The organism is Bradyrhizobium sp. 186, assembly GCF_023101685.1.
GTDB lineage: Bacteria > Pseudomonadota > Alphaproteobacteria > Rhizobiales > Xanthobacteraceae > Bradyrhizobium.
This window is the reverse complement of sequence record NZ_CP082164.1, coordinates 9,955,792-10,012,101: the sequence shown is the minus strand read 5'-3', so window position 1 is coordinate 10,012,101 and position 56,310 is coordinate 9,955,792. Positions and strand designations below refer to the sequence as shown.

The 56,310-nt window shown below is 63.3% G+C and carries 52 protein-coding genes, 1 tRNA gene and 5 pseudogenes (2 of these 58 cut by a window edge); 28 read left to right on the top strand and 30 right to left on the bottom strand.

Features of this window, described 5'->3' with window-relative positions; all coding sequences use genetic code 11:
• The 3 genes from IVB18_RS47890 to IVB18_RS47880 all read right to left on the bottom strand — a co-directional run.
• Positions 1 to 255, bottom strand: partial view of a hypothetical protein gene (locus IVB18_RS47890; RefSeq protein ID WP_247986988.1) — the 5' portion only. 138 nt of this gene lie to the left of the window's left edge; only the first 255 of its 393 coding nucleotides appear in the window; its start codon is at positions 253 to 255; its stop codon lies beyond the left edge, outside the window.
• 137 nt (positions 256 to 392) lie between these two features.
• Positions 393 to 1,382, bottom strand: coding sequence for a hypothetical protein (locus IVB18_RS47885; RefSeq protein WP_247986987.1), 990 nt, complete (start codon positions 1,380 to 1,382; stop codon positions 393 to 395).
• 527 nt (positions 1,383 to 1,909) lie between these two features.
• Positions 1,910 to 2,083 carry a hypothetical protein gene (locus IVB18_RS47880; protein WP_247986986.1) on the bottom strand — a complete coding sequence of 58 codons (174 nt, stop codon included), beginning with the start codon at positions 2,081 to 2,083 and terminating at the stop codon, positions 1,910 to 1,912.
• 1,085 nt (positions 2,084 to 3,168) lie between these two features.
• On the opposite strand from IVB18_RS47880, the gene IVB18_RS47875 reads away from it, so the two are divergent.
• Positions 3,169 to 3,576: a hypothetical protein gene (locus IVB18_RS47875; RefSeq protein ID WP_247986985.1), complete on the top strand. Its 408-nt coding sequence runs from the start codon at positions 3,169 to 3,171 to the stop codon at positions 3,574 to 3,576.
• Positions 3,577 to 3,879: 303 nt separating this feature from the next.
• On the opposite strand, the gene IVB18_RS47870 is transcribed toward IVB18_RS47875, so the two are convergent.
• The 3 genes from IVB18_RS47870 to IVB18_RS47860 form a co-directional block, all read right to left on the bottom strand.
• Entirely contained in the window at positions 3,880 to 4,125 is a 246-nt protein-coding gene (locus IVB18_RS47870; protein WP_247986984.1) for a PilZ domain-containing protein, read from the bottom strand.
• A 351-nt stretch (positions 4,126 to 4,476) separates the two neighbouring features.
• A complete protein-coding gene (locus IVB18_RS47865) occupies positions 4,477 to 5,823 on the bottom strand; it encodes a DUF2235 domain-containing protein (RefSeq protein ID WP_247986983.1) in 1,347 nt (448 codons plus the stop codon).
• Between the two features lie 320 nt (positions 5,824 to 6,143).
• The gene (locus tag IVB18_RS47860) at positions 6,144 to 6,365 is read right to left on the bottom strand and encodes a hypothetical protein (RefSeq protein ID WP_247986982.1); all 222 of its coding nucleotides are present in this window, start codon (positions 6,363 to 6,365) and stop codon (positions 6,144 to 6,146) included.
• Positions 6,366 to 6,369: 4 nt separating this feature from the next.
• On the opposite strand from IVB18_RS47860, the gene IVB18_RS47855 reads away from it, so the two are divergent.
• From IVB18_RS47855 to IVB18_RS47835, 5 genes are all read left to right on the top strand, one after another.
• Positions 6,370 to 6,519, top strand: coding sequence for a hypothetical protein (locus IVB18_RS47855; protein ID WP_247986981.1), 150 nt, complete (start codon positions 6,370 to 6,372; stop codon positions 6,517 to 6,519).
• Positions 6,520 to 6,700: 181 nt separating this feature from the next.
• Complete coding sequence (locus IVB18_RS47850) at positions 6,701 to 6,970, top strand: hypothetical protein (RefSeq protein WP_247986980.1); 270 nt, start codon at positions 6,701 to 6,703, stop codon at positions 6,968 to 6,970.
• Positions 6,963 to 7,259, top strand: a complete 297-nt coding sequence (locus tag IVB18_RS47845) for a hypothetical protein (protein WP_247986979.1) — start codon at positions 6,963 to 6,965, stop codon at positions 7,257 to 7,259. Before IVB18_RS47850 ends, IVB18_RS47845 begins: the two co-directional genes overlap by 8 nt.
• Before the next feature lie 153 nt (positions 7,260 to 7,412).
• Entirely contained in the window at positions 7,413 to 7,691 is a 279-nt protein-coding gene (locus IVB18_RS47840) for a DUF1488 family protein (RefSeq protein ID WP_247986978.1), read from the top strand.
• Between the two features lie 143 nt (positions 7,692 to 7,834).
• Positions 7,835 to 8,482, top strand: a complete 648-nt coding sequence (locus tag IVB18_RS47835; RefSeq protein ID WP_247986977.1) for a hypothetical protein — start codon at positions 7,835 to 7,837, stop codon at positions 8,480 to 8,482.
• A 398-nt stretch (positions 8,483 to 8,880) separates the two neighbouring features.
• Here IVB18_RS47835 and ftsZ read toward each other — a convergent pair whose 3' ends face one another.
• A complete protein-coding gene (gene ftsZ, locus IVB18_RS47830; protein WP_247986976.1) occupies positions 8,881 to 10,140 on the bottom strand; it encodes a cell division protein FtsZ in 1,260 nt (419 codons plus the stop codon).
• A gap of 51 nt (positions 10,141 to 10,191) precedes the next feature.
• Positions 10,192 to 10,704 carry a hypothetical protein gene (locus tag IVB18_RS47825; RefSeq protein ID WP_247986975.1) on the bottom strand — a complete coding sequence of 171 codons (513 nt, stop codon included), beginning with the start codon at positions 10,702 to 10,704 and terminating at the stop codon, positions 10,192 to 10,194.
• Positions 10,705 to 10,820: 116 nt separating this feature from the next.
• Between IVB18_RS47825 and IVB18_RS47820 the strand changes: the two are divergent.
• Positions 10,821 to 10,977, top strand: a pseudogene (locus IVB18_RS47820) (DUF1488 domain-containing protein); the annotation flags it as partial.
• A gap of 272 nt (positions 10,978 to 11,249) precedes the next feature.
• Here the strand turns inward: IVB18_RS47820 and IVB18_RS47815 are convergent.
• The 4 genes from IVB18_RS47815 to rpmB form a co-directional block, all read right to left on the bottom strand.
• Positions 11,250 to 12,278 carry a hypothetical protein gene (locus IVB18_RS47815; RefSeq protein WP_247986974.1) on the bottom strand — a complete coding sequence of 343 codons (1,029 nt, stop codon included), beginning with the start codon at positions 12,276 to 12,278 and terminating at the stop codon, positions 11,250 to 11,252.
• 189 nt (positions 12,279 to 12,467) lie between these two features.
• Positions 12,468 to 13,985: a hypothetical protein gene (locus tag IVB18_RS47810; protein ID WP_247986973.1), complete on the bottom strand. Its 1,518-nt coding sequence runs from the start codon at positions 13,983 to 13,985 to the stop codon at positions 12,468 to 12,470.
• Positions 13,986 to 14,027: 42 nt separating this feature from the next.
• Positions 14,028 to 15,026, bottom strand: coding sequence for an SIR2 family protein (locus IVB18_RS47805; RefSeq protein ID WP_247986972.1), 999 nt, complete (start codon positions 15,024 to 15,026; stop codon positions 14,028 to 14,030).
• A 208-nt stretch (positions 15,027 to 15,234) separates the two neighbouring features.
• Positions 15,235 to 15,543 carry a 50S ribosomal protein L28 gene (rpmB, locus tag IVB18_RS47800; RefSeq protein WP_247986971.1) on the bottom strand — a complete coding sequence of 103 codons (309 nt, stop codon included), beginning with the start codon at positions 15,541 to 15,543 and terminating at the stop codon, positions 15,235 to 15,237.
• Between the two features lie 535 nt (positions 15,544 to 16,078).
• Here rpmB and IVB18_RS47795 point away from each other — a divergent pair.
• The 5 genes from IVB18_RS47795 (at position 16,079) to IVB18_RS47775 (ending at position 22,968) form a co-directional block, all read left to right on the top strand.
• A complete protein-coding gene (locus IVB18_RS47795; protein ID WP_247991907.1) occupies positions 16,079 to 16,888 on the top strand; it encodes a DUF3108 domain-containing protein in 810 nt (269 codons plus the stop codon).
• Between the two features lie 726 nt (positions 16,889 to 17,614).
• A complete protein-coding gene (locus tag IVB18_RS47790) occupies positions 17,615 to 21,004 on the top strand; it encodes a helicase-related protein (protein ID WP_247986970.1) in 3,390 nt (1,129 codons plus the stop codon).
• A 9-nt stretch (positions 21,005 to 21,013) separates the two neighbouring features.
• Positions 21,014 to 21,298: an RNA-binding S4 domain-containing protein gene (locus IVB18_RS47785; RefSeq protein WP_256477134.1), complete on the top strand. Its 285-nt coding sequence runs from the start codon at positions 21,014 to 21,016 to the stop codon at positions 21,296 to 21,298.
• 132 nt (positions 21,299 to 21,430) lie between these two features.
• A complete protein-coding gene (gene fdxA, locus IVB18_RS47780; RefSeq protein WP_247986968.1) occupies positions 21,431 to 21,769 on the top strand; it encodes a ferredoxin FdxA in 339 nt (112 codons plus the stop codon).
• Positions 21,770 to 22,116: 347 nt separating this feature from the next.
• Positions 22,117 to 22,968 carry a CarD family transcriptional regulator gene (locus IVB18_RS47775; RefSeq protein ID WP_247986967.1) on the top strand — a complete coding sequence of 284 codons (852 nt, stop codon included), beginning with the start codon at positions 22,117 to 22,119 and terminating at the stop codon, positions 22,966 to 22,968.
• A 76-nt stretch (positions 22,969 to 23,044) separates the two neighbouring features.
• On the opposite strand, the gene IVB18_RS47770 is transcribed toward IVB18_RS47775, so the two are convergent.
• The 7 genes from IVB18_RS47770 to cyoA are packed head-to-tail and all read right to left on the bottom strand — an operon-like array spanning position 23,045 to position 29,945.
• Positions 23,045 to 23,578 (bottom strand): response regulator transcription factor, encoded by a 534-nt coding sequence (locus IVB18_RS47770; protein ID WP_247986966.1) that lies wholly within the window; start codon positions 23,576 to 23,578, stop codon positions 23,045 to 23,047.
• On the bottom strand, positions 23,568 to 24,959 hold the full coding sequence (locus IVB18_RS47765; protein ID WP_247986965.1) for an ATP-binding protein: 1,392 nt from the start codon (positions 24,957 to 24,959) through the stop codon (positions 23,568 to 23,570). Before IVB18_RS47765 ends, IVB18_RS47770 begins: the two co-directional genes overlap by 11 nt.
• The gene (locus IVB18_RS47760) at positions 24,931 to 25,779 is read right to left on the bottom strand and encodes an SURF1 family protein (protein WP_247986964.1); all 849 of its coding nucleotides are present in this window, start codon (positions 25,777 to 25,779) and stop codon (positions 24,931 to 24,933) included. Before IVB18_RS47760 ends, IVB18_RS47765 begins: the two co-directional genes overlap by 29 nt.
• The gene (gene cyoD / locus IVB18_RS47755; RefSeq protein WP_247986963.1) at positions 25,776 to 26,150 is read right to left on the bottom strand and encodes a cytochrome o ubiquinol oxidase subunit IV; all 375 of its coding nucleotides are present in this window, start codon (positions 26,148 to 26,150) and stop codon (positions 25,776 to 25,778) included. Before cyoD ends, IVB18_RS47760 begins: the two co-directional genes overlap by 4 nt.
• Positions 26,147 to 26,776 carry a cytochrome o ubiquinol oxidase subunit III gene (cyoC, locus tag IVB18_RS47750; protein WP_247986962.1) on the bottom strand — a complete coding sequence of 210 codons (630 nt, stop codon included), beginning with the start codon at positions 26,774 to 26,776 and terminating at the stop codon, positions 26,147 to 26,149. Before cyoC ends, cyoD begins: the two co-directional genes overlap by 4 nt.
• Positions 26,777 to 28,774, bottom strand: coding sequence for a cytochrome o ubiquinol oxidase subunit I (cyoB, locus tag IVB18_RS47745; RefSeq protein WP_247986961.1), 1,998 nt, complete (start codon positions 28,772 to 28,774; stop codon positions 26,777 to 26,779).
• Between the two features lie 10 nt (positions 28,775 to 28,784).
• Positions 28,785 to 29,945, bottom strand: a complete 1,161-nt coding sequence (gene cyoA, locus IVB18_RS47740; protein WP_247986960.1) for a ubiquinol oxidase subunit II — start codon at positions 29,943 to 29,945, stop codon at positions 28,785 to 28,787.
• A 179-nt stretch (positions 29,946 to 30,124) separates the two neighbouring features.
• On the opposite strand from cyoA, the gene IVB18_RS47735 reads away from it, so the two are divergent.
• Positions 30,125 to 31,453, top strand: coding sequence for an MFS transporter (locus tag IVB18_RS47735; protein ID WP_247986959.1), 1,329 nt, complete (start codon positions 30,125 to 30,127; stop codon positions 31,451 to 31,453).
• A gap of 180 nt (positions 31,454 to 31,633) precedes the next feature.
• Positions 31,634 to 32,674, top strand: coding sequence for an IS110 family transposase (locus tag IVB18_RS47730; RefSeq protein ID WP_247986947.1), 1,041 nt, complete (start codon positions 31,634 to 31,636; stop codon positions 32,672 to 32,674).
• Positions 32,675 to 33,038: 364 nt separating this feature from the next.
• Here IVB18_RS47730 and IVB18_RS47725 read toward each other — a convergent pair whose 3' ends face one another.
• A complete protein-coding gene (locus tag IVB18_RS47725; protein WP_247991906.1) occupies positions 33,039 to 34,430 on the bottom strand; it encodes a M48 family metalloprotease in 1,392 nt (463 codons plus the stop codon).
• Between the two features lie 131 nt (positions 34,431 to 34,561).
• Positions 34,562 to 35,433 (bottom strand): annotated as a pseudogene (locus tag IVB18_RS47720) (thermonuclease family protein).
• 171 nt (positions 35,434 to 35,604) lie between these two features.
• Between IVB18_RS47720 and IVB18_RS47715 the strand changes: the two are divergent.
• The 4 genes from IVB18_RS47715 to IVB18_RS47700 all read left to right on the top strand — a co-directional run bounded on the left by IVB18_RS47715 (position 35,605) and on the right by IVB18_RS47700 (position 40,855).
• A complete protein-coding gene (locus tag IVB18_RS47715) occupies positions 35,605 to 36,810 on the top strand; it encodes an ABC transporter substrate-binding protein (RefSeq protein WP_247986958.1) in 1,206 nt (401 codons plus the stop codon).
• A 130-nt stretch (positions 36,811 to 36,940) separates the two neighbouring features.
• Entirely contained in the window at positions 36,941 to 37,732 is a 792-nt protein-coding gene (locus tag IVB18_RS47710) for an enoyl-CoA hydratase (RefSeq protein ID WP_247986957.1), read from the top strand.
• A gap of 2 nt (positions 37,733 to 37,734) precedes the next feature.
• A complete protein-coding gene (locus tag IVB18_RS47705; RefSeq protein WP_247986956.1) occupies positions 37,735 to 38,499 on the top strand; it encodes a hypothetical protein in 765 nt (254 codons plus the stop codon).
• 241 nt (positions 38,500 to 38,740) lie between these two features.
• Positions 38,741 to 40,855, top strand: coding sequence for an acetate--CoA ligase family protein (locus tag IVB18_RS47700; protein WP_247986955.1), 2,115 nt, complete (start codon positions 38,741 to 38,743; stop codon positions 40,853 to 40,855).
• A 190-nt stretch (positions 40,856 to 41,045) separates the two neighbouring features.
• Here the strand turns inward: IVB18_RS47700 and IVB18_RS47695 are convergent, their stop codons facing one another.
• Genes IVB18_RS47695 through IVB18_RS47685 form a run of 3 tightly spaced genes read right to left on the bottom strand, consistent with a single transcriptional unit; the run spans position 41,046 to position 44,123 of the window.
• Positions 41,046 to 41,864, bottom strand: a complete 819-nt coding sequence (locus tag IVB18_RS47695) for an enoyl-CoA hydratase/isomerase family protein (RefSeq protein WP_247986954.1) — start codon at positions 41,862 to 41,864, stop codon at positions 41,046 to 41,048.
• 17 nt (positions 41,865 to 41,881) lie between these two features.
• Positions 41,882 to 43,042 (bottom strand): acyl-CoA dehydrogenase family protein, encoded by a 1,161-nt coding sequence (locus tag IVB18_RS47690; RefSeq protein ID WP_247986953.1) that lies wholly within the window; start codon positions 43,040 to 43,042, stop codon positions 41,882 to 41,884.
• Positions 43,043 to 43,058: 16 nt separating this feature from the next.
• Positions 43,059 to 44,123 (bottom strand): acyl-CoA dehydrogenase family protein, encoded by a 1,065-nt coding sequence (locus IVB18_RS47685; protein WP_247986952.1) that lies wholly within the window; start codon positions 44,121 to 44,123, stop codon positions 43,059 to 43,061.
• Positions 44,124 to 44,369: 246 nt separating this feature from the next.
• Between IVB18_RS47685 and IVB18_RS47680 the strand changes: the two genes are divergently transcribed.
• Positions 44,370 to 45,155 carry an SDR family NAD(P)-dependent oxidoreductase gene (locus IVB18_RS47680; protein ID WP_247986951.1) on the top strand — a complete coding sequence of 262 codons (786 nt, stop codon included), beginning with the start codon at positions 44,370 to 44,372 and terminating at the stop codon, positions 45,153 to 45,155.
• A 149-nt stretch (positions 45,156 to 45,304) separates the two neighbouring features.
• Here IVB18_RS47680 and IVB18_RS47675 read toward each other — a convergent pair whose 3' ends face one another.
• Together IVB18_RS47675 and IVB18_RS47670 are read right to left on the bottom strand one after the other, a co-directional pair.
• A complete protein-coding gene (locus tag IVB18_RS47675; RefSeq protein ID WP_247986950.1) occupies positions 45,305 to 45,577 on the bottom strand; it encodes a GlsB/YeaQ/YmgE family stress response membrane protein in 273 nt (90 codons plus the stop codon).
• A 28-nt stretch (positions 45,578 to 45,605) separates the two neighbouring features.
• Positions 45,606 to 46,199 carry a YidB family protein gene (locus tag IVB18_RS47670; protein ID WP_247986949.1) on the bottom strand — a complete coding sequence of 198 codons (594 nt, stop codon included), beginning with the start codon at positions 46,197 to 46,199 and terminating at the stop codon, positions 45,606 to 45,608.
• 144 nt (positions 46,200 to 46,343) lie between these two features.
• Between IVB18_RS47670 and IVB18_RS47665 the strand changes: the two are divergent.
• Positions 46,344 to 46,643: pseudogene (locus IVB18_RS47665) on the top strand (2-dehydropantoate 2-reductase N-terminal domain-containing protein); the annotation flags it as partial.
• A gap of 95 nt (positions 46,644 to 46,738) precedes the next feature.
• Entirely contained in the window at positions 46,739 to 46,942 is a 204-nt protein-coding gene (locus IVB18_RS47660) for a hypothetical protein (protein ID WP_346732605.1), read from the top strand.
• 303 nt (positions 46,943 to 47,245) lie between these two features.
• On the opposite strand, the gene IVB18_RS47655 is transcribed toward IVB18_RS47660, so the two are convergent.
• Both IVB18_RS47655 and IVB18_RS47650 read right to left on the bottom strand, forming a co-directional pair.
• A complete protein-coding gene (locus tag IVB18_RS47655; protein ID WP_247986947.1) occupies positions 47,246 to 48,286 on the bottom strand; it encodes an IS110 family transposase in 1,041 nt (346 codons plus the stop codon).
• 254 nt (positions 48,287 to 48,540) lie between these two features.
• Positions 48,541 to 49,167 (bottom strand): hypothetical protein, encoded by a 627-nt coding sequence (locus tag IVB18_RS47650; RefSeq protein WP_247986946.1) that lies wholly within the window; start codon positions 49,165 to 49,167, stop codon positions 48,541 to 48,543.
• Between the two features lie 231 nt (positions 49,168 to 49,398).
• Between IVB18_RS47650 and IVB18_RS47645 the strand changes: the two are divergent.
• The 4 genes and pseudogenes from IVB18_RS47645 (at position 49,399) to IVB18_RS47630 (ending at position 53,043) form a co-directional block, all read left to right on the top strand.
• Positions 49,399 to 50,912: pseudogene (locus tag IVB18_RS47645) on the top strand (AMP-binding protein).
• A 25-nt stretch (positions 50,913 to 50,937) separates the two neighbouring features.
• Positions 50,938 to 51,576, top strand: a complete 639-nt coding sequence (locus tag IVB18_RS47640; RefSeq protein ID WP_247986945.1) for an RraA family protein — start codon at positions 50,938 to 50,940, stop codon at positions 51,574 to 51,576.
• Between the two features lie 667 nt (positions 51,577 to 52,243).
• Positions 52,244 to 52,648 carry a hypothetical protein gene (locus IVB18_RS47635; protein WP_247986944.1) on the top strand — a complete coding sequence of 135 codons (405 nt, stop codon included), beginning with the start codon at positions 52,244 to 52,246 and terminating at the stop codon, positions 52,646 to 52,648.
• 22 nt (positions 52,649 to 52,670) lie between these two features.
• Positions 52,671 to 53,043 (top strand): annotated as a pseudogene (locus tag IVB18_RS47630) (cupin domain-containing protein).
• 2 nt (positions 53,044 to 53,045) lie between these two features.
• Here IVB18_RS47630 and IVB18_RS47625 read toward each other — a convergent pair.
• Complete coding sequence (locus IVB18_RS47625; protein ID WP_247986942.1) at positions 53,046 to 53,402, bottom strand: VOC family protein; 357 nt, start codon at positions 53,400 to 53,402, stop codon at positions 53,046 to 53,048.
• 71 nt (positions 53,403 to 53,473) lie between these two features.
• Here IVB18_RS47625 and IVB18_RS47620 point away from each other — a divergent pair, with 71 nt between their 5' ends.
• From IVB18_RS47620 to IVB18_RS47610, 3 genes are all read left to right on the top strand, one after another.
• Positions 53,474 to 53,740, top strand: coding sequence for a hypothetical protein (locus IVB18_RS47620; protein ID WP_247986941.1), 267 nt, complete (start codon positions 53,474 to 53,476; stop codon positions 53,738 to 53,740).
• Positions 53,741 to 53,833: 93 nt separating this feature from the next.
• Positions 53,834 to 53,910, top strand: a tRNA-Arg gene (locus IVB18_RS47615).
• A gap of 130 nt (positions 53,911 to 54,040) precedes the next feature.
• Positions 54,041 to 55,180 (top strand): amidohydrolase/deacetylase family metallohydrolase, encoded by a 1,140-nt coding sequence (locus IVB18_RS47610; protein ID WP_247986940.1) that lies wholly within the window; start codon positions 54,041 to 54,043, stop codon positions 55,178 to 55,180.
• A 253-nt stretch (positions 55,181 to 55,433) separates the two neighbouring features.
• On the opposite strand, the gene IVB18_RS47605 is transcribed toward IVB18_RS47610, so the two are convergent.
• Positions 55,434 to 56,310 carry the 3' portion of an ABC transporter substrate-binding protein gene (locus IVB18_RS47605; protein WP_247986939.1) on the bottom strand. Its footprint extends 731 nt past the window's final position, so the window shows 877 of its 1,608 coding nt (coding positions 732–1,608); the start codon falls outside the window, past its right edge; it ends in the stop codon at positions 55,434 to 55,436.

The window sequence follows — 56,310 nt, the reverse complement described above, 5'->3', positions numbered from 1 at the left end:
AATTCTTTCGTTCCCTAGTGCAGCCAGCCAGCGGCCATATCGACTTCCCAGACGCCGCTGGTATTTGAAATCCTCCGATGCATGATCTAGGCCTACACGCATGCAGAATGCGAGATACTGCTCATTCGGGAGAGTTGCTGCTTCGTCTAGCGTTCGGTATTTTTCGAGCGTTTCCACGATGGTTGATGTCGGTGTTTGGTATCGTTTTACAAGTTGATCAAGAGCATTGGGGAGCTGCTCGGTCGAGTTGTTCATTTGTCGTGTTCCTTGATTGGCCGTGTTTGGAAGGTGGTGGATCGGGTCACGATCTCATTTCCTGATGCTTGGCGTCGGGGCTGTTGGCGCAGGCGCAACGCCGATCTGCATCGAGTTGCGCCCGTCGAACGCCCCGCCTATTTCACGTCAGCCAGGCGATCCTTCAGGTCACCCCAGGTTGGCCTTCTGCTTGCCATACGGTGCAGCGCTTCGCGCACTTGCTCCGCATCCGCGGCCAACCCCTCCGCAGAGGGAGGCCGATTCTCGACCGCCTTCACCCAATCGGGCATCTCGTAAGGTTCGTCGGCGCGATACTTGTCGTAGGCTTCCTCGCGAATGCCCGGAAATTCATCCTCAATTCCGAGAGCGGAGAGCACCTCAAGGAGGCGGTCCTCATCAGCATCCGAGTATATTGCGAGCTCATCGGCATAAAAGCCGGCGTACCTCCGCAAGGCCGGCTCCCTTGCAAAAGCGTGCGGTCCCTGCGTTTTCTTTTTTCGCTTGATGACTGCCGCCACTCTTTTCCTTGCTTCGCGCCGCATATGAGCCAATGCCTTCCCGTAAGCTCCAGTGCGCAGTTTCATTTCTGGATAGACCACCTCGATTTCATGGCTTTTCGCTAGCTCCATAAGCACGGATTGGATCTTGTCTTCTTCACTGGCGGCAAGTTGCCGTTTCGGCTTGAGTGCCGCATAGAAGCGCCCGGGAAGGGCGACAGGCGTGGCCGACGGTGGCGGCTCTCCTCGCTTCTTTCGACGCCAGTCAATAATTTCTTTTCGCTTAGCCGTCGGCTCCAGACGCCCCTCAGCCTCAAACTCATCGAATTCGTCGTCCTCAAGTTGACTCAACTCATATTTGATAGAAGGGCTCTGAGGGATTTTGTGCGCCCGCTTTGGATCTAGCAACCGCGCATCTCCCCCGATGCTCGCATACTTTGAGAACTTCGGCGCACTGAACAAAAGCCGCTTCATGAGCAGTTTTTTGGCGGGAGCGTCGAGCGCGATGTTTGCTCGATGGCAGGCATTTGCCACTTCGTTGTCGACGTCGCCGTGTTTGAGCCAGCAGGCATTAATGGCTTCAACATGCTCGTCGACGAGTGGATCAGGGAGCTTTGCTCCTTTGGGCATAGATTTTCTCCAAAAAAAAACGGCCAAGGCGTGGGGTCCTTGGCCGTGTCAATGATGTCGATTTGCTCCGAGGGCGCATTCGATTCTGGAGACAGAGTGTCTTCGATCGAAGTCGCCTTGGCGCTACTTGTAGGGATCCTCGTAGCAGGCGACCGGCGATTTTATCAACCGTGGGAGGCGTCACGAAATCGCGAGCGGCAGTCATGGCCTCGGCATAATGTCTTCGAGGTCGACTTCCGCGCATCTCGCATTGCACCAATTTCCCCGGGGAAACTTCGGTCGGCACCAAGCTGCCACGGCGCGAAGTCGATCAGCTAACGGAAGCGACCGCGACGCCACCAAGCCCATTACTAATCGTCCTATCGGACGATACTCGCTGCGCTCGTGGCCACTTGGTGATGGTGTTCTAATTGGAACAATCGGTCACCGACCGATGTACCAAGGTCCAATCTTGCGGCAGGCTTTCGATCACACTTCAACCGAACCAATATCACCATCATGTAAGCGGCGAAGCCGCTGCGAAGCTCTTATTGGCTTCTTGTAAACGGCGGCAGATCATTCACCTCGTTGACCGAAGCAACTACGGTTTCGCCAACACCAACCGTGGTCACCATGGTCTGACCGTCAACAATCGCCTGCGGCGATACTCGCTGCGCTCGTGTGCCGTGGCTGGAGGTTTCGGCACGATTCGATGTAACCATACCTCCTCCTTCCGCTCACACTTCAGCCGACAGACGGCCAAAGTGCTTTGAAGAAAAACCTTCACACACACCAATCAGAATCACCATTGCTGGTACGGGGCGGTTGAGCGGTCTCCCGTTTACGTTCAGTTCTTCAACGCTAGGTCTGTAGAGCCAATTGGTCGACATCTACAGCCTTGAGGGTCGCAGTGTTGCGTTGCCCTCATCGTGCTCAGGCAACGGCCTTCGCTTGTTAATTACTGGAATCCTGTTCTCGCCGAACATTCTGTATTCCGTCTCACGCCAGACGTAACAGGGCGTCGATGTAGACCACGCCAAGTCATTAATGCGAGTGAAAGAGACATCGGTCGTGATCGACGATGCTATTGGACCGCCCGATTGTAGGGAAAGTCGTTGTATTTAGTCCGCTGATGCCCTGCAGACGAACAGTCTTGCCATGCAGACCAGCATGCCGCCATCAAGCCAACCATTCTTCTATTGCCGTTTCAGCGTGACCGAAGCGCTACCATCCGCATGCGCATCAAGGGCGCAACAAATTTCCCCGGTGAAACTTCGGTCGCTACCAGCACCCCAAAACGCTACAGCTACCCAGCAGCCCAAGACGAAGCCCGACGAAGCGTTCGGGCTAGCTGCGGGGTCCGAGACACTGGGGCGGAGCGCGACCGCATCAGAGGCTCTGGGAGAGCAGGCACACAACGGCAGCCCACGATGCACAGGAAAAACGGCAGGGTTCTCGACAAAAAATTGACAGGGCGATTTCTAGTAGAATCCGAAGCGAAATATGCCTTTGAAGACACTCGACAATATCTCGCACTGGTTGTATTTCCGTAGCAATACAAGCACTGCCACGGGCGGTACGCGTAACGGACTGACGTGCATGAGTGAGGCGCGACGTTCTCGCCTCATTCTCCACCGTCGTCATTCTGCACTGTCGTCGCCCGATCAAGTCGGGCGATGACGGACTGCGGGTTGTGTGGCACGCGCTCACGGCGCCTCCCATGCCTCACCCGTCCGTGACACTCCTTACCTTCCACCCTCCACAAATCTGGCCTAACCTCACGGGATTCAGCGCCGCGAGGCCCGCCATGCGTTTTCGTGCCCGGAAGGCTGCTCATATGCTCGAGCGCGTTGGCCTGGCGATGGCAGGCGCTGCGTGCGGGCTGTTCGTCGGCGCCTATGTGGGATCGGCGATCGCGCCGCTCACCACGCAGGGCTTTCTGCTGGTGATGATGCTGCTCGGCGTCATCGGCTTCTATCTCGGCATCGACACGCCGCAGCTGCCCTTCGACGCGGCGCACAGCAATATCGACGCCGCGGAACTTTTGAGTTCCGCCGGCACGTTCTGCGCCACGCTCGCCGCGTTCGCTTCCGTCGCCGTCATCGTGCTGCGGCTCGATCCGCACAGCGCACTGACCTGGCTCGTCCTGCTCGGCTGGATCGCCGGCGTCGCCATGCAGATCGTGGCGGGTGCGAAGGCCAGGATGCGGAAGTAGAGGGCCTTGTTGCTCTAGGAAGATCGCGCCGCAAAGACGGTGCGTTCCCTCCCCCCTTGCGGGGGAGGGTAATCGCATATGGCGCGAGCGCTTGGGGTACCGAAGCCTCCACGCCGTCATGGCCGGGCTTGTCCCGGCCATCCACGCCTTGCCGCGCGGTACGAAGAACGTGGATGCCCGGGACAAGCCCGGGCTGACGACCTCCCGTGAAGGCGCATATGCGACAGCCCTGCCGGCTAGGGGGAGGGAGCAGAGCGGAGTGCTTGGCGAAATTGTTCGCGTTCCCTCAGTGCAATTGCGCGCTCAAAACACCACGCCGATCTTGGTGCCGCGCTTCCACGCAATCCGGCAGCGTTTCTTGGTGTTGACGTGCAGCAGCTCGAAGCGGTCGGGGATTTTCACCTGGCCGCCGAGATCGACGCAGGCGCCGCCCGGCGAATAGTCGATCAGCGTGCACGGGATCACCGGCGCGCGCGGGTCGGTGATGATCTTGGCCTGGCGGGACACCAGCCCCGCGGGTTTGACGCGGGCATGTTTTCGCGGATGCATTGGCACTCTCCTCCAATTCCGCGGGAGCATGATCCGGAAAAGTGCGCAGCGGTTTTCCGAGAGGATCACGCTCACCCAAAAGGGGCGCGGTGGTCGGTTCCGATCATGGAAAAGAGATGATGCGATACAGCTAAGGCGGGGGTGAGAATTTTAATGAAAAGTGGCGGAGAAGGGGGAAAGTGGAGGTGGTGGGGTGTGGAGGTGGTGCTCCGCCCACGGTGTCGTCCTGGCGAAGGCCAGGACCCATACCGCGGAATCTAACAATTAGAGGCGGTAGGCGTACCGAACGACTAATCTTCGCCAAACCTCTCCCTGGGGTTATGGATCCCGGCCTTCGCCGGGACGACACTTTTAGTGTGGCGCCAGCTTGCCTCCATCACCGTCATTGCGCACCTCCACCTCCCCCGTCACCGCCTCCACCTCTCCCGGCGGCGCCGGCATCGGCACCGTCACAAAACTCTTCGGCAGGTTCACCGGCCGGTAGCCCGGCATCGTCGCCATCCGCTTCACCACGCTCTCATGCACATGCGCGCCTTCGGGGATGGGGCGCGGTTCGCAATCGGGGATGTAGAAGCCGAGGAATACTTTGCGCTCCGGCCATTCCTTGTAGGTCGCGCTCTTCGGCACATATTCCAGCACGCGCCAGGGCAGCGTCATCGAATTGTGCAGCTTGCCGTCGAAATCCGGCGCGACATAGCTGAACGGGCTGTTCTTGCGCTGGATGCCCCAAGCGAGCTGGTTCACGGTGCGCGGGTTGAAGTTCAGCCCCGCCTTCGCCGCCTCGTCGATCATCCAGATCAGCGGGAATTTCGACACGCCGCTCTCGGCCTCCGGATAGCCGCCGCCGACGTCGCAATGCACGCCCGCGAACCACACCTGCAAGATGTCCTGCGGCTCCTTCCTGTCGTCGGGCACGAAGCGGTTGCTCCAGTACTCCTGCGGCTCCCTCCACGCCTTCAGGCGGAACATGCAGCGCCGCTCGTCGATCGAGATCGCCTGGCGGAAAATCTGCACGCTCGGGTCCCGCAGCGTGAAGGCCAGCTCCTCCAGGCTCGGCCAATAGAACCGGTCGGCGCGCGGCACGATCACGCTCGCCACCGTGTCCCAGACCCCGATGAAATGGATCGTCGGCCAGCGCGACGAGGTGATGCGCGCGAACTGCGCCGCGAGATCGAACTTGTCCTTCGGCAGCGGCCCGTCCTCGTCGGAGCCCACGTCGGTGAGGTCGGCCACATCGTTGCCGCGCCCGCTGCCGGAATATTGCTTGTAGGCGACGAGGCCACTTCCTGCGAGATTCGCCTGCTCCGGCGAGATCAGTCCCACTTTGTGGATCAGCCCCGCCAGCACCCGCACGGTATAGGCGCCGCGCGAGAAGCCGAACAAATAGATTTTGTCGCCGGGCGCGTAATGCTCGACCAGGAAGCAGTAGGCGGAGAGCACGTTGTCGTCGAGCCCGTAGCCGGTGGCGAGCCCCAGCACCAGATTGATGTTGGCCTTCCAGCGGTGCCACGTCGTCGGCTCCGTCACCGTGCCGACGCCGGGATCGTAGAACACCAGCTGCCGCGGCTGCGTCTTGTCGGTCTTGCGCAGGCAGCGATACAGCTTCAGGACGTTGGAGATGTTCTCGGAGATCTCGTTGCCGGTGCCGTCACAGCAGATGACGAGATTTTTCGGCTCGGACTTGCGCTCGTGCTCCACAGGTCAACCCCTCCCGGTAATGCTACCCGGGCGAGTATAGCGCAAAAGCGCGGGAGACAAGAGACGATAGCGGTCGCTTCTCCCTCTCCCCTTGTGGGAGAGGGTGGATCAATCGCGCTCCGCGCGATTGAGACGGGTGAGGGGTCATTCTCCGCGCGTGAATCTCTCGCGTCAGAATTTCCGGAGAGAGACCCCTCATCCGGCGCCATAGCCGATGCAAAGCATCGGCGTTCCTAAGAACGGCGGCCGACGGCCGCCTATGCCACCTTCTCCCACAAGGGGAGAAGGGAAGGCCGCGCGCGCCCTGGTCGCCTCGCGCCCTACTTCTTCTTCGCCGGCCCGAAATCCGGCTGCCAGCCGGCTTCCTTGCGGGTCGGCGCCGCGGCGATCACTTTGGCCTTGTCCTTCTTCGGTTTCTTGGTTTCGCGGTTGCTGCGTTGCTGTCCCTTGGCCATGACGTCCGTCTCCTGTGGAGGTTCGAATTCGCTGAGTTCGTCCGATTGCAGCACCCGCCCGCGCGGCGTGCAGACGCGCACGTCCAAGTCCATGTCTACGTCGCCGTCGCGCGGCGGCTTTCGCGCCAGCCGCAGCGCGGCGCTCGCGGTGCCGCGGCCGAGATTGGCGCTGCCGAACTCGCCGGCGGCAGCGCAAATGACCCTCGGTCACCGGTCGATGCCGTTGCGCGAGTTGCAGTGATGCGATGAAGCGTACGCCTGCACCACGCCGATTGCGAGGGCTAAAACGCCGCGCGCGAGGGTCGCGCCGCGGCCTCGGTGCACGCGGCTGGTGAGGATAGTGCTGGCTATTGCAACGCAACGGGCGCATGTTCGGCACAGCTGGCGTCGGTTGGGGCCCTCTTTGCGAAAGGCAGGCGCGCATGACCATCCGCTCGCGGCGTGAAACCATCACATTCAAGCATCCGTTCCACATCCGCGGCATCGAGCGCGAGTTGCCGGCCGGTGCCTATGAGGTCGTCACCGACGAGGAGATGATCGAGGGGTTGTCCTTCTCGGCTTACCGCCGCATCGCCACCATGATCACCGTACCTGTCGAAGGCGCGCGCGGCGGTGCGATCGAGATGCGCGCGATCGGCTCGGTCGACCTCGCGGATGCGCAACGTATCGATGCGAGCGCCGCCAATGACTGACCATCCGGTCGATCTCGACAAGCATCGCGGCATGGCCGCCCAGAAGGCGACCGATTTGCGCCGCGCGCTGGCCGAGGTCGAGACCAATGTCAGGGAGCTGCGCGAGCGCGAGTCCGATCTCCAGAACCGCATGATGACGGTGCCCGCCGCGTCGTGGCCGGAGGCCGCGGTGAAGGCGCGCTATCTGCTCAACCTCTACGCCGCGACCCTGCCCACCGAGGACACGCGGCACCGCGCGCTGGTGGCCGCGCTGTTCGACGATTTCGCAAGACTCAATGGTGAGGGCTGAAGCCAGCCACGGCCGCGGTCTTGCTCCACCTCTCCCGCTCGCGGGAGAGGTCGGCGTGTCCGGGCGATGCGAAGCATCGTCCCGAGCGCCGGGTGAGGGCTCTCGCCTCATCGGGAGTGTCGCTTACAAAGCAATCGCGTAAAGGAACAACCCATGACGCTCACCAGCTGCCGCTTCATCGGCCACGAACAGGATCGGGGGATCGTCCAGTTCTCGATGCAGGACGGCACGAAGGAGATCGCCTGCGCGATCTCGACCTCCGCGATGGACGACCTCGAGCGCGGCCCGCGCGCCAGGCCCAACGAGCGCGAAGCCCAGTTCGCCCGCCTGCGCGAGCGCATCGAAGCCTGCGTGGAACGCAAATATCAGGCAACCGAGTTCGAAGGCACCCCGCCGGGGATCGTGCTGCGGAGCATTGATTTTCGGGGGTAGGGGGAGGCGACGGTTCGCACCGCGAGCGTGCGCAAGCTTCGCGCATTTTCGATCGCATCCGCGGCCCCGTTGCCGCATCAACTGTTGAAATTAACTACTTGTTAACCATGCGGTCGCCTAATGTGGACGATTGGGGGATCACCATGTCGGCCCATGTGACGCGCCCGAAGTTGATGCCTGTTCCAGCCTTTCATCTGCTTGGCGGGCTGGCGGTTCGCGCCACGGCTGTCCTACGGAGCAATGCAATGTTCGGAAAGGACGACTTAGTGGACAATCTCAGTCGCGATCTCGATCGCGCGCGCGGACGACGCGATGCTCTTGCGTCCGAAGCCGCGACCCTGACGGCTCAGATCGCCGAAATCGAAGCCCGCCTTTCGGAGGAGAAGAACAGGCGGGAGCGTGATCGCGCCTTGGGCGAAATCGAAGCGATCAAAACCCGAATCAAACAGGCCGGGAGCGCGTTTGCACCTGTTGTCGATGGTCTCTGCAAGGCGATCGAGCAGGCTGCGGCAGTTGTGCCCGAGGCCCGCGAGCTCAATAGTTTTCTAGTATCGGTGGCGACCGAAATCGACAGTGTAATCGATCCCCTGTTGCGCGAACTGGATCAGCGCGCGGATGCGGTGCGAGTCGGCCACGCTGCACTGGACCTCCCGAGTTCGGCCAATGAGGGGTCCATCGAACCGCCAAAAGACAACAATGATCGCCTGCTTCGTTTCCCGGCATGGCTGTCGCGCGACAAGGAGGCGGAAAAAAGCGAAGCAGCGGAGAACCCGCGCAGCACGGCAGCGTGAAGGATCGGCGCACTACGCACCTTGGAAGGTCGTCCGCAGATCTGACGTTCGGAATTCGCCGATGAAATTCCCGTCGTCAACGCCAGCATGCCGACCGGCATGCGTCGAGCACGCGGACTCCTGGAGTGGAATGAGTTTTGGTTGAATCGATGCGAGCGGCGGGCTCGCTCAACCTCTCCCGCTTGCGGGGGGAGGTCGGCGCGAAGCGCCGGGTGGGGGCTCTCTCCACACTGGGACTCTCGATTGGGGCGACACCCCCACCCCCAGCCCTCCCCCGCAAGCGGGAGAGGGAGCGCACCACGGCAACCAGCCAAGCCCAATCTCATCGCGCTTTAGAGCCGCGTAGCAGCGGTCCATTTCCGGCATTGGAGACAAGTAACTCTGGTTCGTCCGACCGCTCAGTTGGCCGCGCGGCGCAGGAAGGCTGGGATATCGAGAATGCCTTCGTCGGCCGCATTGCGCGCAGAGGAGCGGCCGTAAGGATCGTGCGGCTGAGGAGCCGCGTGGCGCGCATATTCCAGATTCGGCCTTGCTGGTTGCCCCGCGGGGTGGCGGGCCTCCGGGCGAAGCGGCGGGCTTTCCACTTGCGGAAGCGGTGCACCGCGCTCGATGCGATCGGCGATGCGGCGGCTGTCGTTGCGCAGCCTGCCGGCGAGCTGCGTGAGTGGGCTTTCCGCCGGTTGCGTCTGCTGCGCCGGGTCAAGATTATCGATTCCGGTCGCCACCACTGAGACGCGGACGATACCTTCGAGGCTTTCATCAAACGACGCGCCGACGATGATGTTGGCGTCCGGGTCGGCCTCGTCGCGAATGCGGGTAGCAGCTTCGTCGACTTCGAACAGCATGAGATCCCTGCCGCCGGTGATGGAGATGATGAGGCCACTGGCGCGCTTGATCGAGGGGTTCTCGATCAATGGATTGGAAATTGCGGCCACGGCGGCGGCGAGCACGCGTTTCTCGCCGGAAGCTTCGCCCCTTCCCATCATGGCCTTGCCCTTCTCTCGCATCACGGAGAGAACGTCGGCAAAATCGAGATTGATCAGGCCTTCCTTGACGATGAGGTCGCTGATGCAGGCCACACCCGAATAAAGCACCTGATCGGCAAGGGCAAAGGCATCGGCGAATGTGGTCTTCTCGCTGGCCACCCGGAACAGGTTCTGGTTCGGGATGATCAGCAGGGTGTCGACTGTCTTCAGCAACTCCTCGATGCCGGCTTCGGCAAAGCGCATGCGGCGCTGGCCCTCGAAGTAGAATGGCTTGGTGACCACGCCGATCGTGAGGATGCCGAGCTCGCGCGCAGTCCTGGCGATGATGGGTGCAGCCCCGGTGCCGGTACCGCCGCCCATGCCGGCAGTCACGAACACCATGTGCGCGCCGGTCAAATGATCGCGGATCGTATCGATTGCCTCCTCGGCTGCGGCGCGTCCCAATTCGGGCTGCGAGCCGGCGCCAAGGCCTGCAGTCACCGTTGTGCCCAGCTGGATGAGGCGCGTCGCCTTCGACATGGCAAGCGCCTGCGCGTCGGTATTGGCGACGACGAAGTCGACCCCCTGCAGCCCGGCCGTGATCATGTTGTTGACGGCATTGCCGCCGGCGCCGCCGACCCCGAACACGACAATGCGTGCCTTCATCTCGCGAATATCGGTGATGCCAGTCATTCTGTCCTCGCGGTTGCTCCGGCAGGCCGGGGATTGAGAAAGTATCGAGTGCTACCTGCAAGCCGCGCGGTCTGCGTCCACGATGGCCGCGGCCAGATGTCCCAATCGACGCGCGGCTTGTCCCGCGATTGCGCCGCCAGCCCGGCGACCGGTCCGCAGCGCCGCCACTTCGTCTTCCAGTCGTGCCACCCACGCATTGGCTGCCATCGTCTCGGCAGCCGCCTGCAGCAGCTCGACGGCCAGGCGATCGGCGCGCTCGCGCTCGCGCTCGAAATCTGCCCTGTAGCCGGTTGCTACTGCTTCGAGCCGCGCGACCTCCGCCTTGAATGCCTCGATCCTGAATGCCTCGATCTTTGCCATGGCGGCGGCGATGTGGTCTGCCTGGCGGTCAATTCGTGGGCGGGGCATGTACCGGAGTTCGGAGAAATCAACGCTCACCAGGGCTTTGCCATCATCCGAACGCGAGCGCGGCAACCGGCGTCGTCTGGCAAGCGAACGAGCGGCCTCGCGAGAGATATTGAGGCGGGCACTGAGATCGGCATACGTCAACAACGCAACGCACATCGGCGCTTCTCCTGGAGCGAACCGGGAAGGCATTTCGGGCTAATGATGGCTGGACGATGAGTTCAGGCTAGGCTGCGTTGGTTAATGGACGGTTAACGCGCGCAGCACTAGCGCCGGGCGTGCGCGCCAGGCCCAACGAGCGCGAAGCCCAGTTCACCCGCCTGCACGAGCGCATCGAAGCCTGCGTGGAAATATCAGGCGACGGAGTTCGAGGGCACCCCGCCGGGGATCGTGCTGCGGAGCATTGATTTTCGGGGTAGGGGGGCGCCTTAGGACAGAGCAGTGCATTGGCGATGGGTGGAAAGCTGCGCGCAAACTCGGGAATCGTTGATCACACGCTGGCGCGTCGCCGTCTTCGCAGCCAACGTTCGAGCTAGTTTTCACTGTCGCATTGCCGACCCATCTCGGAAGACGATGCTTCTTGCGGTGCGAGGCTCACCTGACTTACCGAGGCGAGTATTGCGGTCAAATGTGCAAGTTGCATGAATGGCTCAAGCCGACAGCGCCGCGATTTTAGGGATCCTAACGAGTGTGGGCAATGCGATTTAGCCGCCTCCACCTCGCATCCTGCCGCAAAGCCGCGTTAGCCTCCGCGAGAGCTTCACAAGGCCTCCGAGATCGTAAGGAGCGAGAGCCGGGTCTTCCGGCACCAGCCGGTCAAGCAATGCGACCATGTCATTTGGAAACTTTCGAGGCAGGTCAGCTGAGGCCCTTTCTCCATCATCCCTCTCTCTTGCCCTGTAAACAAACAAATCAAGCCGGGTCGTCGGTACGAGAAGCGGAAAGATATTTTGAACAACATCAGGAAAATGGATTCCCGAATTCTCCGCAATCGCGGCGAACCGTTGCGACGTTTGCGGGGTCTGGTACGCCGTTTCTCTCGGCCAAGCCTTCGCGATGAAGGTCCTTCCGAATGAGTCCCACACGTCTTGGTCAGCAATTATTGAATTGAGAAACGAGAGGGCCTCAGACCTGCCGTCGTCGGTTGAACGCTGAAGTGCAAGACGGGCTTCAGAGAAGTTCACGTACTGATTTGATTGAGTATTCCAATAACATGCAAGAACGAGAAATTGGTGAAGCCGATCGATGGGTTGACTATCCCATCTCCAGTTTTGAACGACTTCGAACAGCCTAAGAAAGTTTGGCTTCAGCAGCGCAAACAACTCTGTGTCGCCAAGACGCTGATTGTGAAGAAATCCGTTCCAAGCAGGCTCGGCTTGATCGTTGGTCAGAGCGAAGAAAGGGATTATGCGAAGCTTTACCCAGTTCGGATCAAGATAGTAGAGCCACGTCAGACGACTTGTCGTTTCACACACTGCATGATCTTCGCCTTCGCCAAGCGTACTGAGGGCGTTTTCGATCCTAGAGCGGATGTCGATAGGAATACTCGCCTGATGTCCGATTTTGCGATCATCAAGTATTTGATAGAGAGTTTCGGTCATGACGCCGACCGGACCATTGATGGCGTGCGTGTAAGTTCTCCGCGAATAGCCTTGGGGTTTTCCTCCTACAAAAGTGTCGCCAACGCCACTTTTCAGAGCGTCTGCTCCGCCTGCCGTTAAACCGATCAGCACTGAGTCCCAAACGCGAAGTGCTCTGTTGGGGTCTATCTGTGCGAGAGTTGGCAGAATTCTTTTTAGCCATTGTGAGGCATAGTGCGCGATCTCGCCTAGTAGGTTTGAAGGCACACGCGACAGCCGCTCCGCGAACAACCACTGGAGTCGGGACGGTAGTCCAGTCGGCCACTCAGCTAGCGCAGTTTCTCAAGCTCGTAGCGGAAAGTTGTTGCGCCGCGCTTGGAAAGCCAGCGCGGCGAGTGCGCGTTGGGGGCGTTGCTTGACTAGACCATTGAATGGTCGGTACTCAGTAAACTCCATAAAGGGCCGAGTGGAATTTTGCTCAGCGGCTGCAATTGTCTCGGAAATCGGAAGGTCGATGATATTTCCTGGGTCGTCTTTGATGGATACCCATCCTGTCCTGCCGTCCATACTATGGTCGGCGGTGAGCTCCCATGCGTCATTCCAGTCTTGAACTTGGGCCCGCAGGTTCGGAAGGCGTTTCGATGTGGTTCTTGAGAGTTCGCACTCGTTACGGCTCAACCACCCGAGCATTGATGCTGCGGTACTCGCTCGGCGCTTTCTTGCATCGAGAGGAGCTTCCTCGGGTCTTACTGTAGTCCCAGCTACGATACGGTTTTCGATTTTCTTTCGGGGCGAGCGCGGGAGATCATTCCAGCGAATCCTAAGCAAATGGAGTAGCTCTCGACGATTATATCCATTCCAAAAACTTTGTTCGTCAAGTCTGAGTAGGCCTTCCCCGACCTCCTTGCCGGAAAAAAAGGATTTGGCCCAAGCGTGAAGCTTTAACTTGTCAAAAAAGTACTCCTCATCTTGCGGCCACAAAAGAAAATCAGCGCGTACACGGCTGGGATCAGCGATCGAAAGTTGATCAAAGAGACGTCGAATCCAATGTAGATATCGATCGGATCCACTCAAGTATCGTTCGCCCGGTCTTGAATCGGTCTCGAAGCTTGCTGTTCGCCAATAGCGAACCTCAAGTGCCTTCAAGAGTGCGGCGCCCCGTTCCAGTCCGTCCCTCACTGCTCGAAAATGTTGGTAGAGCTGTTCTGGCGCAACGTCGAGCTCGTCAATTCCCTGGGCCGGAAACTTTACTTCTAGAGCCACTACTGCGCCGCTGCCTAGTTCATTCCAGCTACCCTCTGGAGGAGCTGAGTTTGCTTTGAAGGGTCTTTTGCTCACTATGAACGGTCTAATGGATTCTTCGAACTCATAACGTAGCAGCGCCGACCAGCCTCTAGTCTTGATTTTTGCGATGCTGTGATATTGCGAATGATCGCTCTTAGGTGAGTTGCCAAATTTGTGAATAAGCAGAGTCCATAGGTGCTTGGCTTCCGAGCTGATATTCTTGTCGCTTTGATCAAGATACCATTCGATCTGATTCAACAGTGCGGAATGCAGCGAAACGTACCCGCCTGCCCACCAAATTGAGGCGGGTTGATCTATGATCCTTCCAAACCATCGACAGATATAGAACAACCGGGGAGGGAGGCGGGTTGCCTCGTATTCGTGAATACCGGCGAGCCTGAGATGTCTCTGACCTTGCTCGTCAAAAGGTGAGGGGGAAAGGACATCAACAATTTCTTGCCGGTTCAGCGTTTCCTTGCTTTCGTTCAGGCGGGGCGGATCGTCGTCAATGCCATATAGATCGAGAGGATCGATAGTTTCTTTGCCGTATCCCTCTTGTGGGGTTCCGTAGCGCACGTTCCGATCAAATACGCAAAGCCACTCTGCAGAAGGAGCTACCTACGCCTCCGCAAAGAGTTTCGCGCCTTCAGCGGTTCTAATGAGGGAGACGACTTGGCCGCGCTCGTGTGGAGACAGTTGCCGTGGACTCGTTGATGCCAAGTCCAAGATCGAGCGACGCCATTTTTCTAAATCATCGGATCTATCTGCCCACGCTCGCAATGTATCCCACAAGGCCGAATGCGCAGGGGATGCCGGGTAGGCCAGCGCGGTGACGCCGCGATCGTGCCATCTATTGAGAACCTCAATCTCTGTTCCTTGATCGAACGCGAAGATCTTCGCTGGGTTGTTGGTGCCTTTTGCGTGGAGGCCCTCAAGCAGGTAACGAACGGGTGGATCGTTTGCGGAATAGCCCAGCAAAACGATTACGTAGTTCTTTAAAAGATCACGGACAAAGCGGGTTGCCCACCCATCGGCGAGATAGGCGCGCCCAAAGTCCGAGCTGCTCAGTATCAGCTGATATTGTTCCAGTGAGTCCGGCTCAGAGGGCAGCCTGCCGTGAAGATAAACTAAACCTACCAGAGGTTGGCCGCTCGATAAGTCTGGCAGAGCTGGCGCGACGTTACGCCGAATGCCACTCTGTGCACGTTCAAAAAGCAAATCAAAATTCGTTGTCACTATTTGAAGCTGACGTGCGGCATTTCTAGACAGCCGCAGGACGGTCGAATGATAATCTAGATTTGCCGAAGAAGGTGGGCTCAGGAGCCTGCTGACAACCTCCTGAATATTGTCAGCCCCGTACTCGCGTTGAAACAGACTGAATACTTGATCGAGAGATATTGCCCCATCCGGCTCCTCCTTGGCGCGAGCAACCATTTCTCGTACTTTGGCTTCGGGAGGAGGACCAAGTTCCTCAAGAACCTGCTCGGCGAGTTCGATGAAACCGGGCAATCCCGCCGGACGCGAGATGCCTGCGCCACAAAAGAAGACCACGTTTCCGTTGTCGCGATCTTCGAGCAGGGATTCAGGAATATTCGGGCCGCGTGCAAAGAAGCGCATATGGAGCACTGAAGTACGCGTTGGAGTTGTGTCGATGCATAGTCGACGATTCGAAGGCGCCCTTCAATGCACATGGTCACTGGATAAAGCTGAGCGGCGCCGCAACAAAAAGCGGCCAGGTCTTCCGACCGGGCCGCTTCACAAACTCTGTCCGCTTAAGCCTACGCGACTGGACGCTTACGCCAGCCTCAGGCCCAGCTCGTAACTCTTAGCTCGCCTTCTTCACCGGCGCGGTCTCGCCGACCTTCTTCTGGATGGCGCGCTTCAGCTCGAGGGCGCGCGGCGACAGCACGTCGGCCTTGGCCTTGAGCAAAAAGGCGTCGAAGCCGCCATTGTGGTCGACGCTCTTGATCGCGTTGGTGGAGACGCGCAGGCGCACGTTGCGGCCGAGTGCTTCGCTGATGAAGGTCACGTTGCACAGGTTCGGCAGGAAGCGCCGCTTGGTCTTGATGTTGGAGTGGCTGACCGTGTGGCCGACCTGGGGGCCCTTGGCCGTCAATTCGCAGCGACGAGACATCTCAAAATCCTCAATCTTTCCCCCAACGATTTGCGGCCGCCATCCGGGGCGCCACGGGGGCAAATTCTCTGTCCTTGCAGGGAGCGGCGGACGTATAGGGGGGAAGCGGCGGGACGTCAAGGCGACGGGCCGGTTTAGGCCGCGCCGGCGGCGGTCCGCCCCCTCTCCCGCTTGCGGGGGAGGGTTGGGGTGGGGGTGCCTCCGCGGAGGGGCACTCGTTATCACAGGTGGTGTCCCCAAGAGGAGAGAGCCCTCACCCGCGCCTTCGGCGCGACCTCTCCCGCAAGCGGGAGAGGTTACCGCGCCCGCGGCCGCCCCCGATCACCAAAACGGCAGTGTTTAAAACCGCTTACCAACACATAAAGGGCGTATTCGCACCCGAAAAGTCCGGCGGAGTTCCGGAAGCCTTGGGACCGGACACATTGTTTGCCGCGATTTGTGGCTTAACTAGCAAGGCCTGACGGCCCCATTGGATGGCTTCGTGCACACCCTGACCCCACGTCTGCCCCGGCTGCGTCATGCTGGCCGGCTGGTCTTGGCGGCCCTTTGCGGGCTGGCTGCGGCTTGGGGCGCGGCGCCGGCGGCGGCACAGGGCAAGCTCGAGGCGCAGTATGAGGCGACGCTGGCCGGCATTCCGGTCGGCCGGGGCGCCTGGACCGTCGATATCCAGGACGATGTGTTTGCGGCCGCGGCCTCCGGCGGCACGTCGGGGCTGCTGAAATCGATTGCGAACGGGTCCGGCACCGGCGCTTCGCAGGGGCGGGTGGTCAACGGCGCGCTGGTCGCGACCGGCTACCAGGCCTCCACCACCACCTCGAAGAAGACCGAAGAGATCCGCATCACGCTCGACAAGGGCAATGTGAAGGAGTTCGGCATCGTGCCGGAGCCGCCGGTCGATGCCGACCGCGTCGTCGTCACCGAGGCGCATCGCCGCGGCGTCTGGGACCCGATGACGGCCTCGCTGCTGCGCGTGCCCGGCACCGGTGATCTGATGTCGCCGGAGGCCTGCCACAACGCCGCGCCGGTGTTCGACGGCCGCATGCGCTACGACCTCAAGCTCGATTTCAAGCGCATGGAAACCGTCAAGGCGGAGAAGGGCTATCACGGCCCGGTCGTGGTCTGCTCGCTGTTTTTCGTCCCCGTGGCCGGCTACATCCCCGACCGCCCCGTGATCAAATACCTCGCCGCCCAGCGCAACATCGAGATCGCCTTCGCCCCCGTCGCGGGCACGCGGATTTTGGTTCCGTTCTGGCTGAAAGTGCCGACGCCCTTGGGGCCGGCGATGCTGGAAGCGACGAGCTTCGTCACGTCAGCCCAGCCGCCGCGGGTCGCGAAGACGCAGTAAGCGCTGCGTCCGCGTAGCCCGGATGGAACGAAGCGCAATCCGGGATTTTCGCCCGCGGCCCCCGTATTCCGCTGTGCTCCATACGGGCTACGGCCCTTCCGTTGACGCGCCTCCCGGAATCACAAGGAAGAGAACTTGGAACGCCGCTTCAACGCCTTACGCGCCGTCACCCGATTCCGCGTTCTACTGTGCATGGGGTTGTTTTCGACTTTTTTTGTTGGAGGCCGAATCCATTTGACTCCGCCTCGATTCTGATTCGACTCCGCGCCGTCCCCAATTTTAAGGAACCCGCCATCAAATCGACGCTTGTACGGCAGCCCAAAACTCCATCTAGTGCGATCAAAGATATGATCCCGCGACATGTTGCGTGAACGGAACGGGACTCAACCGGGAGTCAGCGATTCGGCCGCGATTCGTTCTAGACTCGTTCCGAAGCTTAAAGAGCCAGGGAAAAGCGTCGCAAAGTGAGACAGTTGCGAGAGGTTTGGGCGATCCTCCCTTCTCCCTCGCCCCGTTCTTACGGGGAGAGGGTTGGGGTGAGGGGCTGCTTCCACGAATTCGGTGATAGCTGCGCTTGCGGAGAGCCCCCCTCACCCGAATTCGAGCTGCGCTCGAATTCGACCTCTCCCCGCAAGCGGGGCGAGGTGACTTCCAGGCGCTTCGCGCCAAGAGCGCCCCAAACAGCACTGACATTCGCCCCAATCGCCACTACCTAATCATTCAGACATGGCCTTTTCTCCCTCCTCCTTCGCTTCCGAGCGCGCCGCTGGCGCTGGCGTCACCGCGGTGCTCGGGCCGACCAACACCGGCAAGACCCATCTCGCCATCGAGCGGATGCTCGCGCATTCGTCCGGCGTGATCGGGCTGCCGCTGCGGCTGCTGGCGCGCGAGGTCTATAACAAGATCGCCGATCGCGCCGGCCCCGAGGCCGTTGCGCTGATCACCGGCGAGGAGAAGATCAAGCCGAAATCGCCGCGCTATTGGGTCTCGACCGTCGAGGCGATGCCGCGCGATCTCGACGTCTCCTTCCTCGCCGTCGACGAGGTACAGATCGCCTCGGATCTCGAGCGCGGCCACGTCTTCACCGACCGCATCCTCAACCGCCGCGGCCGCGATGAGACGCTGCTGCTGGGCGCCGCCACCATGCGGCCGATCATCGAGCGGCTCTTGCCCGGCGTCTCCATGATCACGCGGCCGCGGCTGTCGCAGCTCGAATTCGCCGGCGACCGCAAGATCACGCGCCAGCCGCGCCGCACCGCGATCGTCGCGTTCTCGGCCGACGAGGTCTACGCCATCGCCGAGCTGATCCGCCGCCAGCATGGCGGCGCAGCCGTGGTGCTCGGTTCGCTGTCGCCGCGCACCCGGAACGCACAAGTGGCGATGTTCCAGAACGGCGACGTCGACTACCTCGTTGCCACCGACGCGGTCGGCATGGGCCTCAATCTCGACGTCGACCACGTCGCCTTTGCCTCCGACCGCAAGTACGACGGCTACCAGTTCCGCCGCCTGACGCCGTCCGAATTCGCGCAGATAGCCGGTCGTGCCGGCCGCGCCACGCGGAACGGCACCTTCGGTACCACCGGCCGCTGCGCGCCGTTCGAGCCCGAGCTGGTGAATGCGCTCCAGAACCACACCTTCGACAGCGTGAAGATGTTGCAATGGCGCAATTCGAAGCTCGATTTCGCCTCGCTCGGCGCGCTCCAGGTGTCGCTGAACCTGGCCCCCGGCCATGAGGCGCTGACGCGCGCGCCGATCGCCGAGGACATGCGCGTGCTCGATCACGCCGCCCGCGACGCCGAGGTGCGCGATATCGCGCATGGCAAGGCGGCCGTGGAACGGCTGTGGGAGGCCTGCCAGGTTCCGGACTACCGAAAGCTGTCGCCGGCGGCCCATGCCGAGCTGGTGACGACGCTGTACGGCTTCCTGATGCAGAAGGGCCGCATTCCCGACGCCTGGTTCGCGGCCCAGATCGACCAGGCCGACCGCGTCGACGGCGACATCGATACGCTGTCGGCCCGGATCGCCCAGATCCGCACCTGGACCTTCGTCGCCAACCGGCCGGACTGGCTCGCCGACCCCGAACATTGGCAGGGGATCGCGCGGGAGGTCGAAAATAAATTATCGGATGCGCTCCATGAACGCTTGACTGAGCGTTTCGTTGATCGCCGGACCAGTGTATTGATGCGCCGCCTGCGGGAGAACACGAGCTTGAATACGGAAATCGGCAAGACCGGCGAAGTTATCGTCGAAGGCCATGTCATCGGCCGCCTCGATGGCTTCACCTTTGCACCGGATGCGGCGGAAGCCGGCTCCGATGCGAAAGCCTTGCAGGCTGCCGCCCAAGCGGTGCTCGCCGGCGAGATCAATGCGCGTGCCGAGAAACTGGGCGGCGCGCCCGACGAGCAGTTCCTGCTCACGTCCGACGGCACCATCCGCTGGACCGGCGACGCCGTGGCGCGACTGACTGCCGCAGACGAGGCGCTGCATCCGCGCATCCGCATCATCTCCGACGAGCGGTTGACCGGCGCCCCCCGCGACAAGGTGCAGGCCCGGCTCGAGCTCTGGCTCAAGACGCATGTCGAAAAGCTGCTCGGGCCGATGTTCGAGCTGTCCAAGGCGGCTGATGTCACCGGCATTGCCCGCGGCATCGCCTATCAGCTCGTCGAGGCGCTCGGCGTGCTCGAACGGCCCAAGATCGCCAACGAGCTGAAGGATCTCGACCAGCCCTCGCGCGCCGTCTTGCGCAAATACGGCGTCCGCTTCGGCGCCTATCACCTCTATTTCCCGGGCCTGCTCAAGCCCGCCGGCCGTGCGCTCGCCGCGCTGCTGTGGGCCTTGAAGCAGGACAATATCGATCTCTCCTCGCTGTCGGGCGCGCAGCATCTGGCAAGCTCCGGCCGCACCTCGTTCCCGGTCGACAAGCAGCTGCCCCGCGATGCCTATCGCGTGCTCGGCTACAAGCAAGCCGGCGAGCGTGCCGTGCGCGTCGACATTCTGGAGCGGCTCGCCGATTTGATCCGTCCGGCGCTGGCCTGGCGTGAGAACGCGTCCGGCGAAAAGCCCGCCGGCGCCTTCGACGGCCGCGGTTTTGTCGTAACGCAGGCGATGACCTCGCTCACGGGCTCCGCGGGCGAGGACTTTGCCTCGGTGCTGCGCGCGCTCGGCTATCGCATGGAGAAGCGCGCACCGCTGCCGCCGAAGCCGGTGGTGGTTGAAGCAGCCGCTGCGGAGACGCCATCCGCCGAGACCAATGCGGAGGCTCCAGCCGAAACCGCTGCGACCGAAACGCCGGTCGAGCCGGTCACGGTCGAAGACGCGCCGGGCATGGAGCAGCACGACGAGCCCGCTCACGAGGCCGAGCCCGCGCTGGAAGCATTGAGCGAAACTCCGGTCACGCCCGAAGACGCCCCCGGCATCGCGCCTCCGGCCGAAGAAGACGCCGTTGCGCCCGCCGAGCCCGCCGGCCTTGAGGCGGCGCCCGCCGAGGCCGCCGCAACGGAAGCCGCCGCGTCGGCTGATGCGGCCGCGCCTGCGGAAGCCGAGGCAGCGCCCGCCGAGCCTGAGCTCGTCGAAGTCTGGCGTCCCGGCGGCCGTCACGAGGATCGCAAGCCGCGCCACGAGCGCCATCGTCATCAGCGTCACCACAACCAGCCGCGTGCTCAGGACGGCGCGCAGGCAAACGCTGCGCCCGCGGAGGGCGAGGCCGCGCAGGCAGCCGACGGCGAGAAGCGCGGTGAGCAGCGTCACCGCCACGGTGGTGGTCATCGCAGGGATGGTGGCAAGGATTTCCGCAAGCCGCGCGAAGGTGGTGCCGAAGGCGCGCCGCGCCAGGAAGGGCGCGACGACAAGAACCGCAGCTTCCAAGGCCGGGATCAAGGCAAGGATCGCGACAAGGATCGCGATCGCAACAAGGGCAAGTTCGGTGGAGATCGTGACAAGGGCCGCGACAATCGTGGCCGTGATCGCGACAAGGGCCGTGACCGTCAGGGCGGCCCCTCGTTGCGCCCTTACGCATCGAGCGCGAACCCGCGCGAGCGCGATCGTCCGATCGATCCGAACTCGCCCTTCGCCAAGCTCGCCGCGCTGAAGGAGCAACTCGCGGCGCGCAAGGAGTAGCGAAGAGGAATAACGCCCACGACCGAACGGCAGCGTCTCGACAAATGGCTGTGGCATGCGCGGGTGGTGAAGGCGCGCACCTCCGCGGCTGAGCTCGTCGAAACCGGCCACGTCCGTGTCAACGGCGTGCGCGAGAAATCGCCGGGGCATGCGGTCAAGCTCGGCGACGTCTTGACGGTCGCACTCGATCGCACCGTGCGCGTTTTGAAGGTCACCGCCTTCAACGAGCGCCGCGGCGATGCTGCCTCGGCACGCGTGCTCTATGAAGAGCTCGGCGATACGAAACGCAATTAATTGCGCTTCGTATTCATTTCTTGGCTGATCACACGCCGAAAGCAGTCATGATCGGTCGTCCCCGAGCTTGCAGCGCCGGGCCATCCGCGCTACGCAAGCCGCAAGTTTTAAAAGAGCTTTTCGGAGCGTTCGATGACTTACGTCGTCACTGAAGCGTGCATCAAGTGCAAGTACACCGACTGCGTCGAGGTCTGCCCCGTCGACTGTTTCTACGAGGGCGAGAACATGCTCGTCATCCATCCTGACGAATGCATCGACTGCGGCGTGTGCGAGCCGGAATGCCCCGCCGACGCCATCAAGCCGGACACGGAACCGGGCCTGGAAAAGTGGCTCCAGGTCAACGCCGACTACGCCAAGAGCTGGCCGAACATCACCCAGAAGAAAGAATCACCTCCCGATGCGAAGGAATTCGACGGGACGGAGGGCAAGTTCGAGAAGTATTTCTCTCCGAACCCCGGCTCCGGAGACTAATTCGGGCCCAAACTTAACCCTAATAGCGCCGAACGGGCCGAAAACCAGCCCTCAAGACCCCTAAACCATTGATTTTTGCGGGAAATGTGCTATATTGGGCACATTAAGCCGAACCTCGTCGGCCCGATTGGCCCCTGTGGGTTCCCGTGAAACCAAATGTCGAACAGGGGCGTGGCAGTTTCCGCGCGCAGGCTGTGTCACAGAAAACGCGTAAAAAGAGTACTTCAGCGAGGGCTTCCCACAAGGAGGCCAAAAAAGCCGCCGCGGCCAGCCGTAGCGCATCCAAGGGTCGGGCCGCCGCCAAGGCGCCGCCGGCTGCAAAGTCCTCGAAGAACAAAAGAAGCGCAATGCCTCACAAGACTGCCAAAACTGCCGCGAAAGCGACCGTTTCCAAGCCTGTTGCTGCCAAGGCTCCCACTTACAAGGCTCCCGCAGCCAAGGCCCCCGCGGCCAAGGCGCCCGCTGCCAAGACTGTTGCTCCGAAGGCCCCCGTTGCTGCCGCCCCTGCCAAGGCTCCCGCTCCTGCCAAGGCTCCCGTCGCTGCCAAGCCGGTCGTGAAGACCGCTGCACCCGCGCCGAAGGTCGAGGAAAAGAAGGTCGTGACCCAGCGCCAGGGCTTCAAGGCCAATGAATTCGTCGTCTATCCCGCTCACGGCGTCGGCCAGATCCTGGCCATCGAGGAGCAGGAGATCGCCGGTGCCAAGCTCGAGCTGTTCGTCATCAACTTCATCAAGGACAAGATGACGTTGCGCGTTCCGACCGCCAAGGTCGCCAATGTCGGCATGCGCAAGCTGTCCGAGCCCGCGCTGGTGAAGCGCGCACTCGAGACGCTCAAGGGCCGCGCCCGCGTCAAGCGCACCATGTGGTCGCGCCGCGCCCAGGAGTACGAAGCGAAGATCAATTCGGGCGACATCGTCGCGATCGCGGAAGTCGTGCGCGACCTTTACCGCTCCGAGTCGCAGCCCGAGCAGTCGTACTCTGAACGCCAGCTCTATGAAGCGGCGCTCGATCGTCTCTCCCGCGAGATCGCGGTGGTGCAGCACTCGACCGAGACCGAAGCGGTCAAGGAGATCGAGGCTCAGCTCGCCAAGAGCCCGCGGCGCACCGGCGCCAAGACGGAAGCCGCCGAAGGTGAGGCGGATGCCGAGGGCGATACCGACGAAGGCGACGGCGCCACGGTCGCCGACGAGGCGGCGTAAGCGCTTCTCGCGTCCATCGCAACAGATCAAAAGCCCGGCCGAATGGCCGGGCTTTTTGTTTGATGCTTAGAGGAGCCTACTTCACCGGCCGCTTCTCGAGCTTCCGCGCCAATGTCCGCCGGTGCATCCCGAGCCGCCGCGCCGCCTCCGAAATGTTGAAATCCGTCTCGATCAGGGTCTGGTGGATGCGCTCCCATTCCAGCGTCTTGATCGAGGTCGGCCGCGCGTCGAGCGCGACTTCCGCATTGCCTTCGGCCTTGTTGAAGGCGGCTTCGATGTCGTCCGTGTTGGAGGGCTTTGCCAGATAGTGGCAGGCGCCCAGCTTGATGGCTTCGACGGCGGTCGAGATGCTGGCGAAGCCGGTCAATACCACGATCAGCATCTCCTCATCGTGTGTGTGGAGGAGCTCGACGCAGGCCAGCCCCGAGGCGCCGCCAAGCTTGAGGTCGACCACGGCGTAACCGAAGGATCTTTCCTCCAGCACGGCGCGGACGTCCTCGATCGAGGCGGCGAGCACGACCTCATAGCCGCGGCGCTCGAACGAGCGTTTCAGCGTGCGCGCGAAGCCGGCATCGTCCTCGACGACGATGAGCGAGCGGTCAGGCGTCAAAGCTGCCTCCGATCGCGAGCGTGGCGAGCGGTAATGTCAGGCGCACGGTGGCGCCGCGCTTCCTGTGGTTTTCGGCGGTCACGCTGCCGCCCAGCTTGCGCACGACATTTACCACCAGGAACAGGCCGAGCCCGCCGCCGGCGCGACCCTTGCTCGACTGATAGGGCTTTCCGAGCTGCGCCAGCATCTCCGGCGCAAAGCCCGGCCCGCGGTCGCTGATCGACAGCACGAGGCTGTCGCCCTCGCGCTCGGCGAGCAGCTCGACCCACTCGCGCGAGACCTCATAGGCATTGTCGAGCACGTTGAAGATGACCTGCTTCAGCGCGACGTCGGACGCGATCGCGACATCCTCGCCGAAGGTGTTGACGAAATAGAGCGTGCGCGCCGAACGCGCGTTGCGCCATTCCTCGACCAGCGCGGTGACGAAGGCCGTCACCGTCGTCGGCGACGATCCTTCGCCGCGCGCTTCCCCCGCCGACACAAGGATGCCCGTGACGATCGATTTGCAGCGCTGCAGCGAGGTCTCCATCTCCGCGAGATCCTCGGCGAGCTCCTGATCGGCGGCGAGATCCGGCATGCGGCGCCAGTCGCTGAGGATTACCGAGAGTGAGGCGAGCGGCGTGCCGAGCTCATGCGCCGCGCCGGACGCCAGAAGGCCCATGCGGACGATGTGATCCTGCTCGGCGGCGTGCTGACGCAGTGCCGCCAGATGCGCGTCGCGCTGGCGGAGATTTCGATTGATGCGGGTCACGAACACCACCAGCAGCACGGCGTTGAGAACGAAGCCCAACAGCATGCCGGCCACGGTGAGCGTGTAGGTCTCGCTCAGTGGATTCGGCGGTAGGTCGAGCGGCCGGTATGCGACCGTCAGCCAGACAAAACTCGCGCAGGTCAGCGCGACCAGCGACCAGGTCGAGCGGGCATTGAGCAGCACCGCACCCAGCGTCACCTGGAGCAGGAACAGCGAGGTGAAGGGATTGGTGGCGCCGCCGCTGAGGTAGAGCTGCGCGGTCAGGGCTGCGACATCGAGCATCAGCGCGACCAGCAGCTCGTTGTTGGTGATCGCGGCGCGATGGCGCACCCAGACCAGGCTCGAGACATTGAGAAAGACCAGCGCGCCGATCACAGCGCCCATGCGGGTCAGCGGCAAGGGAATGCCGAGCCAGAAATGCACGCCGCCGATGGTGACGATCTGGCCGACCACCGCGGTCCAGCGCAGCTGGATCAGCAGCGCCATGTTCTTGCGGTTGGTCTCGTCGTCGGTCGGAGCAGTGCCGATCAGCTCGCTGCGCGCATCCGCCTGCGATTGCAGCGTGACGGCCAGCTCGCCTTGTAGAGGCATCTTCCCGTCGTCAGGTCGGCTCGACGATCGTTCCAGCATCTGATCCCGTCCTGCGCGCGGCGGCATCAAATCCGCTGGCCGGTTCGTGGATGAAGCGCCCGCGGCGGAACAGCCCGCCGCCGAATGTGACGAAAAGTTTACCGGCCAGCATGAAAGCCAGGGCAAACCACGTCAGCGCGTAGATCAGGTGGTTATTGGGAAAGCGGACCACGGTCAATCCGCCGATTGGACCGCTGCCAGATTGTGACCCGGCATCGGCATCGATGAAGAAGGGAGCGACGTCGTGAAGGGCCCGTGCGGCCGCGATCGCGGTAACGTCACGCGAATACCAGCGCTCGTGGACGGGGTCGTTATTCCTGAGGAAGCCGCCTTTTGGCTCAGTCACCCGCAACAGACCGGTGACCTCGACCTGGCCTTGCGGATTGCCATCCTGCCGGGTCGGTGCGTCGCGTCGCTCGGCCGGAACGAAGCCGCGGTTGATCAGGACCAGCGTGCCGTCGTCGCGCCGGAGCGGCGTCAGCACCCAATAGCCGCCGCCCTCTTCGGTGACGGCTTTGACCAGGGTCTCGCGGTCATGCAGGAAACGGCCCGTGATGGTGACGTGCCTGTATTCGTCGCTCGCGGCGCTGACCGCGGGCCACGCTACGGGGGAAGGGATCGGCTGTGCGGCAGCATGGACGCGCTGCTCGACGCGGTCGATCAGCGCCAGCTTCCAGGCGCGCCGTTCGACCTGCCAGACGCCGAGGGCGATCAGGACGGCGAACGCTGTGAGCGAGAGGACCGCGAGCCACAAGGAGGGACGCGCAGCCTTGCCGCGCGTCGTGCTTGCCTTGCCTGTCACGGTCCCGGTCTCGCTCACTTCATCCCGGTCATCTGGTGGATCGGCATCATGTTGCTGTTGAGGTGGTTCATCACCCACAGCGAGCCGGACAGCGCGATCACGACCATGACGATGGTGAAGATCAGCGCCATCATGCTCCAGCCGTTCTCGGACTTGGTGTTCATGTGCAGGAAGTAGATCATGTGCACGACAATCTGCACGACCGCGAAGGCCATGATGACGAGCGCGGTGATCTGCTTGCTCGGAAGCGCACCGCTCATCACCAGCCAGAACGGGATCGCGGTGAGCACGACCGAGAGCACGAAGCCGAGGAGATAGGTCGAGAGCGAGCCGTGCGAATGGTCGTCGTGATGATGGTCCGCGTGGGCGGCGTGGCTGTCGGTGTTCATCGCAGAACTCCCAGGAGATAGACGAAGGTGAAGACGCCGATCCAGACCACGTCGAGGAAGTGCCAGAACATCGACAGGCACATCAGGCGACGGCGGTTGGCCTCGATCAGGCCGAACTTCCAGACCTGCACCATCAGCGTCACCAGCCAGATCAGGCCACAGGAGACGTGCAGGCCGTGGGTGCCGACCAGCGTGAAGAAGGCCGACAGGAAGGCACTGCGCTGGGGCGTCGCGCCCTCATGGATCATGTGGGCGAACTCGGAAAGCTCGATGCCGATGAAGGCGAGGCCGAACAGGCCCGTGATCGCGAGCCAGGCTTGCGTCGCGCCGATCCGGTTCTGCGCCATCGTCAGCATGGCAAAACCGTAGGTGATCGACGACAGCAGCAACATCGAGGTGTTGACCGCGACCAGCGGCAGGTCGAACAGGTCCTTCGGCGCCGGGCCGGCGGCGTAGTTGGCTCCGAGCACGCCGAAGGTGGCGAACAGGATCGCAAAGATGAGACAGTCGCTCATCAGATAGATCCAGAAGCCGAGCGAGGTGCTCCATCCTTCCGGGTGCGGGTGTTCGTCGGCGAGATAGAAGACCGGCTCGCCTGATTGCGAGGGATTCACAGCGATCGTCATTTACTTGGCTCCGGCGAGCAGTTTGGTGCGCGCGTCCTCGGCCCGGACGACGTCGTCGGCCGGGATGTCGAAGTCGCGGTGATAGTTGAAGGTGTGGCCGATGCCGACGGCGAGCATCGCGATGAGACTCGCGGCGGCAAGCCACCAGATGTACCAGATCAGGCCGAATCCCATCGCGGTGGCGAAGCCTGCGAGGATGATGCCGGTGCCGGTATTGCTCGGCATGTGGATCGGCTTGAAGCCGAGCAGCGGACGCTGGTAGCCACGGCGCTTCATGTCCCACCACGCGTCATTGTCGTGAACGACGGGGGTGAAGGCGAAGTTGTAGGCCGGCGGCGGCGAGGAGGTCGCCCATTCCAGCGTGCGCGCATCCCAGGGATCGCCGGTGACGTCCTTGAGCTGCTCGCGCTTGAGGAAGCTGACGGCGAACTGCATCAGCATCGACAGGATGCCGAGGAACACCAGGAAGGCGCCGATGCCGGCGACGATGAACCAGATCTGCAAGCTCGGATCGTCGAACACGCGAAGCCGGCGGGTCACGCCCATCAGGCCGAGCACGTAGAGCGGCATGAAGGCGAGGTAGAAGCCGGTGACCCAGAACCAGAACGACAGCTTGCCCCAGAACGGATCGAGCTTGAAGCCGAACGCCTTCGGGAACCAGTAACCGATGCCGGCGAACGCGCCGAACACGACGCCGCCGATGATCACGTTGTGGAAGTGCGCGATCAGGAACAGGCTGTTGTGCAGGACGAAGTCGGCCGGCGGTACCGCGAGCAGCACGCCGGTCATGCCGCCGAGCACGAAGGTCAGCATGAACGCGATCGTCCACATCATCGGCAGTTCGAAACGGATGCGGCCGCGGTACATCGTGAACAGCCAGTTGAACATCTTCGCGCCCGTCGGGATCGAGATGATCATCGTGGTGATGCCGAAGAAGGAGTTGACGCTGGCGCCCGACCCCATCGTGAAGAAGTGGTGCAGCCAGACCAGGTACGACAGGATGGTGATGACCACCGTGGCGTAGACCATCGAGGTGTAGCCGAACAGCCGCTTGCCCGAGAAGGTCGAGGTCACCTCGGAGAAGATGCCGAAGGCGGGGAGAACCAGGATGTAGACCTCGGGATGACCCCAGATCCAGATCAGATTCACGTACATCATCGGGCTGCCGCCGAAATCGTTCGTGAAGAAGTTGGTGCCGACGTAGCGGTCGAGCGAGAGCAGCGCGAGCACAACGGTCAGAACCGGGAAGGAGGCGACGATCAGCACGTTGGTGCAGAGCGAGGTCCAGGTGAACACCGGCATCCGCATCATGGTCATGCCCGGCGCGCGCAGCTTGACGATGGTGCAGATCAGGTTGATGCCGGACAGCGTCGTTCCGACGCCCGCGACCTGTAGGCCCCATATGTAATAGTCGACGCCGACGTCAGGACTGTAGCCGATGTTCGACAGCGGCGGATAAGCGAGCCAGCCGGTGCGGGCGAATTCGCCGATGAACAGCGAGGCCATCACCAGCACCGCGCCGCCGACCGTCATCCAGAAGCTGAAATTGTTCAGGAACGGGAACGACACGTCGCGCGCACCGATCTGGAGCGGCACGACAAAGTTCATCAGGCCGGTGACCAACGGCATCGCCACGAAGAAGATCATGATCACACCGTGGGCGGTGAAGACCTGGTCGTAGTGATGGGCGTTGAGATAGCCTTCGGAGCCGCCAAAGGCCAGCGCCTGCTGCAACCGCATCATGAGCGCGTCTGCGAAGCCGCGCAGCAGCATCACGATGCCGAGGATCATGTACATGATGCCGATGCGCTTGTGGTCGACGCTGGTGAACCACTCGCGCCACAGATAGCCCCAGACGCGGAAATAGGTCAGCCCGGCGAACATGACGAGGCCGCCGGTCGCCACCACCGCAAAAGTGGCGACGACGATCGGCTCGTGCAGCGGCAGCGATTCGATGGTGAGCCGGCCGAAGATGAGCTTGAGAAAATCAGGAGACATGCGTGCTCTCTCAGGAGTCTGACTTCGGACGTTGTCCGAGGAAGAAGGACGAAGACTTGAGCGGCGTGAAGGTCGGCCGCTTCAGGCCAGCGCCGAGCAACGGCGCGGTGTCGACGGGCGCCGTGATGGAGGCGGTGGTCTTGCCCTGCGGCGCATCGGGCGTGCAGGTGCCGGCGACGAAGGTCGGCTCCGGCCCAAGCGCGGTGCCGCGGCGGGCATACTTGTCGTAGGCCAGCGGCAGGGTGTTGTTCAGGCCCTCATGACCGAGGCCGCCCTTGGCGTCGATCGCCATCATCTCGCTCTGGCACATCTTGCCGGTCTCGACGCACATGTTGAGGATCAGGCGATAGAGATCGGAATCAATGGTGCCGTAGCGCCGCACCGGCTCGTTCTGGCTCGGCTTCTCGAGCTGGAGATATTCGGCGCGGCCGAGCGAACCGCCGGCCGATTTGGCGCCGGCGATCCAGCCGTCAAAGCCCTTATCGTCGAAGGCGTGGAAGGCGAAGTGCATGCCGGAGAAGCCGGCACCGCTGTAGTTGGCCGAGAAGCCCTTATACGTGCCGGAATGGTTCACGACGGCGTGGAGCTTGGTCTCCATGCCCGGCATCGCGTAGATCTGGCCGGCCAGCGCGGGGATGTAGAACGAGTTCATCACCGAGGAGGCGGTGATGCGGAAGTTGATCGGGCGATCGACCGGCGCCGCGAGCTCGTTGACGGTGGCGATGCCGTAGTCCGGATAGATGAAGAGCCACTTCCAATCGAGCGCGACGACGTCGACCTCGAGCGGGGCCTTGGACTGATCCACGGCACGCTCCGCATTGATGCGGCCGAGCGTGCGATAGGGATCGAGCAGATGCGTGCCCATCCAGGTCAGCGCGCCGAGGCAGACAATGATCAGCAGCGGTGCCGACCAGATCACCAGCTCGAGGCTGGTCGAATGGTCCCAATCCGGCTCATAGCGCGCGGTCGTGTTGGACTGGCGGTAGCGCCAGGCGAAAAGCACCGTCAGCGCCATCACGGGAACGACGATCAGGAGCATCAGGACGGTGGAGATGATGACGAGGTCGCGCTGCTGGGCAGCGATATCGCCGGCTGGCGCCAGCACGATGTAGTTGCAGCCACTGAGCGCAGCCGCCAAAGGTAGTAGCGCCAGGATCTTGAGACGAGACACGGCTGAGCCTTATGAGAATGAGTTTCCTTTGCGGGGCCAAGGGGTAGCTGCGGCGCAGCAATCCGGACATTGGACAATTTGTCCAATGTTGCAGTGCGGAATGTTGGGTCAGACAGAGCCAGATTGCCCGGCGCCCGCCGGGTGGTCGGCTTTGGTTTTCAGGACGTTAAGGGCGCACGATGGCGACGGCACAGACCCCCGCAATGGCAGACCACCATTCGGGCGAGCACGGCCACGACCAGGCCAGTGCCGGCGAGATCGCCATCGGCGTCATCATCGGCCGCACCTCGGAATTCTTCGACTTCTTCGTCTACGCGATCGCCTCGGTGATCGTATTCCCGCGCCTGCTGTTCCCGTTCACGAGCGAGCTGACCGGGACCCTCTATTCCTTCACGATCTTCGCGCTGGCCTTCGTGGCCCGCCCGCTCGGCACCGTCATTTTCATGACGGTCGACCGGGAGTACGGCAAGACCGCCAAGCTGGTCGCCGCGCTGTTCCTGCTCGGCACCGCCACCGTCGCGATCGCGTTCTTGCCCGGCTATCACGACATCGGCGCCGCCGCGATCTGGCTGCTGGCGCTGGCGCGCATCGCGCAGGGTCTGGCCTGGGGTGGCGCCTGGGACGGTCTCGCCTCGCTGCTGGCGCTGAACGCGCCACCCTCGAAGCGCGGCTGGTACGCGATGGTGCCGCAGCTCGGCGCGCCGCTCGGGCTGATCGTGGCCAGCGCGCTGTTCGCCTATTTCGCCGGCAATCTCTCGGCGGACGATTTCTTCGACTGGGGCTGGCGCTACCCGTTCTTCGTTGCGTTTGCCATCAACGTCGTGGCGCTGTTCGCGCGCCTGCGCATGGTGACGACGGAGGAATACGCCTCGCTGTTCGAGACCCGCGAATTGCAGCCGTCGCGCATCTCCGACACCGTCGCCCGCGAAGGCCACAACATCATGCTCGGCGCGTTCGCGCCGCTGGCGAGCTTCGCGCTGTTCCACATGGTTACGGTGTTTCCGCTGTCCTGGGTGTTTCTATTCACCCGTGAGAGCCCGGTGCGCTTCCTGATCATCGAGATCGTCGCCGCCGTGTTCGGGGTCGGCGCAATCGTGCTGTCCGGCGTGATTGCCGACCGCGTCGGCCGCAAATCGCTGCTGATGGGATCGGCGATCGCAATCGCGATCTATAGCGGCTTCGCCCCGCAACTGCTCGATGCCGGTGCGTTCGGCGAGACCATCTATATGGTGATCGGCTTCATCCTGCTGGGTCTCTCGTTCGGCCAGTCCTCCGGCGCGATCGCCTCGAACTTCAAGCAGATGTACCGCTACACGGCGTCTGCGCTCACCTCGGACATGGCCTGGCTGTTCGGCGCCGGCTTCGCTCCGCTCGCCGCGCTCCTGCTTGCCACCAATCTCGGCGTCATCGCCTCCGGCGCCTATCTGCTCTCCGGCGCGTTTTGGACTCTGCTCGCGCTCTGGCTCAGCGGCCAGCGCGAGGCGGGGGACATGGACGCGGGCGGTTAAAGCTCACCCGTGTCGTCCTGGCGAAAGCCAGGACCGATTATCCCGACTGTTCATTGTTGAAGCACGCTGGAGCTACCAGCGTGCCCATTCCAATATCCTGTGGTTGATGGGGTGGACGGCCCCCTACGGCATCAGTGTGCCAGAATGAGGTTGTTGCAATCTCAGACAAGGGAGCCGTCCGTGACGAAGATTATCCGCATTGGAATGGATACGTCGAAGTATATTTTTGTGCTGCATGGGGTTGATGAGGATGAGCGGCCTGTGCTGCGCAAGAAACTTTCGCGCAAGCAGGTGCTCGAGTTCTTCGCCAAGTTGCCGCCGACCGTGATCGGGATGGAGGCCTGCGGGGCTTCGCAACATTGGGCGCGAGAGCTTCGCCAGCTCGGCCACGAGGTGAAGCTGATGGCGCCGCAACTGGTGAAGCCCTACGTGTCGCGGAACAAGAACGACGGACGGGACGCGGAAGGGCTGTGCGAGGCGATGAGCCGACCGACCATGCGGTTCGTGCCGGTGAAGAGCGCCGAGCAGCAAGCCGCATTGATGCTGACGGGCATCCGCGACGGGCTGATCGCCCGGCGCACTCAGTTGACCAATACGATCCGCGGCCATGCGGCGGAGTTTGGCCTGATTGCGCCCAAGGGGCTGGACAAGATCGAGCCGTTGCTGGCGCAGATTGCGCAGGACGAGACGCTTCCTGTCCTGGCGCGCGAGCTGTTTGTCGTGCTGGGCCGCGAATGCGCTAAGCTCGAGAGCGAGCTGGAGGCGATCGAAGCCAGGCTGATGGCCTGGCACCGTGGCGATGCCATGGGCCGGCGTCTGGCGCAGATCCCCTCGGTCGGCCCGATCGTTGCCACCGCGCTGGTGATGAAGACGCCGGATCCGCGGGCGTTCCGCTCCGGTCGTCACTTTGCGGCCTGGCTCGGCCTCACGCCCAAGGACCACTCCACCGCTGGCAAGACCAGGCTCGGCAAGATCACCCGGGCGGGCGACGAGGATCTGAGACGGCTGCTCGTGATCGGGGCCACGGCGGTGATCCAGCAGGCCCGGCGAGGCCGCGGCCATCACTCGCGCTGGCTGTTGGCACTGATCCAGCGCAAGCCGCCGAAGCTTGCAGCCGTAGCGCTCGCCAACAAGGTGGCCCGCATCGCCTGGAAGCTGATGATCAGCGGCGAGAGTTACGACGCGGCACGGTTGAATGCCGCCGCGGTAGTCACCGCCTAACAGATTGGCCGGCCGGCGGTCGTTCGCCAGCCGACCCGGAAGCTGCAGGAGCAGATGGAGCGATCGATCGAGCAACGATGCGAGACATTCCGTGGGACCCATTGGCCGCCAGCAGGTCGCCGGGTTGTTTGGAACCCGCATCGCGCAAACCATCTTGGCCAGCGATCTAATCCATCGCACTCAACAGGCCGGACATATGGATGCAAGCGATCCGATCTCTCAAAAAGCTCTTGTGCCACGGGGGCCGTCCACATATGGGTCCCGGATCTGCGCTTACGCTTGTCCGGGACGACGGCGGAATTTGTGGGTCGAGATCCCGGGTTCGCGCTAAGCGCGCCCCGGGATGACGCGCGCTTAGCGCGCGTCAGTCCGCCACGACCTTCACGCGATCGCGCACCTTCACCAGCGCGTTGCGATCGAGCCCGTTCAGCACGCGAAAACGCTCGGCGGGGTGATCGACGCCGGCCATGCGGTGGGAGAGCGATTCCACGGTGTCGCCGGGCTGCACGGTGATCACCTTGATGCGCAGGGGCCGCGCCGCCTGGATCTCGTCGAGCGTCAGGCGGCGGAATGAATTGACGGTCTCGCGCGCGTTGCGCTCGCTCTCGGTCGACTTCTGCCGTGCTGCGAAGATGAAGCGGTAGACGTCGCTGCCGAAGCGCAGCGCATAGACCTTGAACTGCCACTGATCGCCCTTGGCGGTGGCGGAGGCGGCCGGAAAGCCGTTGATGGTGATATCCTCGGTGGACGCCTTCTCGACGCCTTCCATCCAGCCCGAATTGAGGTAATCGCCGAGCGACTGCTCGGCCGGCACGCGGACGACGTCGAAGCGCATCGCCTGCGAGCCGCCGTCGCGTACGCCGATCACCGCCTGCGCGGTGTTGTCGAGCGTGAAATTGTCTGGCGCCTGGAAGGTGAAGCCGAGCTTTGGATGCAGGAAACGCCGCGCCCGCACAAAGCCCTCGCTCGGGTCTTCGCCGTAGACGAGGTTGTCGATCGCGGCGAGGTAGGTCTCGCGGTCGCGTTCGGCGCCTTCCGGCGCGGCGTATTGGCGCGCGATGGTCTGCGCGTTCTGCACGCGTTCGGGCGTCGCCGGATGCGACGAGGTGAAATCCTGCGCGCGCGGATCGAGCGAGCTCTTGCCGGCCTTGAGCTCGGCATTGCGCTCCATCGCCGAGAGGAAGCGCGCGGCGCCATAAGGGTCGAAATGTGCGCGGGCGGAAATGCCGACGCCGATCCCGTCGGCCTCGAACTCCTGGTTGCGCGAAAAGCTCGCCATGGTGAGCTTGGTCTTGGCGAGCGCGAGCGCGGTGAGATCGGGATCGGTGCTCATGTCGGTGACGACGCGGGTGACGATCGCGGCCTGGCGCGCCTGATCCTCACGCATCGCCGCGTGCTTGGACAGCACATGCGCCATCTCATGGCTCAGCACCGAGGACAATTCCGAGGTGTCGCTGGCGAGCGCGAGCAGTCCGCGCGTGACATAGAGCTGTCCGTTCGGCAGCGCGAAGGCGTTGACCGCGCCGGAATTGAGGATGGTGACCCTGTAGCCCTGGTCGGGACGGTCGGAGGCCGCGACCAACCGCTCGACGGTCTTGGTGACCAGCGATTCGAGCCTGGGGTCGTCATAGGTGCCGCCATAGCTCGCCAGGATGCGCTCGTGTTCCTTTTCGGTGGCGGGGGTCTGCGCGACGGCTGGCTTCGGCTTGGGCATCGCGACCGTTGCTGGTGTCGCGGCAGTCTGGAACCGGCCCATATCGCCGCAGCCGGCGAGGGCTGTGCCCAGCACGAGGCATAGCGCAGCCGGCGCCGCCCGCAGGCGGCGGCCATGACCTCTTCCGTGCCGTTCTAGCACCCCATTCACGTCGCTTAACCCGTGCCTGGCCTTTAAGGCCTTACCCCTGTCGGCTCGTTTGCGCCCAGCAACTCGACCTGTCCCACCCGGAGCACATCGATACGCGGCCCCGTCGTTCCCTCAACCCAGCCCCGGATTCGAACGCGTCGATTTTCCAAGGACTTAAGGGCAATCCCAGCGCTTTCGAACGCCGGCAATATGCGCCTTGAAATAGTCACGGCAAAGCCGCGTGTCCAGTTCCGTCCGAAGTTGAGATAAGTCGTTGCCCCAGCTTGCCGGACCGACAGGACTTTACCCTCGACCACCACGAAACGCCCAATCCCGGTCAAAATATCGTCCGGACTTTCCGCGTTTTTTATGGCCGACGGGTCAGCCCAGTTGCCCTTTTTTTGGCGCCGCGCCTCGGCCTCCGCCGCCATCAGGGCGGCCGCGCAGTCCTTGTCCGCGATCTCGGCGGAGACGATTGCGTCGCCCTGGGCGAGCAGCATGGCCTGCACGGAGGTATCAGTCTCACCGGCGAACAAGAGCGCGCCTTGGCGGCCGTAGCGATCGGGCGTGTCGTTGGTGCCGCGCAATATCACATCGCGGCCGATGAGCAGCGAGGTCAGCGCCTGCTTCGTTGTCGCCGTCGGCTCTATGCCGGTAAGACGGATTTCGCGGCCGTCGTCGAGGCGCACGCTGCGTGTATCGACGACGGCTGCGACGTGACCCTCGCCTTGGGATTCGAACTGGCAGGCCGCAGCGAGTACGGCGCCGTGCGACGCGATGAGGAGTGCTGCTGCTGCGATGAAGGTGAATGAGCGCGTCACGTTGCCCGGAGAGATTGCGCGTTACGCTCGACTCTTAACCCAAACGGGGCTGGCGGCGAAGACAACTTCACGGCGGTCGCGTGCAATGACAGCATGACGAGGTGCGGCTTATAGGCGCCATTCCGCTTTGCGGAAAACGTGCATGCCGATCGCGCATTTGCACCTTCCCTCGCGCTTGCTGCGCTCTCGCGCATGCGGCATGATTGCGGCAACAGCAATAACCAAGCCGCCATCAGAGTACGGCGCGATAAGGGAGGTCTTTTTCAATGGAGAGAATTTTGTCGGGCATTTTTGCCGCTGCTTTAGCTCTGAGCGCAAGCGCAGCGCAGGCCCAGGACAAGCCGCCGCTCAAGATCGGCGGCATCCTCGACATGTCGAGCCTGTATGCCGACATCACCGGCGCAGGCAGCGAGACCGCGGCCAAGATGGCGGTGGAGGACTTTGGCGGCGAGGTGCTGGGACGCAAGATCCAGGTGCTGGCGGCCGACCATCTCAACAAGGCCGACCTCTCCGCCAACATCGCGCGCGACATGCTCGACAATCAGGGCGTCGAGATGATCTACGACGTCGCGGCCTCCGCGACCGCGCTTGCCGCTGGCGAGATCGCCAAGGCGCGCAACAAGATCATCATCTTCAACGGCCCCGGCTCGATCCGCCTCACCAACGAGGCCTGCGGTCCCTACACCGTGCACTACGTGTTCGACACGTTCGGCCAGGCCAATGTGACCGGCCTTGCGGCCGTGAAGTCGGGCCTCGACACCTGGTTCTTCCTGACCGCCGACTACGCCTTCGGCCAGGATCTGGAGAAGGACACCAGCAACGTCGTCACCAAGACCGGCGGCAAGGTGCTGGGCAATGTCCGCCATCCCCTCAACACGTCGGATTTTTCGTCCTTCCTGCTCCAGGCCCAGGCCTCCAAGGCCAAGGTGATCGGGCTTGCCAATGCCGGCGGTGACACCGTCAACGCCATCAAGCAGTCGGCCGAGTTCGGCATCACCAAGGGCGGCCAGAAAATCTCGCCGCTGCTCGCCTTCGTCACCGATATCGACTCGATCGGGCTGGAGACGGCGCAGGGCCTGCTGCTCGCGGAAGCTTTCTACTGGGACCTCAACGATGACACGCGCGCATTCTCGAAGCGCTTCACCGAGCGCATGAAGCGGCCGCCGACCTCGGCGCAGGCCGGCGTCTACTCCTCCGTCACGCATTACCTGAAGGCCGTGAAGGCGGCCGGCACGACGGACTCCGCGGCGGTGATGAAAGTGATGAAGGAAACGCCGATCAACGATTTCTTCGCCAAGGATGGCAAGATCCGCGAGGACGGCCGCATGTTGCACGACATGTATCTGTTCGAGGTGAAGAAGCCGTCGGAGTCCAAGGGCCGCTGGGACGATTACAAGCTGCTCGCCACCGTGTCCGGCAACGAGGCGTTTCAGTCACTGGAGCAGTCGCGCTGCCCGCTGGTGAAGAAGTGACGGCGTGGCGTAAGCCACGACGTCATCCCGGGGCTCGCGAAGCGCGAACCCGGGATCTCGAGGTTCCGGATTCGCCGCTTTCGCGGCGCCCCGGAATGACGGAGCAAAACAACAACAAGGGAGACCACCCATGAGCAACGACATGGTCCTGCAAAAGCTCGAAGGCGGGCTGCTCACCATCACCATGAACCGTCCCGAGCGCAAGAATGCGCTGAACCCGGACATGGTGCGCGGGCTGGTCGAGGCGGCGCGGCGCGCGGCTGACGATCCGGAGGTGCGCGCGGTACTGTTCAAGGGCGCGGGTGGCTCCTTCTGCGTCGGTGGTGACGTCAAGTCGATGGCGGAGGGCCGCGCGCCGCTGCCGTTCGAGACCAAGCTTGCAAACCTCCGCCGCGGCATGGAAGTCTCGCGCATCCTGCACCAGATGCCGAAACCCGTGGTGGCGCAGCTCGACGGTGCCGCGGCCGGCGCCGGCCTCTCGATGGCGCTGTCGTGCGATCTGCGCGTCGCCAGCGAATCCTGCAAGATTACGACGGCCTTCGCCAAAGTCGGCTTCTCCGGCGACTATGGCGGCACCTATTTCCTGACCCAGCTGCTCGGTAGCGCGCGGGCGCGCGAGCTCTATCTGACCTCGCCGGTGCTCACGGCGAAAGAGGCGCATGCGATCGGCATGGTGACCAGGGTCGTTCCCGACGCCGAGATCGATGCAGCCGCACACGAGCTCGCGCTGTCGCTGGCGCAGGGCCCATCGATCGCGCTCGGCTTCATCAAGCGCAACATCAATAATGCCGAGCATCTGGCGCTGGAAGATTGCTTCGATGGCGAGGCGATCCACCACACCCGCTGCGGCGACACCGAGGATCACAAGGAGGCCGCAAAAGCCTTTGTCGAGAAGCGCAAGCCGACGTTCAAGGGCGTATGACGATGGCGCCCTATATGCGGCTGCGGCAAATCTGCCTGGTAGCGCCGCAGCTCGCGCCGGTGATCTCGGATATCGCCGAGATCATGGGGCTAGCGGTCTGCTATCGCGACGGCAATGTCGCAAAATACGGCCTGGAGAACGCACTGCTCCCGGTCGACACGATTCTGCTGGAAGTCGTGGCGCCGTTCCAGAGCGGTACCACGGCCGGCCGCTTCATCGAGAAGACCGGGGGCCGCGGCGGCTACATGGCGATCTTCTGCTGCAATGATCCCGATGAGCGCGGCAGGAATGCCAATGCCATGGGCGTGCGCACCGCTAACGTGATCGACCACGCCCCCTATCACGGCGTGCAGCTCCACCCCCGCGACTGCCGCGCCGCCTTCATCGAGTTCAATCACACCGAAGGCAGCGACGACATTCTGGGACCGTATCCACCGGCCGGTCCTGACTGGCAAAAGTTCATCCGCAAGGATGTGACGCAGGCGCTGACGGGCGTGGAGATGCAGAGCCCGGATCCGCAAGGGCTGGCGGAGCATTGGGGGAAGATCATCGGGGTTGCGCCTGGTAACGCCGGTGACGGTGTTACCGAACTGAAGCTGCCAAATGCCATCTTCCGCTTTGCCAAGGGCAGCAGCGAAATCATGAGTGCGCTGGAGTTTCGGGTCGCCGATGTGGCGACCGTGCTGCATGCCGCGAAGGCGAACGGCCATGCGGTTGCGGGTAATGAGTTTCTGCTGGGCGGGGTGACGTTCCGGCTCGCCGCTTGAGCGGCCGGCACATTGCTTGTTGGGTTGTCATGCCCGGGCTTGTCCCGGGCATCCACGTTCTTGCTCCACGACGTCATTCCGGGGCGCCCGAAGGGCGAGCCCGGAATCTCGAGATTCGAGGTCTGGTCCTTCGGACCATCCCGGAATGACGGAGCAAGAGACAAGGCGTGGATGGCCGGGACAAGCCCGGCCATGACGGTGAGAGGCTGAGCAAGCGGGAACGATAATAAGGAATAATCACATGCCGCATCCGCTCGACACCTTCTTCGCGCCCGCGAGCATCGCGCTGATCGGCGCCTCGCGCGATCACGAGAAGATCCCGGGGCGGCTGTTGTCGATGCTGCGCAAGAACGAGTATCCCGGAAAGATCTATCCGGTGAACCCGAACTACGCCGATCTCGACGGGCTCACCTGCTACAAATCGATCGCAGAGATCGGTGCGCCCGTCGATCTCGCGATCATCATCATTCCGGCGCGCGCGGTGCTTCCAGCACTCGAGCAATGCGCCGTCGCCGGCGTGAAGAACGCCGTGATCATCTCCTCCGGCTTTGCGGAGGAGGGCGGCGACAGCGCGGCGATGCAGGATGCGATCGCGGCGCTGGCAAAGCGTACGGGGATGCGGATCTCCGGTCCGAACGCCGAGGGCTTTTTCAGCTGGGTGCAGCGCGTGGCGGCGACGTTCAGTCCCGCCGTGGACGTCAAGCCTGGCGTGGTGCCGCTCGTGGCCACGACAAAGCGGGTCGGCATCGTTGCGCAGAGTGGAGGCATCGGCTTTGCCTACTATCATCGCGCCAAGGCGCTCGGCGTCGCCGTGAGCTATGTCGTCAGCGCCGGCAATGAATCCGATCTCGGTGCCGGCGAGTTTCTCGACTACATGGTGCAGGATGCTTCGACCGACGTCATTCTGTTGTTCATCGAAGGCATCCGCGACGTCGAAAAATTTCTCGCCGCCGCGCGGCGGGCCGCCGAGCTGAAGAAGCCCATCATCGTCACCAAAGTCGGCCGCTCCGGCGCCGGCGAACGCGCGGCGGCGTCGCACACCGCGAGCATGGCCGGATGGTCGGCGGCCTATGATGCGGTGTTCGCAAAGTACGGTTTTATCATCTCCAACGATCTCGACGAAGCTTTGACGATCGCCGCGGTGCTCGCGAGCAATCCGTTGCCGAAGGGTGATCGCGTCGCCGTGGTCACCGTTTCCGGCGGCGCCGGCATCTGGGGCGCGGATGCGGTGGCGCAGCGCGGCTTGCAGGTGCCGGAGCTCTCCGAAAAAATCCAGGCCGAGATCATGTCGCTGATGCCGTCCTACGGCAGCGCGCGCAACCCGATCGACGTCACCGCGCAGGGGGTGACCTCGGGCGGTCTTCAGAAGAGCGTCGATCTGCTCACCGCCTCCGACGAGGTCGATGCGATCCTGGTCGTGCTGTCGCTGTCGAGCGAGGTACGCAAGCCTTTCAACGAGGCCGAGCTGAATCCGGTACTGGCGGCGCAGCACAAGCCGGTGGTGTTCTATTCCTATACGGTGCCCTCGGAGTTCGCGCGCCACGAGCTTGCAAAATCCGGCGTCGTCGTGCTGTCGGGCCTCTCCCATGTCGGCGTCGCGATGCGCCAGCTCGTCGACTACGCCGGCTTCAAGCTGCCGAAGGCCGCGGACGAGGCGCAGCCGCCGGCGCGCGATCTCTCGGCGCATCTGAAATCGCCGGTTCTCTCGGAAGCCGACAGCAAGGCGCTGCTCCGCGCCGCGGGCATTGCGCTGCCGGACGAAGTGCTGGTGAAGGACAAGGCGAGCCTCGATGAGGCGGTCGCCCGCGTCGGCTTTCCGCTGGTCATGAAAATCCAGTCTCCGGATATCGCGCACAAGAGCGAGGTCGGCGGCGTGCGCGTCAACATCACGACAAAGGGCGAGGTATTTCTGGCGTTCGAGGCCTTGCTCACCAATGCGCGCAAGCATCGGCCTGAGGCGGCAATCCAGGGTGTGCTGGTTGGCCCGATGGCGAAGCGGGGCGTCGAGATCATCATCGGCACGATGACGGACGGGACGTTCGGTCCGATGGTGATGGTGGGCCTTGGCGGCATCACCACGGAGCTGTTCCGCGACGTCGTCTACCGCCCGGCGCCGGTGAGTGCGGAGGAGGCGGGAACGATGCTGATGAGTTTGAAAGCCGCGCCGCTATTGAACGGCTTTCGCGGGGCGGCGAAGGCGGATGTCGCGGCAGTGTCGCAGTTACTCGCCGACATCTCCGTGCTCGCCGCGCGGCATGCGGGGGAGATCGCGGAGATCGAGCTCAACCCGGTGCTGGTGCACCCGGAGGGGCAGGGCGTGACGATCGTCGACGCGCTGGTGGTGGGGCGAAGGTAGTACGCCACACACACCACCGTCGTCCCGGCGAAGGCCGCGACCCATAACCACAGGCAGTGGTTTGGCGAAGGCTCGTGGTTACCAGCCTCGCGCTGAGCAACTTCTCCCTGGGGGTATGGGTCCCGGCCTTCGCCGGGACGACAGCGGAGAATGTGGCGGCGGCGAACCAATGCGACGAGTAAGGCCGCGCTCATCGCCCCCTGAAATTCGCCACCCGCCGCTCTTCCGTGGCCTTCACGCCTTCCTTGAAATCCTCCGTCGCGCGCAGCCTGGTCTGCTCCTCAAGCTCGTGGTTGGTCGCGGCCATCACGCGGTCGGCGAGGCCGGCGCGCATCGTGGCGCGGGTGGAGACGAGGCCGAGCGGGGAGCATTCGGCGATCTCGCCGGCGAGCTTCATCGCGGCCGACTTTACCTGGTCCTGCGGCACCAGCTCATTGGCGAGACCCCATTTGACGGCCTCTTCGCCGGTGACGCGGCGGCTGGTGTAGAACATCAGCTCGGCGTTGTTCTTGCCGATCAGCTCGGGCAGCGTCACGGTCAGGCCGAAGCCGGGATGGAAGCCGAGCTTGGTGAAGTTGGCCGAGAAGCGCGCTTCGGGACAGGTGACGCGGAAATCTGCGGACACGGCGAGACCCAGACCGCCGCCAATGGCCGCGCCTTGCACGGCGGCAACGATCGGCTTCTTGGCGCGGAAGATGCGCACCGCCTGAATATAGAGATGGTTGATTGCGCCGAGGCTGTCGGCCGGATCGCCCTTTGCCGTCTTCTCGGCCTCGCGCGCTTCCTGCGCCTGCCGCGCCGGGTCGCCGAAATTGGCGCCGGCGCAGAACGCCTTGCCTTGCGCGGACAGCACGGAGGCACGGATCTCGATGTCGCGGTCGAACTCGTCGAGCGCGTCGGCGATCTGGTTGATCAACGAAATGTCGAAGAAGTTGAGCGGCGGGCGGCGGATCTCGATGGTGCCGACATGCCCGACCTTCTCGACGCCGATATCCTTGTAGATGCTCATGATGATCCCTCGAATGATTAGCGCAAGCCCAGCCCGCGCGCGATGATGCCGCGCAGCACCTCGGTGGTGCCGCCCTGGATGGTGAGTTTCGGTGCGGTCTTGATGGCGAAGTCGAGCTGCCGCTCCAGCGTCTCGCGATTGGTCGCGGTCTCCTCGACGAAGGCCGCGAGATCGCGCACGCGGTGCGGAAGCTGCTGCTCCCAGATCGTGCCGATGTCCTTGACGATGGAGGCTTCGACCACCGGCTCCTTGCCCGCCTGCAACATGCCGGCAACCGAAACTGACATCCGCCGCATGGTGTGGAGTTGCGCGACGAGGCGGCCAATGCCTTCGGCGCTGCGCGTATCCGGATTGGGGCCGACCGCGCGGACGAGCTCGGTCAGCACGTAATAGGTCTCGAGGAAGCGCTCGGGCCCCGAGCGCTCGTAGGCGAGCTCGCTCGTTGCCTGCTTCCAGGCGCCGTCGACCTCGCCCAGAACATGATCATCGGGGACGAAGAAGTCGGTGAAGACGACCTCGTTGAACTCGTACTGGCCGGTGATCTGGCCGATCGGATTCACCTGAATGCCCGGCTGCTTCATCTTGACCAGGAACTGCGTCAGGCCGTGACGGCGGTTCTCCTTGGTCGGCGGCGACGTGCGGAAGATCGCGATCATGTAGTCGGCGATATGCGCCGACGACGTCCAGATCTTGGTGCCGTTGATGAGATAACCGCCGTCGGTCTTGGTCGCGCGGGTCTTCGCGGCGAACAGGTCCGAGCCGGAGTTCGGCTCGCTCATGCCGATGGCAAAGCAGACCTCGCCGCGGCAAATCCGCGGCAGGATGTCCATCTTGATGTTTTCAGGGGCGTACTTCAGAAGCACCGGTCCGCTCTGGCGGTCGGCGACGAAGAAGCGCCGCGTCGGCGCGTTGGCCACACGCATCTCCTCGGTCACCACATAGCGTTCGAGGAAGGAGCGCTCCTGGCCACCATACTTCTTCGGCCAGGTCATCCCCAGCCAGCCCTTGGCGCCGACCCGGCGGGAAAATTCCGGCGCGTCGGTGTCTTCGCGGTTGGGCTTGTGCGGATCGAAGGTGCCGGCGGCGATTTCCTCGGCGAGGAACGCGCGCACTTCCTTGCGCAATTGCTCGCATTCTTCCGGCAGGCGGATCGGATCGAAACGGAGGGCAGCGGTCATAGGTCTCGTCTCCCGATCAGCGCGCAGCCACGAGCGGCCACAATTCGTCGGCGCCACGGCTGGCAACCAGCTTGCCGAGCTCGACGGCCCAGTGGCTCTCCGAACCGAAATCGTCGCGCCAGGCCAACGCGCGCAGCGAATAGCGGTGCAGGATGTGCTCCATGGTGAAGCCGATCGCGCCGTGCACCTGATGCGCGATGGCGCCGCCTTTTTCCGCAGCTTCCGCGCAGCGGATCTTTGCCGAGGCTGCTTCGAGGTAAACTTCGTCGTCGAAGCCTTTTGCATTCGCGATCGCGTCGGCGGCCGAGGTCGCGGCCGCAAGCGCCGCGGCGGATTCGCCGGCAAGGCGCGCCAGGTTGTGCTGCACCGCCTGGAATTTCGAGATCTTCTTCTCGAAGGCGACGCGTTCGTTGGAATAGCGCACGGAGATGTCGAGCATCGCTTCCAGCGCGCCCGCGATCTGAAGGCTGCGTGCGACGCCACCCATCAGCATCATGGTGGTCTGGTCAAAGCCCTTCGGTGCGGACTTGATGGTGATGGGCTGGACCTTGTCCAGTGTGACCGTATCGCTGTGGTCGTAGCCGACATTGAGTCCGGCTTCGGTCCGCGCCTTGGTTGCGTCGACCAGCGCGATCGAGACGCCATCCTTGCCATGCACCAGCACTGCAAAATGCTTCGCCGCTTTCGCAAACGGCACGCCGCGGGCGCGGCCTGAGAGCGAGCCGTCAGCGGCGAGCGTGATGCGGTCCTTCGGGCTCGCCGGCAGCACCGTCATCTCGCCCCCGGGTGAGGCGATCTTCGCTTGCGCCAGCAGCCAGCCCGCCAGCATGGTCTCGGCCAGGGGAACCGCGACGGCGAAGCGGCCGGCGGCGTTCAGAAGTGCAAAGCCGTCGGCAAGGCTCGCGCCGGAGCCACCGAGATCATCAGGCACCCAGGACAACGGCAGCCCGGCCTCGTTCAGCGCCTGCCACAGCGGCGCCTGCCACGAATCCTTTTTATCGTTGTTGATGGTCTGCGGGTCGGCGAGATCTGCGAAGATTTTTTCCGCGGTCTCGACGACGATATTGTCACTCTCCGCCACAGCGTTCCCCGTGTTTTACCATTGGCGCATCCCGCCCGTTGGGCCGGCGCGCGGTCTCTTCTTGCGCCCGATGATCGGAAAAAGCCATGGTCCTGACAAGCGTTGACCGCAGGTCCATCTGCGGCGCCGGCATGGGCAGAGGATCGACCAGCATTAATTCCGCTTAGCGGAGTTTGCTCGATTTGCAGGGCGCGGCAAACTCGCTAAACAGGGCGCCGAAACTCAACACTGGGGAAGGAAATCCGGATGGCAAACGACAGCTTGTGCGCAATCGTGACGGGGTCAGCATCCGGCCTGGGCGCGGCGACCGCGGAAATTCTCGCGCGGAGCGGGGCGCGGCTCGTCATCAACTATTCCTCAAGCCAGAAGGAGGCCGAGGCTACCGCTGAGGCCTGCCGCAAGGCCGGAGCCGCAGAAGTTCTGGTCGCGCAGGGCGACGTCTCGCGCGACGAGGACTGCCGCCGGATCGCTGCGGCCGCCGCCGGCTGGGGCCGGCTCGACGTGCTCGTCAACAACGCCGGCACCACCAAGCATGTCGCCCATGCCGACCTCGATGGATTGTCGGCGGAAGATTTTCAGCGCTTGTATGGCGTCAACACGATTGGCCCGTTCCAGATGGTGCGCGCAGCGCGCAGCCTGCTGGAGGCCGGTGCGAAGGCGTCGGGGCGGCCCTCAGCCGTGGTCAATGTGTCGTCGGTCGCCGGCATCAGCGGCGTCGGCTCGTCGATTGCGTATGCGGCGAGCAAGGGCGCGCTCAACACCATGACACTGTCGCTGTCGCGTGCGCTGGCGCCGCTGATCCGCGTCAACACGGTGTGTCCCGGCTACATCGATACGCCCTGGTTCACCAAGGGCCGGGGCGAAGCAGGTGCAAAGCAGGTGCGCGACAGCGTGGTGGCGAAGGTGCCGCTGAAGGTCGCATCAACCGCGGACGATATCGCGCAGCTCGTCTGCTTCCTGGCGATGCCGGCATCCAGCAACATGACTGGCGAGATCGTGCGGATGGACGCCGGAATGCATTTGATTACGTGACGATTGCCCGGCACACTCCCTCCACGTCATGGCCGGGCTTGACCCGGCCATCCACGTGTTGCCGCGCGGTTAAAGAACGTGGATGCCCGGGACAAGCCCGGGCATGACGATTGGGGAGGTGGTGACCTCCCTCGATGGCCGTTAGATTGTCACCCCTTGATCACGCCGCTCGCGACCAGCCGGTGCCAGATGAACAGCACCACCACGGCGCCGATGGTGGCCATGATGAATCCCGCGCCCTGGTCGGGGCTGTAGTGGCCGATGGCCTGGCCGATGAAGGTCGCGAGAAATGCGCCGGCGACGCCGAGGATCGTGGTGAGGATGAAACCGCTCGGGTTGTTCGGTCCCGGCGCCAGCCAGCGCGCGATGAGGCCGGCGACGAAGCCGACGACGATGATCCACAACAGGCCGCCCATGCTCATGTCAGTGCTCCCCTCGGTTTGACTAAAATCAGACTCTGCCCGAGATCTCGGTCTCGGTCGGCAGCCGTCCGTCCGGCGTCAGATGGTCGATCACCTGCGGCAGATACTGGCTGAGGCCGGAGAGCAGCTCGTCGCGCGACAGGCCGCTCTGGGCCGACAGGCTCTCGATCTGGTCGGCGCCGAGCGCGTTGGCGAGATCGCCGGGCGCGATCGCCTTGTTCTCGCCCTTGCCGACCCAGGTATTCGCGGTCTCGCCATGGCCGCCCTGCTGGAGCTGGTTGAGGAGATCGCCGAGCCCGCCGCTGAGCACGCTGCCGGCCGCGCCGCCCGCGAGCAGGCCGCCGAGGCCGCCCTTGAGCAGGTCACCGAGGCCGCCGCCTCCGCCAAGCGTGCCGCCGGCGCCCGCATTCACCGGCGGGGGGAGGTGCGTCGGTGTCGGGGACGGCTGCGGGGCACTGCCGGATTGGTTGCCGGTCAAATGCTTGAATGCTTTCCAGGCGAGCAGGCCAAGGATCGCCATGGTCATGGGTGACATGCCGCCGCTGGATGAGGATTGTGAACTCGGCGCGCTTGGGCCGCGCGGGCCGTTCTGCATGCCGTTGAGGACGTCGAGCAAACCCATGGCGTTCTCCTGCCGGTAACAAGCCCCTTTCGAAAACATATGAGGCTCTCATGACGGTTACAAGGCGATTGCGCTGCAACCGCGCGATGGGCAGCAGGCGTCCCCTCTGCTATCGAGGGCCGGTCATTCAGGGAGCAAGGTCAGGTGGATACGGATCGACCGATCGTGGTGGCCGGCGCGGGTGCCATTGGCTGTCTTGTCGGCGGGATGCTTGCGGCCGGCGGTCGCCGCGTCGCGCTCCTGGCGCGGCCGCGGGTGAAGACCGAGATCGAGCGGTTCGGCCTGCGGCTCACCGATTTCGACGGGTCCGAGAAGAAGCTCAGTGCCGGCCGGCTCGCGCTGTCGGAGGATCCCGCGATCTTCCACAGCGCCGGCATCGTGCTGGTCACGGTGAAGAGTGCCGACACCGCTGATGTCGCGGATCAGATTGCGCAGCATGCGCCGGGCGGGCAAGGGCCCGCCGCGGCTAACGCCGCAACAGATCCGCGGCGCTGCATGAGCTCACGCCGGCCGACGGGAGAAGTGCGATGAAACGTTGTTTGACGATCGGGGTCGCACTGGCCGCCCTCTTCGGCGCCTCCACGTTTGCTCAGGCGAGGCCGCCGACCGTCACGAACTCTCCCGGCTATGAAGCGCGCTTGAAGGAGAGCCGGTCGGCGTTGAGCAATTCACCGACGACAACAGCGCCGGCGAATCCGCCGGTGGCCACACCCAAGCGCAGCAAGAAGAAGCACGCGAACTGACGTGCAGGCCCGCATCGTCAGCCGTCGTCCGGCGAAGGCCGGGACCCATATGTGGACGGCCCCCGTGGCACAAGAGCTTTTTGAGAGATCGGATCGCTTGCATCCATATGTCCGGCCTGTTGAGTGCGATGGATTAGATCGCTGGCCAAGATGGTTTGCGCGATGCGGGTTCCAAACAACCCGGCGACCTGCTGGCGGCCAATGGGTCCCACGGAATGTCTCGCATCGTTGCTCGATCGATCGCTCCATCTGCTCCTGCAGCTTCCGGGTCGGCTGGCGAACGACCGCCGGCCGGCCAATCTGTTAGGCGGTGACTACCGCGGCGGCATTCAACCGTGCCGCGTCGTAACTCTCGCCGCTGATCATCAGCTTCCAGGCGATGCGGGCCACCTTGTTGGCGAGCGCTACGGCTGCAAGCTTCGGCGGCTTGCGCTGGATCAGTGCCAACAGCCAGCGCGAGTGATGGCCGCGGCCTCGCCGGGCCTGCTGGATCACCGCCGTGGCCCCGATCACGAGCAGCCGTCTCAGATCCTCGTCGCCCGCCCGGGTGATCTTGCCGAGCCTGGTCTTGCCAGCGGTGGAGTGGTCCTTGGGCGTGAGGCCGAGCCAGGCCGCAAAGTGACGACCGGAGCGGAACGCCCGCGGATCCGGCGTCTTCATCACCAGCGCGGTGGCAACGATCGGGCCGACCGAGGGGATCTGCGCCAGACGCCGGCCCATGGCATCGCCACGGTGCCAGGCCATCAGCCTGGCTTCGATCGCCTCCAGCTCGCTCTCGAGCTTAGCGCATTCGCGGCCCAGCACGACAAACAGCTCGCGCGCCAGGACAGGAAGCGTCTCGTCCTGCGCAATCTGCGCCAGCAACGGCTCGATCTTGTCCAGCCCCTTGGGCGCAATCAGGCCAAACTCCGCCGCATGGCCGCGGATCGTATTGGTCAACTGAGTGCGCCGGGCGATCAGCCCGTCGCGGATGCCCGTCAGCATCAATGCGGCTTGCTGCTCGGCGCTCTTCACCGGCACGAACCGCATGGTCGGTCGGCTCATCGCCTCGCACAGCCCTTCCGCGTCCCGTCCGTCGTTCTTGTTCCGCGACACGTAGGGCTTCACCAGTTGCGGCGCCATCAGCTTCACCTCGTGGCCGAGCTGGCGAAGCTCTCGCGCCCAATGTTGCGAAGCCCCGCAGGCCTCCATCCCGATCACGGTCGGCGGCAACTTGGCGAAGAACTCGAGCACCTGCTTGCGCGAAAGTTTCTTGCGCAGCACAGGCCGCTCATCCTCATCAACCCCATGCAGCACAAAAATATACTTCGACGTATCCATTCCAATGCGGATAATCTTCGTCACGGACGGCTCCCTTGTCTGAGATTGCAACAACCTCATTCTGGCACACTGATGCCGTAGGGGGCCGTCCACCCCATCAGCCACAGGATTGGGTTTGGCGAAGACTCGTGGTGACCAGTCTCGCGCCACAATTACGCCCTGGGGTAATGGGTCCCGGCCTCCGCCGGGACGAAGCTGTGGGTGTGGCGGCGGAATGGCAATCACGTCATTCAGCCTTCGCTGGCGTCGTGAGCGCGAAGGAATGACGAGCTCGCAGCTCAGCTCTTCTTCGCCGGCTTGCTCGGTGTCGGGTTGAACAGCTTCTTCAGATCGTTCAAGCTTTCCGAGAGCCGCGGCCATTCGCAGGAGAACGAGCCCTTGGCGCAGGGCGCGCCCTTTGGTCGCGGCCGCGCATCGCCGGCCACGGCTTGCTGGACTTTCGGCCGCTCGACCGGGACGGGCACGCGTTCCACTTCGCTGCGCAGCGCCACCTGCTGGAGCTGTTGCTCCTGCTGCTCGCGCTGCTGACGCGCGGCAGCTTCCGCCGCCAGGTTGCTGCGGCGCTGGTTGGCGAGATAGGCGGTGTAGGATTCGTCGATCTTCTTCTGCTCCTCCGGCGTCGGATTGGGCCCGGCGATGTCGAAGGTACGGTCCTGGAGGAAGTCGTAATAAGTGTAGCCGCCGCCTGCTTTGCGGCGGCCGGCGAACTTTGCGTTACATTCGGCAAGCGCGGCCGTCTTCTCGGCCTTGGTCGCGGCTTTCTCGGCGGTGTCGGCGCATCCTTCGAAATCGACCGGCGCGCGCTTCCACCATTGGGCGTGGGCATGCGATGGCGCCAGCAGAAAAAATCCTGCTGCGGCAACGAGAAGCAGCGCCGCACGACGCGATGCAAACACGGACGACATTCTACGAGAGCATTCCTTGCAAAACTCAACCCGGACTGAGTCGGGACGAATTTTTGCCCCTTTATCGCCGGCTTGTCACCCGTGGAACCCGTCAATTTCGTGTCTGTGCTGCTGACATTTTTTGCTTGACGTGGCTCGGGAGTCACAGCGCGGGGCCGGCCGGCTGTTACACTTCGTCCTGCAAGCGCCTCATCGTGAGGCGATGCCAAGAACACGAATTGGAAACGCCCGATGCTGCTGCCCCTGTCCGACGTGCCGCGCTGGTACGCTCAACGCAAGCCGCAAGGCACGATCGCCGTTCGCCACGGGCAGGACACGCTGACATGGGATGAGCTCGAGCGGGGTGCGAACCGGCGCGCGCGGGCATTTGCCGCCAAGGGCGTGAAGCCCGGCGATTTCGTCGCAATCGGATTGCCCAACGGCAACGCGTTCTTCGAGACCAGCTTTGCGGTGTGGAAATGCGGGGCGACGCCGACCTCGCTGTCGTGGCGGCTGCCACGCGGCGAAGCCGCCGCCGTGCTCGATATCCTGAAGCCCGCGCTGGAGGTCGGCGGCGAGGCCGACTGGAATGCGCCGAACCGTCTGCCCGCGGATTTCGTGCCGCAAGGATTTTCCGACGAACCGCTCACGCCGCCGGTGGCGCGCTATTGGAAGGCCATGACCAGCGGCGGCTCAACCGGCCGGCCAAAGGTGATCCTCGATCACCAGCCCGCCGTGACCGATACCGTGGCCGCGCCGCTGCTCAACATCCCCGTCGGGGCCTCGCTGCTCAATCCGGGTCCGCTCTACCACAACGCGCCGTTCATCCTGTCGCACTACGCGCTGTTCGCCGGCGGCAAGCTCACCGGCCTCGTCAAGTTCGACGCCGAGGAGACGCTGCGCCTGATCGAGCGCGAACGCGTGCAATGGGTCAATTTCGTTCCGACCATGATGCACCGGATATGGGCGCTGCCGGATCAGGTGCGCAATGCCTACGACCTGTCGAGCTTGCAGACCGTGTTCCACATGGCAGCTCCGATGCCGCCCTGGCTCAAGGAGAACTGGATCGCCTGGCTTGGGCCGGAGCGGATCTGGGAGCTCTACGGCGGCACCGAGCGGCAAGGCTCCTGCGTCATCTCGGGCACGGAGTGGCTGACGCACAAGGGCTCGGTCGGCAAGATCGGCGAGACGGCGCGGCTGCGCATCGTCGGCGAGGACGGCAATGACGTCGCGCCGGGCGAGACCGGCGAGATCTATTTCCTCAACAACGACGGCACCGACGCGACCTATCACTATCTCGGCGCCGAACCGAAGCGCCGCTCGGATGGCTGGGAATCGCTCGGCGATATCGGCAGGCTCGATGCCGAAGGCTATCTCTATCTCGGCGACCGCCTCGCCGACATGGTTTTGCGCGGCGGCGCCAACATCTATCCGGCCGAGGTCGAGGCCGCTCCGCCTGTCCCGGCGTACGCTCCTGCGTGGTGGTGGGATTGCCCGATCCGGAATTCGGCCAGCGCGTGCACGCCATCATCGAGCCCGATCCCGGTGCGGACGGCCAGGCGATCGCCGACGGCATGGCCGATTTCCTGAAGGACAGGCTCAGCCGCTACAAGCATCCGGAGAGCTTTGAGATCGTCAGCACCCCGCCGCGCGATGATTCCGGAAAAGTCCGCCGCACGCTGTTGCGCGACGAGCGCGCGGCGTGGATGAAGGAGGGGCGGTCGTTCCGTATCATGCCGTCCAAGGCGCGAGCGCAGGCCGACTGAGAAAAATCACGGAAGGACTGGACTGATGAGCATCACCATTGCTGCGACCAGCGTGCCGAAACCGCCGGCCGCCATCATCGAGGGTTTTCGGAACGCGCCGACTTCGGTGATATCAGACAATCTCGGCCGGCTGCCGGGCGCGGTGGGGCTGAAACCCTATCATCGCGGCGGCAAGCTGGTGGGGACGGCCTTCACGGTGCGCACCCGTCCCGGCGACAATCTCGCCATCCACCGCGCCCTCGAGCTGGTCGGTCCCGGCGACGTCATCGTGGTCGATGGCGGCGGCGATGAGACCCGAGCGCTGGTCGGTGAGATCATGAAGAACATCGCGCAGTGGCGCAAAGCGGAGGGCTATGTGATCGATGGCGCGATCCGCGATGTCGCGGCCTTCGCCGCGGACGACTTTCCCTGCTTCGCCCGCGCGGTGATCCACCGCGGGCCCTACAAGAGCGGTCCCGGCGAGATCAATGTCCCGGTCTCGATCGGCGGCTCGGTGATCTCGCCCGGTGACATCGTGGTGGGCGACGAGGACGGCGTGGTGTCGTTTGCGGCCGCGAACGCGGCGGCGCTGCTGGAGGCGGTGCGCACCCAGGTCGCGCGTGAGGAGGAGACGCTGAAGACGATCCGCGAGGGCCGCTATCAGGGCTCGTACGGCAAATCCTGATCAGCGTGAGACTTAAGTCAAAGCAATGGCCGAGTGTATTGCAAGACTAAGTTGGCCGTTGCTACTTTCGAAAGCGATTTCACAATCTTTGTTTTCTGCCAAAGCTCTCTCATATTCATTGCTGAGGTTATTTCAAGTGATGAGGAATTGCGCATTTATCTTGCCTGGCGTTCTCCTTCTGTTGGCCTCTGGAAATAACGAGGTTGGTTCGTTGGAGATGCCGCGTCTTGGTTCCGGCCGCGGGTCAACGCTCATTTTCAATGGTCATGAGGCCATCAACAATCATCCCATGCCGCCGAAAGTCGCTGTCGCCTTGGCGGATAGAGACCCGCGAATGACTGAAGAGGCGTACGCAAAATCAAACGGTCTCCCCCCAGGTGAGGTCGAAAACCGCTTTGCGGCAAGTGGAGTCTTACGATGCCCTGGTGGATCTAGTAGCGCTCAAGTAACCGGAGCGCGCGACGTGATCACGACGGTGGCTCACGCGTTTCGAGACGTTTGCAAGCCTCTAACGTCGCCTGACAAGTGTACATTCGAGTACTACCTGGGAGCGGAGAGGCGGACCGTTCCTTTGTCGGCGACCCTATAGCTGGGCCCATGCGTTGATAGTGCACCGAGAGCGGTTGTCGGCGATTGGGCAGTCGCAAAGCTGGAGATTCCAGCAGAAGTGACGCCTTACCCGATCAATGAGCAGACCGAAATTTTGTTCGAGCTGGAGCGTGTGATGGCGGTTGTTGGTTATGATATCGAAGCCACAGGAAAGAAGGACAAGTACGGCCCGTTCAACAAGACGATACAGGAATGCCAGGTACGCGACGTAAGGGACTGGTCGATATTTGAAACGAACTGCGAGTTCACAGTTGGAGCATCGGGTAGCGCCCTGTTTCGTCTGTTGGGTCATCGAATGATCCTGTTAGGCGTCCTTAATGGAGACTATCGAGATAAAGAATATTGCCCACGAGGCGGCGGCTGCGAGTTCAAGAGTCGGAAATGGTCCAGCTTGTACGTTACTTTGAAGGGTGAGTTCAAAGATCGGCTCTTGGCTGCCGTGCGTCTGTCTACAGCAAAATAGAATGTAGAAGGGGGAGGACAGCGTGAGCCAGAAGGACGAATTCCACAACATCGACGATACCAGCGACGGGCTGTTTCGCGAGCTCGCGGCGGGGGTGACTACGCGCATCTTCTCCGGCGAGCAGGCGATGCTGTCGGTGGTGACGCTGGCGCCGCACGCGCAAGGCACGCTGCATCATCATCCCGAGGAGCAATGGGGCGTGCTACTCGACGGCTCCGCGATCCGCGGTCCAGGGCGACGAGGAGATCGCGGTAAAGAAGAGCGATTTCTGGCGCACGCCCGGTAACGTGCCGCACACCATGCGCGCCGGCCCAGACGGCGCCCGCGTGTTGGACATTTTTAGTCCACCGCGACCGGAATACAAGAAGCCGGGATCGGGCTTCGGGACGACGTAGCGCTAACGCTGCAACAGCCGCGCGAAGCTGAGCTCATGGCCGTCGAGGTCGGTGAGATGGAAGTAGCGCTCGCCCCATTCGGCATCGCGCGGCACGGTCGAGGGGCGCCATCCCGCAGCGAGCGCGCGCTCATAGAGCGCATCGACGTCGGTGACGTAGAAGATGATGCGGCCCCACCAGGACCAGTGCTTGTCCTCCGGCTGCGCAATCAGGTTGAGATAGCCCGATCCGGCGCGAAAGCTCGTAAATGAGGCGGCTTCGCCGCCATGCAGGATTTCGAATTCGAGCGAGCGGTAGAACCGGACGGCGCGAGCCATGTCATGGGTGCCGAGCGTGATGGCGCTGATCCCGTCGATCATGATGGCAGTCCCCCGTGGTTTGATCGTGGATTGTGCCGGGCGATGATAGAGCGCAAGTGAAACGATTGGCGATGGTCGACGTTTCATTTTTGGGAGCGGTGCTGGATAGAAAAAAGGCGGACGTCCAACAGGCCGAGGTCCCGATGCGATTACCAGCAATGCCGGACGGCGCATCGCCGAAACCGGGGACGGCGGAAGCGATCGAGTTGGGTTGCACCTGCCCGGTGATTTCCCATGACTCCCACACGGACGAGCAGGAGCCCGCCGGCATGCTGGCGGCTCCCGACGCGAATTGCCCGGTCCACGGCGCGACGGCTCAGCTTGAGGAGCACGATTGAGGCCGCCCCTTCGAACCATCGCGACACTGGCGATCCCGGACCTGCTCTGCTAAGGAGACGCCACGTGCCCGCACGCCATTTCGCGGGTTCCGCGGTCCCGTAGCTCAGCCGGATAGAGCGACGGTTTCCTAAACCGTAGGTCGGAAGTTCGAGTCTTCCCGGGATCGCCATTTTTTCATGGGCAATCGTCGCTGTTTGCCACGCTCGTCGGCGCAAAAATTGCTAGAAGCGAACGGCTTCCTTCCTTGCTGGCCCGGCTGACCTGCCGACCGCGCCTCACTACCCCATCCGGAGACGACAATGCCTTTCGACTTGATCCTGCGCGGCGGCCGTGTGGTCGACCCGTCCCAGAAGCTCGATGCCGTGACCGATGTCGCCTTTGCGGGCGGCAAGGTCGCCGCGGTGGGCAGCGGGCTCAAGGCAGATCCGGGCACTGACGTGCGCGACGTCTCGCGCTACATCGTGACCCCGGGATTGATCGATCTCCACACCCACGTCTATTGGGGCGGCACTTCGCTCGGCATCGATGCCGAGGAGTTTTGCCGCACCTCCGGCGTGACCACCGCGGTCGACACCGGCAGCGCCGGTCCCGGCAATTTCGCCGGCTTCCGCAAGCATGTGATCGAGCCGAGCCAGGTTCGCATCCTCGCCTATCTGCACGTCTCACATGCCGGCATCTTCGGCTTCTCGCACAAGGTGATGGTCGGCGAGAGCGAGGAATTGCGGCTGATGAATCCGATCGATGCGGCCAAGGTGGCGGATGCTAACCGCGACCTCATCGTCGGCATCAAGGTGCGCGTCGGACTGCACGCCTCCGGCACGTCGGGAATCGTGCCGCTCGACATCGCGCTCGAGGTCGCCAACGAGGTCGGCATGCCGCTGATGGCGCATATCGACCATCCGCCGCCGAGCTACGAGGAGGTGCTGGCACGTCTGCGCCCGGGCGACGTGCTCACCCATGCGTTCCGGCCCTTCCCGAACACGCCCGCGACCGCGCAGGGCACGGTGAAGAAGGTCGTGCTGGAGGCGCGCGAGCGCGGCGTGCTGTTCGACATCGGCCACGGCAAGGGCTCGTTCGCGTTCAAGACCGCGCGCGCGATGCTGGCGAACGGATTCTATCCGGACACCATCTCCTCCGACATCCATCTGCTCTGCATCGACGGCCCGGCCTTCGACCAGGTGACGACCATGTCGAAATTCCTGTGCATGGGCATGGAGCTGTCGGACGTCATCGCCGCATCGACGGTGAACGCGGCGATGGCGATGCGGCGGCCCGAGTTCGGCAGCCTCAAGCCGGGTAGCGTCGGCGATGCCACGCTGATCTCGGTCAAACAAGGCCAATTCGATTATGAGGACGTCGTCGGTGAGCACCTGGTCGGTGACCGCAAGATCGTCTCCGAAGGTGTCGTCATCGGCGGCCGCTGGTGGCATCCGAAATAGAGCTTCGCCTCTCCTCGCTTGCGGCAGGCAATCGCATATGTGGAGCGCTTCGGGTTTGGTGTTGCTTGAGTGAGCGGTCGTTCCGCAAGCTCGTCATGCCCGGGCTTGTCCCGGGCATCCACGTCCTGGTTTCCGCGCGAACAGAACGTGGATGGCCGGGACAAGCCCGGCCATGACAACGTGGAGGCATCCTGCCCCAAGCTCGGTGGCGCCATATGCGATTGTCCCGCCGCCAGCGGGGCGAGGCCGCAGCCTACTCGTTCTTGTCGACATTCCAGAACATCGGCGTTGCCGGGCCTTCGACCACGCCGGTCAGTGATTTGCGCCATGCGCTCGGCGCCTGGAATTGGCCGAGCGGGATGTAGATCACCTGGTCGTAGGCCTGCTTCTGGACGTCGAGGGCGATCTTCTTCTGCTCCTCGGCGGTGGTGGCGCGCGCATAGGTGTCGCGCAACTGCTCTATTTTGGCGTCCTCCGGCCAGCCGAACCAGCCGTTCTTGCCTTTGCCGGCAATCGAGACGTTGACCACGGGGTTCATGAGGTCGGTCGCCCCCGTATAGGTGAAGAACATGTTCCAGCCGCCTTCCTTCGGCGGCTTCTGGCTGGCGCGGCGGCTGACCACGGTCTGCCAGTCGGTGGCCTGGAGATCGACCTTGAACCCGGCCTGGCGCAGCAGCTGCGCGACCACGATCGGCTGCGCCTTCAACAGCCCGACGTCGCCCGGCGCCAGGATCACCACGGGCGTGCCGTCATAGCCGGACTCGGCCAGCGCTTTCTTCGCCTCTGCCATGCCGTTGCCCTTGACCAGGGTCTCGGCGCCTTCGTCGCTGGCAAGCGGCGTATCGCAGATGAAGTAGGCGCCGCACAGCTTGTAATATTTGGGATTGCCGACCTGCGCGTCGAGCACGTCCTTCTGGTTGATCGCGAGCAGTGCGGCGCGGCGGATCTTGGGATTGTCGAACGGCGGATGCAGGAAGTTCATCCGCCCGATTGACTGGAAGCCGAACTTGTTCAGGATCGCCACCGTGATGTCCGGATTGGTCTCGAGCACCGGCAACATGTCGAAGGATGGCGCTTCCAGGAAGTCGATATCGCCCGATTGCAGCGCGTTGATCGCGGTCTGCGCGTCC

Bases quoted from the DNA above. Each gene is read 5' to 3' on its own strand.
- IVB18_RS47625 (WP_247986942.1), bottom strand. From the start codon at position 53,402: ATGATCGACGGGATCAGCGCCATCACGCTCGGCACCCATGACATGGCT.
- IVB18_RS47850 (WP_247986980.1), top strand. From the start codon at position 6,701: ATGACCATCCGCTCGCGGCGTGAAACCATCACATTCAAGCATCCGTTC.
- IVB18_RS47695 (WP_247986954.1), bottom strand. From the start codon at position 41,864: ATGAGCATCTACAAGGATATCGGCGTCGAGAAGGTCGGGCATGTCGGC.
- IVB18_RS47840 (WP_247986978.1), top strand. From the start codon at position 7,413: ATGACGCTCACCAGCTGCCGCTTCATCGGCCACGAACAGGATCGGGGG.
- IVB18_RS47670 (WP_247986949.1), bottom strand. From the start codon at position 46,199: ATGGGTTTGCTCGACGTCCTCAACGGCATGCAGAACGGCCCGCGCGGC.
- IVB18_RS47835 (WP_247986977.1), top strand. From the start codon at position 7,835: ATGTCGGCCCATGTGACGCGCCCGAAGTTGATGCCTGTTCCAGCCTTT.
- IVB18_RS47640 (WP_247986945.1), top strand. From the start codon at position 50,938: ATGAGCATCACCATTGCTGCGACCAGCGTGCCGAAACCGCCGGCCGCC.
- IVB18_RS47875 (WP_247986985.1), top strand. From the start codon at position 3,169: ATGCGTTTTCGTGCCCGGAAGGCTGCTCATATGCTCGAGCGCGTTGGC.
- ftsZ (WP_247986976.1), bottom strand. From the start codon at position 10,140: ATGACTGGCATCACCGATATTCGCGAGATGAAGGCACGCATTGTCGTG.
- IVB18_RS47620 (WP_247986941.1), top strand. From the start codon at position 53,474: ATGGTCGACGTTTCATTTTTGGGAGCGGTGCTGGATAGAAAAAAGGCG.
- IVB18_RS47680 (WP_247986951.1), top strand. From the start codon at position 44,370: ATGGCAAACGACAGCTTGTGCGCAATCGTGACGGGGTCAGCATCCGGC.
- rpmB (WP_247986971.1), bottom strand. From the start codon at position 15,543: ATGTCTCGTCGCTGCGAATTGACGGCCAAGGGCCCCCAGGTCGGCCAC.
- IVB18_RS47845 (WP_247986979.1), top strand. From the start codon at position 6,963: ATGACTGACCATCCGGTCGATCTCGACAAGCATCGCGGCATGGCCGCC.
- IVB18_RS47885 (WP_247986987.1), bottom strand. From the start codon at position 1,382: ATGCCCAAAGGAGCAAAGCTCCCTGATCCACTCGTCGACGAGCATGTT.
- IVB18_RS47650 (WP_247986946.1), bottom strand. From the start codon at position 49,167: ATGTCGTCCGTGTTTGCATCGCGTCGTGCGGCGCTGCTTCTCGTTGCC.
- IVB18_RS47700 (WP_247986955.1), top strand. From the start codon at position 38,741: ATGCCGCATCCGCTCGACACCTTCTTCGCGCCCGCGAGCATCGCGCTG.
- cyoC (WP_247986962.1), bottom strand. From the start codon at position 26,776: ATGACGATCGCTGTGAATCCCTCGCAATCAGGCGAGCCGGTCTTCTAT.
- IVB18_RS47675 (WP_247986950.1), bottom strand. From the start codon at position 45,577: ATGAGCATGGGCGGCCTGTTGTGGATCATCGTCGTCGGCTTCGTCGCC.
- IVB18_RS47855 (WP_247986981.1), top strand. From the start codon at position 6,370: ATGTCTACGTCGCCGTCGCGCGGCGGCTTTCGCGCCAGCCGCAGCGCG.
- IVB18_RS47765 (WP_247986965.1), bottom strand. From the start codon at position 24,959: ATGCTGGAACGATCGTCGAGCCGACCTGACGACGGGAAGATGCCTCTA.
- fdxA (WP_247986968.1), top strand. From the start codon at position 21,431: ATGACTTACGTCGTCACTGAAGCGTGCATCAAGTGCAAGTACACCGAC.
- IVB18_RS47710 (WP_247986957.1), top strand. From the start codon at position 36,941: ATGAGCAACGACATGGTCCTGCAAAAGCTCGAAGGCGGGCTGCTCACC.
- IVB18_RS47880 (WP_247986986.1), bottom strand. From the start codon at position 2,083: ATGGTTACATCGAATCGTGCCGAAACCTCCAGCCACGGCACACGAGCG.
- IVB18_RS47735 (WP_247986959.1), top strand. From the start codon at position 30,125: ATGGCGACGGCACAGACCCCCGCAATGGCAGACCACCATTCGGGCGAG.
- IVB18_RS47715 (WP_247986958.1), top strand. From the start codon at position 35,605: ATGGAGAGAATTTTGTCGGGCATTTTTGCCGCTGCTTTAGCTCTGAGC.
- IVB18_RS47705 (WP_247986956.1), top strand. From the start codon at position 37,735: ATGGCGCCCTATATGCGGCTGCGGCAAATCTGCCTGGTAGCGCCGCAG.
- IVB18_RS47790 (WP_247986970.1), top strand. From the start codon at position 17,615: ATGGCCTTTTCTCCCTCCTCCTTCGCTTCCGAGCGCGCCGCTGGCGCT.
- cyoD (WP_247986963.1), bottom strand. From the start codon at position 26,150: ATGAACACCGACAGCCACGCCGCCCACGCGGACCATCATCACGACGAC.
- IVB18_RS47805 (WP_247986972.1), bottom strand. From the start codon at position 15,026: ATGCGCTTCTTTGCACGCGGCCCGAATATTCCTGAATCCCTGCTCGAA.
- IVB18_RS47725 (WP_247991906.1), bottom strand. From the start codon at position 34,430: ATGGGCCGGTTCCAGACTGCCGCGACACCAGCAACGGTCGCGATGCCC.
- cyoB (WP_247986961.1), bottom strand. From the start codon at position 28,774: ATGTCTCCTGATTTTCTCAAGCTCATCTTCGGCCGGCTCACCATCGAA.
- IVB18_RS47610 (WP_247986940.1), top strand. From the start codon at position 54,041: ATGCCTTTCGACTTGATCCTGCGCGGCGGCCGTGTGGTCGACCCGTCC.
- IVB18_RS47825 (WP_247986975.1), bottom strand. From the start codon at position 10,704: ATGTGCGTTGCGTTGTTGACGTATGCCGATCTCAGTGCCCGCCTCAAT.
- IVB18_RS47690 (WP_247986953.1), bottom strand. From the start codon at position 43,042: ATGACCGCTGCCCTCCGTTTCGATCCGATCCGCCTGCCGGAAGAATGC.
- IVB18_RS47775 (WP_247986967.1), top strand. From the start codon at position 22,117: ATGCCTCACAAGACTGCCAAAACTGCCGCGAAAGCGACCGTTTCCAAG.
- IVB18_RS47870 (WP_247986984.1), bottom strand. From the start codon at position 4,125: ATGCATCCGCGAAAACATGCCCGCGTCAAACCCGCGGGGCTGGTGTCC.